Below are 57,230 nucleotides of genomic sequence, written 5' to 3' on the forward strand. Positions count from 1 at the left end.
TGAGCCTGGTGGACGTGGTCCGCGCCGAGTTCCTGCGCGGCCGCAATCTGGAATACGTGCGTGCGGCCCGGGCGCTGGGCATGCAGAATGGCGCGATCATGTTCCGCCATATCCTGCCCAACGCCATGGTCTCGACCATGACTTTCATGCCGTTCATCCTGACCGGCGCCATAGGCACCCTGACCGCCCTGGACTTCCTCGGCTTCGGCTTGCCGGCGGGCAGCCCGTCGCTGGGTGAACTGGTGGCCCAGGGCAAATCCAACCTGCAGGCACCGTGGCTGGGCATGAGCGCGTTTGCTGTGCTGGCGCTGATGTTGAGCCTGCTGGTGTTCATCGGCGAGTCCGCTCGCGATGCCTTCGACCCGAGGAAGTGAAATGAATCAGGAAAATCTGATCGAAGTGCGCGACCTCGCCGTCGAATTTGTTGTCGGCGAACACTGCCAGCGTGTCGTGGAGAATGTCAGCTTCGACATCAAGCGCGGTGAAACCCTGGCGTTGGTGGGCGAAAGCGGTTCCGGCAAATCGGTGACCGCTCACTCGATCCTGCGCCTGCTGCCCTACCCCCTCGCCCGACACCCTTCGGGCACCATCGAATATTCCGGGCAAAACCTGCTGAACCTGAAAGAAAAAACCATTCGCCATATCCGCGGCAACCGGATCGCGATGATCTTCCAGGAGCCGATGACCTCGCTCAACCCGCTGCATTCGATCGAGAAACAGATCAATGAAGTGCTGGGCATCCACAAGGGCCTGGTCGGCAAAGTGGCGACCAAACGCACCCTGGAACTGCTGGAAATGGTCGGCATTCCAGAGCCGGAGAAGCGCCTCAAGGCCTTGCCCCACGAATTGTCCGGCGGCCAGCGTCAGCGGGTGATGATTGCCATGGCGTTGGCCAACGAGCCGGAACTGTTGATCGCGGATGAGCCGACTACCGCGCTGGACGTGACCGTCCAGCTGAAAATCCTCGAATTGCTCAAGGAATTACAGGCTCGCCTGGGCATGGCGCTGCTACTGATCAGTCACGATTTGAACCTGGTGCGAAGAATTGCGCATCGCGTATGTGTCATGCAGCGCGGTTGCATCGTCGAACAGGCATCGTGCGAAGAGTTGTTCCGCGCGCCGCAGCATCCGTACACTCGGATCCTGCTGGCAGCGGAGCCCGGCGGCAAGCCTGCAACCAACGTGATCGGCCCGCCCTTGCTGGCAGTCGAGGACCTGAAAGTCTGGTTTCCGATCAAGAAAGGCCTGCTCAAGCGCACGGTGGATCACGTCAAGGCAGTGGACGGCATCAATTTCAGCCTGCCCCAGGGCCAGACCCTGGGCATTGTTGGCGAAAGCGGTTCCGGCAAGTCGACGCTGGGTCTGGCAATCTTGCGCCTGATCAGTAGCAAAGGTGCGATCCGTTTTGAAGGCAAACAGCTAGACTGCCTGACGCAGCAACAGGTCAGACCGCTGCGGCGGGAGATGCAGGTGGTGTTTCAGGACCCGTTTGGCAGCCTGAGCCCACGGATGTGCGTGAGCCAGATCGTTGGCGAAGGCCTGCGAATTCACAAGATCGGCACCGAAGCGGAACAGGAACAAGCGATTATTGCGGCACTCAAGGAGGTAGGCCTGGACCCGGACACCCGGCACCGCTACCCCCACGAATTTTCCGGTGGGCAACGGCAGAGAATCGCCATTGCCCGGGCATTAGTGCTAAAACCGGCGTTGATTCTGCTGGACGAGCCGACATCGGCCCTCGACCGGACCGTACAACGCCAAGTAGTGGAGCTGCTGCGTTCACTGCAAACCAAGTACAACCTGACGTATCTGTTTATCAGCCATGACCTGGCTGTCGTCAAAGCGCTGAGCCACCAGCTGATGGTGGTCAAGCATGGCCAAGTGGTCGAACAGGGAGACGCGCAAAGCATTTTTGCCGCCCCCCAACATCCGTATACACAGCAGTTGCTGGAAGCCGCTTTCCTGGCTCCGGACACTGCGCAATAACCTGAAAGAGAGGAGCAACACATGGGTTTTCTCGCCGGTAAGCGCGTACTGATCGTCGGTGTCGCCAGCAAGCTGTCCATCGCATCCGGCATCGCTGCCGCCATGCATCGCGAGGGCGCTGAGCTTGCCTTCACTTATCAGAACGACAAACTCAAGGGTCGTGTCGAAGAGTTCGCACAAGGCTGGGGTTCGAGCCCTGAGCTGTGCTTCCCGTGCGACGTGGCCAGCGATGCGGAAATCGCCAAGGTCTTCGAAGAATTGAGCAAGAAGTGGGACGGCCTGGACTGCATCGTGCACTCCGTCGGCTTCGCCCCGGGCGACCAACTGGACGGCGACTTCACCGAAGCCACCACCCGTGAAGGTTTCCGCATCGCTCACGACATCAGCGCCTACAGCTTCGTGGCCCTGGCCAAGGCCGGTCGCGAAATGATGAAAGGCCGCAACGGCAGCCTGCTGACCCTGTCGTACCTGGGCGCCGAGCGCACCATGCCGAACTACAACGTGATGGGCATGGCCAAGGCTTCCCTGGAAGCGGGCGTACGCTACCTGGCCGGCTCCCTGGGCCCGGACGGCACTCGCGTCAACTGCGTATCGGCCGGCCCGATCCGCACCCTCGCCGCTTCCGGCATCAAGAACTTCCGCAAGATGCTGGCGGCCAACGAAGCGCAAACCCCGCTGCGTCGCAACGTCACCATCGAAGAAGTCGGCAACGCCGGCGCCTTCCTGTGCTCGGACCTGGCGTCGGGTATCAGTGGTGAAATCATGTACGTGGACGGTGGCTTCAACACCACGGCCATGGGCAACCTCGAAGAGTGATCTTCGGTTAGCCACTAAAAAACCCGCCTTTTTGGCGGGTTTTTTGTGCCTGGGATTCCAGTGCGGGCGCAATCCATTGCAGGAGCCGGTATTTCAGGGTTAAAAAGTTCAGGGCGTGGAATGCCGTTTTCGCTGGCAAGCCAGCGCCTACACTCATTCTCCATGACCGAGGCTCACCTGATGCAACTCTCTCCTTTTCACTTGGCCATTCCGGTGTATGACCTGCCCGCCGCGCGGCACTTTTATGGCAGCGTGTTTGGTTTGGAAGAAGGCCGCTCCAGCGACCATTGGGTCGATTTCAACTTTTTCGGCCATCAACTGGTGATTCACCTGGCGCCGAAAAACGCCTCGCAAGAGGCTGCTCATACCAATGCGGTGGACGGCCATGACGTACCGGTACCGCATTTCGGCGTGGTGCTGGGGATGGCGGAATGGGAGGCGCTGGCCGAGCGGTTGAAGGCGCTGGAGACGCGGTTCGTGATCGAACCGGGGATTCGCTTTCAGGGACAGGTTGGCGAACAGGCGACGATGTTTCTGTTCGATCCGTGTGGGAATGCACTGGAGTTCAAAGCATTCAAGGATATCGGGCAGTTGTTTGCCAAATAGGTGGTGATTGTGAGGGCCCCATCGCGGGCAAGCCCGCTCCCACAGTGGCCTCGGTGATCACAAATTTTGTGTACACCCATTGACCCTGTGGGAGCGGGCTTGCCCGCGATGAGGCCCTTTCATACAACATCAATCTACCGGCCCAGCGCCTTTTCAGCCTCAACCAGCAGTTCTTCAACCGAGTCATGAACCGTAGGGTCATACTCGATCTGCCCAATGCTGAAACCAATGCCATACCCGCGATGGGCCATGGTATTGCGCTCATCCAGCATTTCCTCCAGCCGGGCCTTGATGGCCGTGACATCCACGCCGCAAGAGCCGGTGAGCAAGGCGACGAAGGTAGCGCCTTCCAGGCGGCCAATCACGTCACTTTCCCGAAATCCGATGCTCAGCACATCGGCGAAGGTCTTCAGCGCGTGATCACCCTCAGTGCGACCAAACAGATAGTTGATACGCTTGAAGTCATCCAGGTTGAAAAACAGCAGCGTCGCCGGCCGCCCCAGTTGCCCGCAGGCCTCCAGTCCCAGTTGGGCCAGCGCCAGGAAACCATGCCGATTGGGCAGCAGCGTCAGTTCATCCATACTCGCCATCTGCACCCCGATCAGCTCTTGCTCGGCCTTGCGTGCAAGATCACGCAGCAGTTCACGCTCCTGCTGTGGCGTCCCTGCACATACACCTGTTGTGTGCGGTTTGCCTGAGATCAGCATCACATACTCCCATGGAGGGTATGTTCTTTAGAGTCCTCGATATCGGTTTGACTCCGTGTTCATTGACCGATGGTCAAGTACCCAGCACCGGGCAAGGCCCTCCTGCCTCAGCCCAGAGCTTGAACTGGGTGACAAAAATATCGTGCGGAACCGGCACCGGTGTGCGATTACCGCCCGGATTCCAGCCCCAGAGCACGAGTTTGTCCTCGCTGACGTGTTTGATCAGCGCCGCGAAATCCCGGTCGCCATTGCTCGCGCGGTCCTTGATCATGCTGCACAGCTTGTCGGGCGGCAGGCCGATCCAGGCCATTTTGTGCGCCGCCGGCGGCAGGCTCCAATGGGGGGCACCGGGTGGCGCCTTGGGGCCGTAACTGGCCGGTGGATTGGCTTCGGCATGGCAAGTGGCGCAGGGCAATCCCGCCGCGCCTTTGCCGTCCAGGCCACGCACGACGTTCATCGCATGGGGCGTTCCCCCGTCAAACTGCAACGGTGAATCGCCGGGAATGTGGCAGTTCTGGCAACGGGGGCTCTGGAAGACTTTCTGTACCGTGTCGAAGGCCTTCAGTGCCTCCTTGTCATCAGCGAACAGCTCAGTTGCATAGATGAAAAGGCAAAGCAGGAGCAAGCCGCCAAGTACCCAATGATGTCGTTTCATCTCACACCCCCGACAGTTGCAGCGGCAGCTCCCGCAGGCGCTGCCCGGTCAGGGCGAACACCGCGTTGGCCACTGCCGGCGCCGTGGGTGGCACACCGGCCTCACCGATGCCGCCGGGTTTTTCGCTGCTGGGCAGGATGTGCACTTCAACCACCGGCATCTCGTTGAGCCGCAGCACCTGGTAATCGTGGTAGTTGGATTGCACCACGTGTCCGTCCTTGATCGTCAGTTTGCTGTGCAGGGTGAAGCTCAGGCCGAAGGCGATGCACGACTCCATCTGCGCCGCGATGCTCTGCGGGTTGACCGCAATCCCGCAGTCCACCGCGCACACCACCCGATGTACCCGGATCGCCAGGTTGTCCTGGGACACTTCGGCGACGTGGGCCACGTAGCTGCCGAACGACTCATGCACCGCCACGCCCAGGGCATGGCCGTCTGGCAGCGGCGCCTTCCAGTTGGCCTTCTCCACCGCCAGATTCAACACGCCAAGGTGCCGCGGATGGTCCTTGAGCAAGGTCCGCCGGTACTCCACCGGGTCCTTGCCCGCCGCCGTGGCCAGCTCATCGATCAGCGATTCCATGACAAAGGCGGTGTGGGTATGCCCCACCGAACGCAACCACAGCACCTTGATGCCGGTTTTCGGCGAATGCAGGTCAACCTGATGATTGGCCAGACCTTCGAGATACGGGCTATCGGCCACGCCCTCGACCGACGTCTTGTCGATGCCGTTCTTGACCATGGCCGCCTCGAGCGAAGTGCCCGCCATGATCGACTGCCCGACCAACACATGTTTCCACGCCATTGGCAGGCCATCAGCCCCCAGCCCCACCCGCGCCTGATGCAGGAATGCCGAGCGGTAGTAGCCGCCACGGATGTCATCCTCCCGCGCCCACACGGTTTTCACCGGTGCACCCGCCGCCTTGGCGACCTGCACCGCTTCGGCGACAAAATCCGAGGTCGGGTTGGCCCGCCGGCCGAAACCGCCGCCGAGGAACTCGGTGTGGATTTCGACCTGCTCGGGTTTGAGTCCGGTGATTTTCCCGGCGATCATCTGGTCCAGGGTCTGGAACTGCGTGCCGGTCCAGATCTCGCATTTATCCTGAGTGATTTTCACCGTGCAATTGAGTGGTTCCATCGGCGCGTGGGCCAGGTACGGCACGCTGTATTCGACGTCGAGGGTCTTGGCCGCCTTGGCCAACGCCGCCTTGGCATCGCCTGCCTGACTGGCCGGGAGGCCGGGTGTGGCGGCGAGTTTGCGAAAGTCCTCCAGCAGTTTCTGACTGTCCAGCCCAGTGTTCGGCCCCAGGTCCCATTCAACCTTCAGCGCATCGCGCCCCAGTTTTGCCGCCCAGTAGTGATCGGCGATCACTGCCACGCCGGTCGGCACCTGCACCACTTTGTGCACGCCTGGAATCGCCAGCGCCTCGGCGCCTTCAAAGGATTTGACGCTGCCGCCGAACACCGGCGAACGGGCGACCATCGCGGTCATCAGGCCATCGAACTGCACATCCATGCCGAATTTGGCGCGACCGGTGATTTTCTCCGGCGTGTCCAGGCGCTTGGTGGGTTTGCCGATGATCGTCCAGTCTTTCGCATCCTTGAGTTTGATCGATGCCGGATCCGGCACCGGCAGCTTGCCGGCGTCATCGGCCAGTTCGCCGTAGGTGGCGCGTTGGTCGCCGGCAATCACGACGCCCGATTCGGTGGTAATCGTAGAAGGCGCGACATTGAAACGCTTGGCCGCAGCCTCGATCAACATCAACCGGGCCGCCGCACCGGCCTGGCGATAGCGATCGAACTCCATCCAGGTCGAGGTCGATCCGCCAGTGATCTGCATGCCGCCGAACCCGGCCAGACCGTAGTCCTTGGCGGAGGCCGGGGAATGTTCGACGCGAATTTTCGACCAGTCGGCGTCCAGTTCTTCGGCGATCAACATGGTCAGGCCGGTCCAGATGCCCTGCCCCATTTCCGAATGGCCAAGCAACACGGTGACGCTGTTGTCATTGCCGATGCGCAGGAAGGCATTGGGGGCGAACACGTTGCCCTGGTTCTCGGCGCCCATGGCAAAGCGATGGGCACCGGGGATGACGAACGCCACCACCAGCCCGCCGCCCAGCACGGCACTGCCCTTGAGAAAACCACGACGCGAGAGCGGATGGAGGTTGTTCATGACCACCTCAACTCAGCTCGGCGGCGCGCTTGACCGCGGCGCGGATTCTTGAATAGGTGCCGCAACGGCAGATATTGCCCGACAGCGCCTGATCGATATCACTGTCGGTCGGTTGCGGGATCTTCGCCAGCAACGCCGCCGCCGACATAATCTGCCCGGACTGGCAATAACCGCACTGGACCACATCAAGTTCGGCCCAGGCTTGTTGCACCGGGTGCGAACCGTCAATCGACAAGCCTTCGATGGTGAGGATTTTCTGCCCATGGGCCACGGCTGTGGCGGGTGTGATACAGGAGCGTAATGGCGCGCCGTCGATGTGCACGGTGCAGGCACCGCATTGAGCCATGCCGCAACCGAACTTGGTCCCGGTCAGGTGCGCGACATCACGCAGGACCCAGAGCAAAGGCATGTCCGCGGGGACATCCAGTTCCTGGTCCTTGCCATTGATATTGAGGGTCAACATTTGCGAAGGTCCTCAGACTCAGGGTGTTCTGAAGGGGGCGTCGCTGTAGCCGTCAACGACCTGCGCGCGCCTCGGGTTATCCCTTCAGCTAAGTCCAATTTGCCCCGCAGGCCGAACTCTATCGACCGCCGGTCACCCTCGACTTGAGCAAAATATCGGTATAACGCCACAGAAACAGCCCGAACGCGCTACACCAGAGTACCGCAGACAGCGCCAGCCCCAGTCCGGAGAACGGCACTAGCAGCACCCGCGACAGGCCCGCCATCAACATCAGCGCAAACCCCGCCACGATCGCTTTCGACGGCTGCAGCGGCCGTCCGGTGTGGCCAAGGCTGACCCGAGCGATCATCGCCAGAATCAGACCACCCACACCGCCCACCGCCAACGAATGGGTGGCCAGGCTCTGTTGCGGAATCCAGCCTGCATGCCACAGCGCCATGGCGAAAACCGCCACCGCCAGCCAGGCGTAGGACAGATACAGCGACCACAGCAACGGCACGTTCCACAGGCCCCGATCGTGCCAGCGCCATAGGCGCAGCAGGTGCAAAGCGCCCATCAGTACGAACAACGCTGCCAACCAAGTCCTGGGAACGTCTTGTAAACCGAGGGCAAATGACAGCGCTGCAAACAAACCGCTCACCATCAGAATCCGGGTCGGCCATGGACTTCCCGCCGGCTGCGCCGGCCGACTCAGGCCTCGCTGGATGAAAAACGGAATCACGCGCCCGCCAATCACACTCATCATGGCGCCCACCAACCACAAGGCCGCCAGGACACCACGCCGTTGCAGCCCGGCGTCGTCGGTCGAAAGGCCCGACACCGTCATGGCCTGGCACCCGGCCAGCAGCATGACCATCAGCAGAATCGGATAGTTGTCGCGCTTGCCGGCGGCGATCAAGTCGCGGCCCAGCACCAAGGCCAGCAGTGGCAGAAAAGGCAGCTGCAAGAGAAGCAAAAAACCCGGGGAAATCGGCAGCAGCCAGGCCAGTCGCGCCAGCAACCAGACCAGCACCAGCCCGATCAATGGCCAACCCTTTAGCCCTGGACGTCCGGTCCAGTTCGGCACCGCCGTCAGCAGGAACCCGGCAATGATCGCCACGGCGAAGCCGAACGGCATTTCGTGTCGATGCCAGGCGAGCATGCCGCCCACCGCTTGCGCGCCAGGCAAACGGCCATACAACCAGAGGGCCCAGATCGCCACCGCCAGCGCAGCGAACGTGGCCCCGGCCAGAAAGAACGGACGAAAACCGAGACTGAAAACAGGCACCGCGACCCATTTGCGCATCAGGCCAGCGCCCCGGCCAGCGGTTTGCTCAACCGATGTTGGGCCAGCAAGCGCATGACGTAGCCGATTTTCAGCAAGGTCGGCCCGACAATGGTCATGGCATGCAGCGAAACCAGGGCAACGATCGACAGATGGCCGTCGTAAAGGTAAGCACCGTAGATCCCTGCCAGCAGCATCGCCAGGCCGACACCGAGCACACGGTTTGAGAGATGCAGAACGTTCTGAGGGTTGCTGAAGAAATGGAACATTTTTCCGTACTCCTGTAGCCGTTCAGTTGTACGTTTGATGCATCAAGGGTCGTGCCAGGTATTTACCTCATACGAATCAGGCAGTTGAGATAGATCAAGTCAAAATGACTCATTGCAAAAAGAGTCGTTTGGACTCATATCGCAGTCATATTGACGCGATCCTGTAGGAGCTGGCTTGCCAGCGAAAGCGGATTTTCAGTCAACATTGATGTTGACTGTGGCGCCGTCTTCGCTGGCAAGCCAGCTCCTACAGCGAGGCGTTTCGGGGCATTTGTCGATCTACGGCACGACCAGACGAGCAGAGGCTGACTACGCTGATAATCCAGCATGGAAAAACCTGCGAAGGAGACCCGTCATGCAACGCGTTCAAAAACTTACGCCCTGCCTGTGGTTCGACGATCAGGCCGAAGAAGCGGCAAAGTTCTACTGTTCGATCTTCGACCATTCGAAAATCACTGCCACCACCCACTATGGTCACGCCGGTTTCGAGTTCCACGGACGGCCCGAAGGTTCGGTGATGACGGTCAGCTTCGAACTCGACGGGCAGAGTTTCACCGGCCTGAACGGTGGTCCGATGTTCAAGTTCAGCGAGGCGATTTCCTTTCAGGTCAATTGCCAGACCCAGGACGAAGTCGACCATTTCTGGGGAGCCCTGTCGGCTGGCGGTGTCCCGCAGGCTCAGCAATGCGGCTGGCTCAAAGACAAGTTTGGAATGTCGTGGCAAGTTGTTCCGGTGCAACTGATGGACATGATGAAAGACCCCGACACGCACAAATCCCAACGAGCCATGGAAGCGATGCTGCAAATGAAAAAACTCGATATCGCCGCACTCAAGCGAGCCTTTGACGGCGAGAGCTAATACACTCCGGGGCTGATCTGCCGAGGACCGACCATGACGCTCGCCAAGCCCAAGGACACAGACAAGGCCCCGCGCTTCTGGCGCGACGACGCCCTGCCCTTCATCGAGGCGCGCTCCATCGCCGACGGACGCGAGGTCTGTTACACCCGGCATGCCCATGAGCATTTTTCCATCGGTGCGATCACCGCCGGGCGCAGCACCTATGTGCACGAGCAATCGCGGTTCGAGGTCAGTGCCGGCACCGTGGTGTTGATGAATCCGGGTGATGTCCACGCCTGCAATCCGATTGACGACCAGCCCTGGTCTTACCTGATGCTGTATGTCGATACCCTGTGGCTCACCGGCTTGCAGCATCAGCTCGGCTTCAGCGAAGACCCGGCATTTCGCCGCTTCGCCGTCACCCACACCTCGGACGCCGATCTGTTTTACGGTTTGCAGGGCTTGTATGACGTCTTGATCGATCCGCAGCAGGACGTCCTGCGCAAGCACAGCGCAGCGGTGGAGTTTTTCACTGAGGTGCAGCTACGGCTGAATCCGGTCGATCAACCGCTGCGCGAACCCAATTTCAAGCTGGAACGCGCCGCCGACTTTATCCGCGACCACTGCACGCACATGCTCAAACTCGAGGACATTTGCGACGCGGCGCAATTGTCGCCGTCCTACCTGATCCGCGCCTTCAAGCAGCATTACGGCATGACGCCCCACGCCTTCCTGGTCAACCGACGCATCCAGTTCGCGCGGGAGCAACTGCGCAACGGCAAGCTGATCGCCGACGTAGCGCTGGAAGCGGGATTTGCCGATCAGGCGCATTTTCAACGGGCGTTCAAACAGCATTTGGCGGCGACACCCGGGCAGTATCGGGGATGAACCTAACTTGCTTTGTGCGTTGAGCTTTTGTGGCGAGGGAGCTTGCTCCCGCTCGGCGGCGAAGCTTCGCTAGACCTGTATGCAAGGTTTGTCTGAAGAGCGTCGGGGGCCGCTTCGCAGCCCAGCGGGAGCAAGCTCCCTCGCCACAATGATGTTTACGGCAGCAGCAAGTAAACCGCACTTCCCGCCAGCAATAACGCCATGCCCCGATTGAACCAGCGCATCCCTGCCGGATTGTTCAGATACCCGCGCAAAAACGTCCCCGCATACGCCCAGCAACCGACCGACAGGTAGCAGATCACCAGGTAAACTGCCGCGAATTGCCACACCAGCCGCGCCTCGCCATCGGCGACGAACGCGCCCATGCCGGCCACGCAGGCCAGCCAGGCTTTCGGGTTGAGCCATTGCATGACGGCGCCATACAGCATCGACGGCGCGCGATCAGCGTCCTTCGCCTCAAGGTGCCCATTATCGCCCGCCAGCTTGAACGCCATGTACAACAGGAACGCCACCCCAGCCCACTGCACCACCTGGGTCATGGCCGGCCAACGCTGCAACAACTCATGCAGCCCCAACCCCATCAGCACCAGCAGCAACACAAACCCCAGAGTCGCCCCGGCCACATGCCGCTGACTGGCGCGAAAGCCGAAGCGCGCCCCCGAACTCAACGCCACGATATTCACCGGTCCCGGCGTTATCGAAGCGACCAGCGCAAACGCCGCCATGGACATCATCAGACTCATCGCACACCTTCTTCCTGTCAGTTGAACCAGGCCTCAAGGTAAAGAGCCCTCGGGTGCACGTATTGAAGAAAACTGCCCTGTACGAACGCTATGCGTAAAAGCCGACCACCCGCTTCACTTTCCCCAGCGCTTCGCGCAGCGAGTCCATGTCCACCGAGCCCAGCGCCAGGCGAATGGCGTGCGGCACATGGGGGGTAATCGAAAAGGGTTCGGCGGGCGACACCGACACCTGCTCGCGCATCAACGCCATGGCGATCTGGTCCGCCCGCGCCTCTTCCCCCAAAGGCAACCAGATGAAGTACGAAGAGGGGTGGCTGATCGTCCTGATCCCTGTCAGCACCTCCCGCGCCAAGGCTTGCCGCGCTTGTGCGTCCGCACGTTTGTGCGCCTCCAGCTTGCTCACGGTACCGTCGTCGAGCCAGGCCGTAGCAATGGCGGTCATCACACCAGGGGTGTTCCAGGTGGTTGCCATGATCGTGCGCTCGAAACCCGCGATCCATTGCGCGGGGGCGGCCACGAAACCGACGCGCAACCCGGTGGCGACATTCTTGGATAAACCGGACACGTACACCGTTCTTTCCGGCGCCATCTCGGCCAGCGGTGGCGGCGGGTTTTCGGCCAGAAACGCGTAGGCCGCGTCCTCGATGATCGTCAGGTCATGCTGGCGTGCAATCGCCACCAATTGCCCGCGCTGATCGGCGTCCATCACCCAACCCAAGGGATTGTGCAAAGTCGGCATCGAGTAGACGGCCCGTACAGAGCGACGCTGGCAGAGTTGTTCCAGGGCCGGCAAGTCCGGCCCTTGGTCGGTGACTGGAATGGGCAAGACTTCAAGGTGCAGCGTTTCGGCCAGCGTCTTGAAACCCGGATAGGTCAAGGCATCGGCGGCGATGACATCGCCGGGCTTGAGCAGCGTCATCATCACCACCGCCAGGCCATGCTGGGCGCCACTGACGATCAACACCTGCTCGGCCGGAACATTCAGCCCGCGCTCAACCAGGTGGCGTGCCATTGAGGCCCGCTCATGCAGACGCCCTGCGTGGGGCTGGTAGCGCAGGTGCGATTCCAGGTCGCCGGACAACGCAAGCTGGCGCAGGGCATGGCGCAACAGATCCGCCTGGCCGGGCAACGACGGGTAGTTGAAATTGAGGTCGATCATCCCCGCCGCCACCACGGACTGGGAAATACCCTGCCCGGGCGGTAGTGATGTTTCCCGGACAAAGGTCCCGCGCCCGGTTTCGCCGCTGATCAAGCCCATGCTTTCAAGCTCGGCGTAAACCCGACTGGCAGTGACCAGCGCCAGTCCGTGCTCAGTAGCCAGTTGCCGATGCGTCGGCAGCCGTGTGCCGGGCGGCAAACGTCCTGAGCGGATGTCAGCGGCGAAGGCATCCACCAGTGATTTATAGCGGGAACGAGGCATGTCGAGATGTATCCATGACAATTTTTTGATTGTATTGATAGTCGGTCATAGGATGGATTCACGCAACCCAACAATGAGCGTGAGCGAAATGGAACGGACATCAAATCTGCAAGACCGGGCACTGGACAGCAGTGCGAGTGGCTGGATCAATGGCTTGATCGGTGTGGTGATTTTCAGCGGCTCACTGCCGGCGACACGGCTGGCGGTGCTGGAATTCGATCCGGTTTTCCTCACGGTGGCCCGCGCGACCATCGCCGCGCTTCTGGCGCTGTGCCTGCTGCTGTTGTTCAAGGAAAAACGCCCTGCACGCAATCAACTGGTGCCCCTGGCCATCGTCGCCTTGGGTGTGGTGGTGGGTTTTCCGCTGCTGACCGCACTGGCGTTGCAGTACGTGACCTCCGCCCACTCCATCGTGTTCGTCGGCCTGCTGCCGCTCGCGACCGCGGTATTCGGTGTTTTGCGTGGCGGTGAACGCCCTCGGCCGGTGTTCTGGATCTTCTCGGTGCTGGGCAGCCTGCTGGTCGTCGGCTTCGCCGTTGCCCAAGGCCTGACTGCCTCACCTCAAGGCGACATCCTGATGCTGCTGGCGATCCTGGCCTGTGGCCTGGGTTATGCCGAAGGGGCAAAGCTGTCGCGCACGCTCGGCGGCTGGCAGGTGATTTCCTGGGCGCTGGTGCTGGCATTGCCGGTCATGGCTGCACTCACCTGGTGGCGGATGCCGACGTCGTTCAGCGGCATCAGCACGCCAGCCTGGTTCAGCCTGGCTTACGTGTCGCTGTTCAGCATGCTGATCGGTTTTGTGTTCTGGTATCGCGGGCTGGCCCAGGGCGGAATCGCCGCCGTCGGCCAACTGCAACTGCTGCAACCGTTTTTTGGCCTGGCGCTGGCGGCGACCCTGCTGCACGAACAGGTCAGCCTCGGCATGCTCGGGGTGACCGTGGCGGTGATTGTGTGCGTGGCCGGGGCGAAAAAATTCGCCCGCTAGCCACTGCTATGGCGCTTGCCGTCATGACTGTACGGGGCATGCCACCCGACCGGCGTGGTAAAAATACAGCTCTCGTTACAGGAGCCCAACCATGGACCTCGCCACCCTTACTCTTTTCCTTCCGGCCTGCTTCGCCCTGAACATGGCGCCAGGCCCGAACAACCTGTTGTCGGTCAGCAATTCGACCCGCTACGGCTACCGTACCGCCTGTGTGGCCGGGGTTGGCCGCTTGCTGGCGTTCGCCGGGATGATCGCCCTCGCCTCGGCGGGCCTGGCGGTGGTGCTGCAAACCTCGGAGTTGTTGTTCTATGGGATCAAGATCCTGGGGGCGGCTTACCTGTTCTATCTCGCCTGGCAACTGTGGCGCGCGGAACCTGGTGTGGAAAACACCGTGATGGGTGCTCCGGTGGGGATGCTGGCGTTGGCCCGGCAGGAATTTCTGGTGGCGGCGGGCAACCCGAAAGCGATCCTGATCTTCACCGCGTTCCTGCCGCAATTCGTCGACTCGACCCGGGCCATCACGCCGCAATTCGCCGTGCTGGGTGCGCTGTTCCTGGTGTTGGAATGGATCGCCATCGCGGCCTACGCCTACATGGGCCTGCACATGCGCCGCTGGTTCGCCAAGCCGTCGGGCAAGCGGATGTTCAACCGCTGCTGCGCCAGCCTCTTATCGGCAGCAGCGTCCGTATTGCTGATGGCCCGACGGGCCTGACCCACATTGAGCCAAGGTGTTCACCCGACAGGCCTATACTTCAAGAGTCGGCACACTCGATGTGGCATGCAATCGTGTTTGATGTAACGCGTCGAGCGATCGCTCACGCAGGTCACGACCTGCCTTCGTCGTAGGGAGGAGAACATCATGGCGCGTAAATACATCGACTGCCGCGAGTTCCCGAGCGATACCCAATGCTCGGTCGCGCTGTCCGCAGACTCTGAAAACGAACTGCTCGAGGCTGCCGCACAGCATGCAGTCAACGTTCACAAGCACACCGACTCACCGGAACTGCGTGCTCAACTGAAGACCATGTTTCACGACGGCACCCCACCTGTTGAAGCACCGCGTCGCGCTTAGTACTCCGGGGTTTCAGAGGCGCACTTACATCTACTGTGGGAGCGAGCCTGCTCGCGATGGCGCAGTGTCAGTCACTTCAATGTTGGATGTGCTGGCGCCTTCGCGAGCAGGCTCGCTCCCACATAGGGTCTTAAGGTGGATGACAGAAATTCCCTGTCGATTTTCCGGTGGAGGCCGTCACTGCCCCGTTCTATGCTGCGTCCATGAACCTACAACACACGCTGCTTCCGCCCCACGCCGAGATGGTTCGCGCCATGCTCGAACGCGACACCGCCTACGAAGGGGTGTTTTTTACGGCGGTGAAAACCACTGGAATCTTCTGTCGCCCCAGCTGCACGGCGCGCAAGCCGAAGCCGGAGAACGTCGAGTTTTTCGCCCATGCCGATCAATGCCTGTCCGCCGGCTACCGTGCCTGTCTGCGCTGCAAGCCGCTGGATGCCGCGGACAGTGCCCCGGACTGGGTGCAGCGATTGCTCAAGGCGGTGGACACCGATCCCGAACAACGCTGGACCGACGCTCAACTGCTGGCCGAAGGCATCGAGCCGCTGAAATTGCGGCGCTGGTTCAAACAACATTTCGGCATGACATTCCACGCGTGGTTGCGCACCCGGCGCCTGGGCATGGCGCTGCGCGGCATCAAACAAGGCGACTCCATTGACAGCGCCGCGTTCGATTCGGGTTACGAATCCCTGAGCGGTTTTCGCGATGCGTTTCAAAAGTCCTTCCACATCACGCCGGGCCGCGCCGCCAACAGCGAGCCCCTGCTGTTCACCCGACTGACCACGCCGCTGGGGCCAATGATCGCCATGGCCGAAAGGCGTGGTCTGGTGTTGCTGGAGTTTCTCGATCAGTCTTCGTTGAACCGGGAAGTCGAAGCACTGCAAAACCGCTTTGGTTATGCCGTGGCGCCGGGGCATAACGCGCATCTGCAACAGATCGAAGAACAACTGAGCGAGTATTTTGCAGGCCTTCGCACTGAATTCAGCATTGCCCTGCACATGCCCGGCAGCGAGTTCTCCCGCCAGGTGTGGGCCGAGCTGGCAAAAATCCCCTACGGTCAGACCACCACCTACGGCGCCATCGCCACCCTTCTGGGCAAGCCCGGCGCCAGCCGCGCAGTGGGCCTGGCCAACGGTCATAACCGCCTATCGATCGTGGTGCCCTGCCACCGCGTGATCGGTGCCGACGGCTCGCTGACCGGCTACGCTGGAGGCCAACCGCGCAAGGCGTTTCTGCTCAGGCTGGAAAACGCTGCGGTGCAACTCACCGAACAACTCGCATTCTGATTCCACCCAGGTTTTTCATAAGGAAGGAAATTCGATGGACAGGCTCGACACTCAATTTCACCAACTGCATCAGGACGGCCTGCTGATCCTTACCAACGTCGCCGACGCCGCCGGGGCGCGGCTGGTGGAGCAGCTTGGCAACAAAGCGGTGGCCACCAGCAGCGCGGCGGTGGCCTGGGTTCATGGTTATCCGGATGGCAACACCCTGCCCCTTGAACGCCTGGTATCGACGGTCGAATCCATCGCCCGGCTGATCTCGGTGCCGTTGACCGTGGACATCGAGGCCGGTTACTCCGATGACCTGGCTCGGGTTGCACAGGTGGTGGACGCTGTGATCGCCGCCGGCGCGGTGGGGATCAATATCGAGGACGGCGCCTCCCCGCCCGAACTGCTCGCCCGCAAGATCGAAACCGTGCGGGAGATTGCCGAGCGTCGCAACGTGAATCTGTTTATCAACGCACGCACCGATGTGTACCTCAAGAGCCTGGTGCCTGCCGAAGACCGGGTGGCCGAAACCGTCCGGCGCGCCGTGCTGTATCAAGCGGCCGGTGCCAACGGGTTGTTCGCGGCGGGCGTCACGTCGGAGTATGAGATCAAGGCGCTGAGCCAAGGCACGACACTGCCGTTGAATGTACTTGGGTTACCCGGCCTGCCGTCGCCAGAAGCGCTGCAAGGGCTTGGCGTGCGTCGCCTGAGCGCCGGCTCGGGCATCGCCGAGTTTCTATACGGTGCCATGGCCTCACTGGCCCAAAGTTTTCTGCGCACCGGCAAACTCGATGACCACGACATCAAGGCGCTGACCTATGGCGAAATCAACGCGCTGTTGAAACCGTCCGGAAAAGCTTGATCCCATGCACGACCATTACCAGGCAGCCACCGAGTTCTTGTCCTCGCAAGACGATGACTGGCGTCGGCATATCGCCGCCGTCGGCCCGTGCCTGCATGAGCCCCATGCCGCTCGTGATCCCTATGAATCGCTGGTGCGGGCGATTGCCTACCAGCAACTGCACGCCAAGGCGGGCGATGCAATCGTCGGGCGCCTGTTGGCGTTGTTCCCGTCGGTCTCGTTTCCGCGACCTGAACAGATTGTTGCCACCGACTTCGATCAATTGCGCGCTTGCGGGTTTTCCGCCAGCAAGATCGCGACCATCCAAGGCATCGCCCAGGCGACCCTGGACGGCGTGGTGCCGGATTACACCACCGCGCTGGCGATGGATGATGAAGCGCTGATCGAACGCCTGGTCACCCTGCGCGGTGTGGGGCGCTGGACCGTGGAGATGCTGTTGATCTACAGCCTGGAGCGACCGGACATTCTGCCCGCCGATGACTTTGGGGTGCGTGAAGGGTATCGGCGGCTCAAGGGGTTGGAGGTACAGCCGACGCGCAAGCAGATGATCGAGATCGGGTTGGCGTGGAGTCCTTACCGGACGGTGGCTTCGTGGTATCTGTGGCGGGTGCCCGGCCGTTAGACCGCGTTATCGTTCATCGCCGTCAAGCCAGCTCCCACAAGGCACTTTGTGTCGGCAACATTTGTGTTCGACGCAAGACCTGTGGGAGCTGGCTTGCCAGCGATGGCGTCGGCACTATCACCCCAGATCTTCTAGGCTAAACCAAATAACTTCAGCCACTGGAGGTCCCCATGCATCTCGAAGGCTCCTGCCATTGCGGCGCGGTGTCGTTCAGCCTGAACAGCGCCCACCCCTACCCCTATCAACGCTGCTATTGCTCGATCTGCCGCAAGACCCAGGGCGGTGGCGGTTATGCGATCAACATTGCCGGTGACGCCAACAGCCTGAAAGTACGCGGGCGCAAGAACATCGCGATTTACCATGCGCTGCTCAAGGGCGAAGGCGAGGCACGTGCCCACCGCAGCAGCGCCGAACGGCATTTCTGCTCGGTGTGCGGTTCGGGTTTGTGGCTGTTCAGCCCAGAATGGCCGGAGCTGATTCACCCGTTTGCCTCGGCCATCGACACACCGCTGCCGGTGCCGCCGGAACACACGCATTTGCTGCTCGGATCAAAAGCGTCTTGGGTCGAAGTCGAAGTAAAAACCGATGATAAGCAGTTCGACGACTATCCAGAAGAATCCATCGCCCAGTGGCATGAGCGGCTGGGGTTGATTCGCTAACCTCCAGGGTTGCGTTTATTCATGCCATCAAGAGTGATTTAAAATTCACATTGTATTTGGCCCGGCGAGAAAATTACTCGAGATACTTTGACACTTTTCAAATTACCGACAAGCCGCTGACAACTTGCCCATTCCAACCAAAGCTTTTACCGTCTTATTTCAAAGTACAAGCCCACTAACGCTCGACATCACCCAACCAAAACCAAGGAATGGTTATGCGCAAAAAATACATGGCAATATCCTGCTCACTGGCAGGCGCATTATTTTTATCGGCAAACACTCTTGCGGCGGATCTCGGAGAGGGATTAATCAATGAAACAGACTCGGTACTATTAAAGAACCGCAACAACAATTACACACGCTGGAATGGCGTCGGGAAAATATTCCGGGATGACGAACCCTCGTGCACCGCAAGCCTGCTGGATACACGCGACAAAAACGATAAGGCCGCAGGTCCCGCTTACTTATTGACTGCCGCACATTGCGTGCTTGGCGTAGCTGGGCCACGTCCTGATACAGCGATTAAAGAAAGTGTGAAATTCAACTACTTCAATGATACGACGGACGCCTATAAAAGCTACTCCATCAAACAAACTCTCTGGAAAGATTTCAAGCATACGGACCTGGCGATCATGGAACTGGATGCTGCACTTTCCACGCTGCTCGAAGATGGCATTACTCCGCTCCGACTGGCATCCGAGTGGGCAGGCAATGCGACCGATGTCCTGGTCGTCGGTGCTCCGGAAAACTTGCCGGAATCAGGCCTGCGCATGGCGGCGTGCACTCAGGAGCCAACAGCGGCCACCTTGGTCGAAGGCTTCGAGGCCTTTGACGGAACACTGAAAAACCGCTGCAAGGAAATCCGGCCCGGCTCCTCCGGCAGTCCCGTCATCGACCGAAAAAGCGGACATATACTCAGTGTTTTAGCGACAAGTACCTACGGCGCGACAACCGAGGAAAAATGCTTCTCCAACGCACCATGTGAAGTGATGAACGGACAAATTGCATGGTCTATCGACACTCACTATTCTCACTCCATCGATAAGCTCTCAGATTGCTTCAGCGAGGGCTTCTTCACCACTGTTTCAAATACCTGTACCGCCGAAAGCACCTTCAAGATAACCGATCGGAAATACTGGCCTACCCAGTACGTGGCCATGCCCAAAGATCCTGGCAGCCCCGATGCCGTCATCAATGCACAGTTCTCGATAAGCACCCCCTTCTACCGGTTCAAGACGGTACGCAATGCCCTCGAATGCCGATCTCCCCGCAACTACAGCGGCACTATCGTTGCAAAAGATGCAGTTGTTGACACGCCTCTCAGTAGAGATCCCGGCATGCATTATCTTTGTGTCGTAGGCGTGGAGTCTTCCGATCAACGACCCGATGTCGCGATGATGAAGAACGCATGGATCACACCCGTTCAATTGATAGATAGAACACCGGTTAAATCCCGGAGCCAACTATCATTTTGGGTGCGGACTGGAATTACAACGTTAAATGGCGCTATCAGATTCCCGTGTATTTCGGAACCCTCTATTACGCAGGCCCCGCCAATGACACCGATTGCAGCAAAGTCAACATTGCTGACTACATCAATACTTTCGAAGCCGTAGAATTCAAGGCCGAACAACTTCCGTTGACGCTGTGCAGCAGGAACACGGATTTGAGCAATCGCTACTCGAAAGTTCGAACAGACTTGCTCGCACTGCCTTGAAGGCAGGGTGAGGCTGTTGACCCCATCAGCCTGATAAATGGCTGATGGGGATTTCATTCGTGGACTCAGTTAACGGACGCCTGCATCGGCACGCCACTGTGGAACCGGAACTCCACATCAGGCGACTCAATCAATTCCTGCTCGGCAGCACGTACCTTGTCAATCACCTGGGCGATGTCCTTGGCCTCCCCGTACTGATAAGCCAGTTTCAGGTACCCCTGGAAATGCCGGGCCTCGCTTTTGAGCAAGCCGAAGTAGAACTTGCCCAACTCTTCGTCCAGATGCGGCACCAGCGCCTCGAATCGCTCGCAACTGCGGGCTTCGATGAACGCGCCGACCACCAGGGTATCCACCAGTTTTACCGGTTCGTGACTGCGTACCACCTTGCGCAGCCCCGAGGCATAGCGCCCGGCAGACAGCTGGCGCAGCGCGATCTTGCGCTTTTTCATCAGGCGCATGACTTGTTCGTGGTGCACCAGTTCCTCCCGGGCCAGCCGCGACATCATGTTGATCAGGTCGACGTGGGAGTGATATTTAGCAATCAGGCTCAACGCCGTGCTGGCGGCCTTGAATTCGCAATTCTTGTGGTCGATCAGCAGGGTTTCCTGGTCGGCCAGCGCGGCCTGGACCCAGCCGTCGGGGGTGCGACAGCCGAGGAACTCGTGAATTTCGGGAAGGATCATGGGGCCCACGGGATTAAAGGTTCTAAACGAAGGGCGCCGATTATACCGGCCTGTCGGCAGACCACCAGTCGACGACCGTTGATATGCATCAACCCCCCTTGCCACAAGCAGCAACTATAGTTGTGCAACGCCACGCTTTTTCATTTTCAGGAGATCCCGCTCATGCAAGCCATACGCAGCATTCTGGTGGTCATCGAACCCGAACACTCGGAAAGCCTGGCGCTCAAACGGGCCAAATTGATTGCCGGCGTCACCCAGGCGCATCTGCACCTGCTGGTGTGCGACCCCAAACATGATCACAGCGCCATGCTGAGCGTGCTCAAGGCCGCTTTGCTGGAAGACGGTTACAGCGTCACCACCGAACAGGCGTGGAACCAGAGCCTGCAGGAAACCATCGTCGATGTGCAGCAGGCCGAGGGCTGTGGCCTGGTGATCAAGCAGCATTTCCCCGACAGTGCGCTGAAAAAAGCCCTGTTGACCCCGGCAGACTGGAAATTGCTGCGTCATTGCCCGACGCCGGTGCTGCTGGTGAAAACCGCGGGTTCGTGGAAGGACAAGGTGATTCTGGCGGCCATTGATGTGGGCAACCAGGACCTTGAACACCGTCACTTGCATAACACCATCATCGATCACGGCTATGACATCGCCAGCCTGGCCAAGGCCCAGTTGCACGTGATCAGCGCCCATCCGTCGCCAATGTTGTCATCGCCCGACCCGACCTACCAGCTCAGCGAAACCATCGAGGCGCGTTATCGCGAACAGTGCAAGGCGTTCCAGGCCGAGTTCGACATCGATGACGAACACCTGCACATCGCGGAAGGCCCGGCGGATGTGTTGATTCCCTTCATGGTGCACAAGCTGCAGGCGGCAGTGACGGTGATCGGCACCGTAGCGCGCAGCGGTCTCTCGGGAACGTTGATCGGCAATACGGCGGAAGTGGTGCTCGATGCGGTGGAGAGCGATGTGCTGGTGCTCAAGCCGCAGGAGGTTGAGGATCATCTGGAGGAGATTGCGAACAAGCATTGAGAGTTGCCGTGCCTGGAAGATTGTCATCGCGGGCAAGCCTTGCTCCTACAGGATCTCCACCGTCTGTAGGAGCAAGGCTTGCCCGCGATGCTTTTAACGGTCAACCGCCAAACGCATCCTTGAGGAAACCCGGCGCAATGTAGCGCTGGTAATGCGCCTCGGAGAGCAGGAAAAACTCCCGATCGATGGCATCGCGCAGTTCCGGCAGGTTCCAGTCGCGGAACTCCGGCAGCAGCACCATCCCGTAGGCCTCCAGATTATTGATGACCCGCGCCCCACGAGCGATCAACTGGTACGCCCAGCAATAAGCCGACTGGTGCGGCACGAAACGAATCTTGCGCTGCTCCAGCTGGGTTCTGAGCAGCGACGCATCGAAAATTTCCACCTTGGCCGCCATTACCTGGGACAACAGCTGCTCCAGACGCAGCCACACCGCGCGCTTTTCTTCCTCGTTGTAACCGTTCCAGTGAATCACTTCATGGTGGAAACGCTTGCAGCCACGGCACACCAGGTCACCGTAAACAGTGGAGCAAAGGCCGACACAGGGGGTCTTGATGGTTTGATTGGGCATAGGCAGGCAGAACACGAAAAAGCAAAACAGGCCGGCATGTTAGCCCTTTGTCCGCCATTGATCACCCCTCAAAGTTCAGGGCCAAAGGGGCTGGCGGCCTTTGGCGACCGTCACCACCAAAGTCCAATAAACCCTGACTTACCTTTAATTTTTTTTTGCCGTAGAATCAGCCTGCCTTTTTAGGCGCCAATGTCCGTTAGAAGCTGTTTTCAAAGCGTCACGAGCACAGTCGTTCCTTCAGAGCGGTGTTGGCGAAAGGTTTTTCCAGCGGGGAAAAGCCCAACGCCAACCCTCATCAGCTCCCGTTCTGCAGGCGTAAAACTTTGAAAGCAGCTTCTGTAAGGAATTGCCGGTAATTCTGGCTAAGTGGCTCACAACGCCATGCAGCGCATGAGTACGGCAATTTCGGGATGAGCGTCCCGGACACCCATTTGGGACCACTGATGAGGGTAATAACTGTGCTTGAAGCCTACCGCAAACATATCGAAGAGCGCGCAGCACTGGGTATCGTTCCCCAGCCGCTAAACGCCGAACAAACTGCAGGCCTGGTCGAGCTGCTGAAAAATCCCCCGGCTGGCGAAGAAGCATTCCTCGTTGACCTGATCACCAATCGCGTTCCGCCTGGAGTGGACGAAGCGGCCTATGTCAAGGCCGGTTTCCTGTCCGCCATCGCCAAAGGCGAAGCCCAATCCCCCCTGATCGACAAGAAGCGCGCTGTTGAACTGCTCGGCACCATGCAGGGCGGCTACAACATCGTGACTCTGGTAAACCTGCTGGACGACGCCGAACTGGCACCAGTAGCTGCCAAAGAACTCAAGCACACCCTGCTGATGTTCGATGCCTTCCACGACGTTGCTGAACGCGCCAAGAAAGGCAACGCTCACGCCCAAGGCGTGCTGCAATCCTGGGCTGATGGCGAGTGGTTCAAGAACCGCCCGACCCTGGCCGACAAGATCAGCCTGCGCGTATTCAAGGTGACTGGCGAGACCAACACCGACGACCTGTCCCCTGCTCCCGATGCCTGGTCCCGCCCGGACATCCCGCTGCACGCCCTGGCCATGCTGAAAATGGCTCGCGACGGCATCGTGCCTGACGCACAAGGCGTCACCGGTCCGATGAAGCAGATCGAAGAAATGCGCAACGCCGGCTTCCCGATCGCCTACGTCGGCGATGTGGTCGGTACCGGTTCTTCGCGTAAATCGGCAACCAACTCGGTACTGTGGTTCTTCGGCGACGACGTTCCTTACGTGCCGAACAAGCGTGCAGGCGGCTTCTGCTTCGGCAGCAAGATCGCTCCGATCTTCTACAACACCATGGAAGATGCCGGCGCACTGCCAATCGAATTCGACGTGTCCAACATGCACATGGGCGACGTGATCGACCTGTACCCGCATGCTGGCAAAGTCTGCAAGCACGGCACCGACGAAGTCCTGACCACCTTCGAAATGAAGACCCCGGTCCTGTTGGACGAAGTACGTGCTGGCGGCCGTATCCCGCTGATCATTGGCCGTGGCCTGACCGAGAAGGCCCGCGCCGAGCTGGGTCTGCCTCCGTTCGACCTGTTCAAGAAGCCTGAAGCTCCTGCTGAAAGCACCAAGGGTTTCACCCTGGCGCAGAAAATGGTTGGTAAAGCTTGCGGCGTAGCCGGTGTGCGTCCTGGCACCTACTGCGAACCGAAGATGACCACCGTGGGTTCTCAGGACACCACCGGTCCAATGACCCGTGACGAACTGAAAGACCTGGCCTGCCTGGGCTTCTCCGCTGATCTGGTGATGCAGTCGTTCTGCCACACCGCGGCTTATCCAAAGCCGATCGACGTGACCACCCACCACACCCTGCCTGACTTCATCATGACCCGTGGCGGCGTTTCCCTGCGTCCGGGCGACGGCATCATCCACTCGTGGCTGAACCGCATGCTGCTGCCAGACACCGTCGGTACCGGTGGTGACTCCCACACCCGTTTCCCGATGGGCATTTCGTTCCCGGCCGGTTCCGGCCTGGTTGCGTTCGCCGCTGCCACCGGCGTCATGCCGCTGGACATGCCGGAATCGATCCTGGTGCGCTTCAAAGGCAAAATGCAACCTGGCGTCACCCTGCGTGACCTGGTTCATGCCATTCCTTACTTCGCAATCCAGAAAGGTCTGTTGACCGTCGAGAAGAAAGGCAAGAAAAACGCCTTCTCCGGCCGCATCCTGGAAATCGAAGGCCTGGACAACCTGAGCATCGAACAGGCTTTCGAACTGTCCGACGCCTCGGCCGAACGTTCGGCTGCCGGTTGCACCATCAAGCTGTCGAAAGACTCGATCACCGAGTACCTGCAGTCCAACATCACCCTGCTGCGCTGGATGATCGGCGAAGGCTACGGCGATGTACGTACCCTGGAACGTCGCGCCCAAGCGATGGAAGCCTGGATCGCCAACCCTGAGCTGATGGAAGCCGATGCCGACGCGGAATACGCCGAAGTCATCGAGATCGACCTGGCCGACGTCAAGGAGCCTGTGCTCTGCGCGCCAAACGACCCGGACGACGCTCGCCTGCTCTCCAGCGTTGCTGGCGAGAAGATCGACGAAGTGTTCATCGGTTCCTGCATGACCAACATCGGTCACTTCCGCGCTGCCGGCAAGTTGCTGGATCAGGTCAAGGGTCAGCTGCCAACCCGTCTGTGGCTGTCGCCACCGACCAAGATGGACGCTCACCAGTTGACCGAAGAAGGCTACTACGGCATCTACGGTAAAGCTGGCGCGCGCATGGAAATGCCGGGCTGCTCGCTGTGCATGGGTAACCAGGCACGCGTAGAGCCGAACTCGACCGTTGTGTCGACTTCGACCCGTAACTTCCCGAACCGTCTGGGTGACGGCGCGAACGTCTACCTGGCTTCGGCCGAGCTGGCGTCCGTGGCGTCCATCCTGGGTCGCCTGCCGACCGTCGAGGAGTACATGGAATACGCTGGCAAGATCGACAGCATGGCGGCCGATGTCTACCGCTACCTGTCCTTCGACCAGATCGCCGAGTTCCGTGAAGCTGCTGCGAACGCCAACATCCCGGTCGTTCAAGCCTAACGTTGCAACGCAATGAAAAACGCCGCCCATCGTGAGATGGGCGGCGTTTTTTTATGCCTGTAAAACTGTTGCTGCCTGTTCCGGCCTCATCGCGGGCAAGCCCGCTCCCACAGTAATTGATGTCGTTCACAAAACCTGTGGGAGCGGGCTTGCCCGCGATGAGGCCAGCACATTCAGCACAATCATTTGTTCAGCTCGCGGACCTGCTGCACCGCCCCATCCACGCTCAACCCACTCAGCACCACCCCGTTGGCCTCCACCTCCGGCAATGCCGCCAGCGCCGCTTGCGCACTGTCCTTGAGACGAGCCAGCGTCAGGCGCTTGCCTTCCTGATGCACCTGCACGAAAAACGCCTGCAGCGCCTCGATGCTGGTGCCATCCAGGTCAGGGGATTCCTCAAGACTGAGAATCACTGAATGAACAGGCTCCTGCGAGTGCCGGATCAGACGCAAGGCGCCGCCAAGAATCCGCTCGACATTGGCAAAGAACAACGCCTCACCCGGCCGGACAATCAACACCCCTGGCACGGTTTGCGCCGCTGGATGGCGTTGCAGGTCGACAAAGTCGTGACCGCCATCGATGCGCCCCAGAATCTGAATATCCGCCGCCGACATCTGCTTGAGCATCAGCAGCACACTGATCGCCACGGCCACCAGCAAGCCGTCCAGCACCCCCAGCACCAACACCGCACCCACGGCGCAGATCACCAGCAGACGGTCACGGCGCCAGATGAAATACCGCCCCAGCGGCTGCAGACTCAAGCCGCGTCCCAGGGCATGGACGACGATGGCGGCAAGGATCGGCTCCGGGGTCAGGGCGATGTACGGCAGTACTGTCAGGACAATGACCAGCACCACCAGCGCTGCCACGATACCCGCCAGACGCGAAGTGGCTCCCGCCGCCTCATTGGCCGACGTGGCCGAATACCCTGCGCCGGCCGGCATGCCGTGGAACAGTCCGGACAACAGGTTGCTGGCCCCCAACGCCAGCAGGTCGCGGTTCGAGGTGACGCGATCCCCGTGCTTGAGCGCATAGGCACTGATCGAGCCATAAGACTCCGCATACAGGATCATCACCATGGCGAACGCCAATTCACCCAGACGCAACCAGTCGGCAAACGGCAGTACCGGCAGCGCCGGCACCTCCAGGCTCAGGTCGATCACACCGATCAGCTTCACCCCATAAGCCGGCAAGTCCAGCCAATGCCCCGCCGCGATGCCAATGACCACCACCAACAAACCACCTGGCAGACGTCGAAACCGTGCGAACAACCATAACAAAACCAATGCCACGGCACCGACGCCAGCCGCCGCCCAGTTCCATTGCGGCAATTGTTCCAGCAGTTGCGGCAAAAAGCGCACCAGGTTGGCATCGGTCAAATGCACACCGACCACGCTGGCGACCTGCTTGAGAATGATGGTCAGTGCCAGGCCAAAGGCAAAACCGCGCAGCACCGGTTTGGCGATGAACGACGTCACGCTGCCGAGCTTGAACAACCCGGCCAGCAAGAAAAACGCCCCGGTCACCAGCACCAGACTGAAGGCCAGGGTCGAGCGCAATTGCTCGTCGCCATTGGCCAGGGTGGCGGTCGCGGCGGCCAGCACGGCGGCGGAGGATGAGGTGGCCGAGACAATGGCGAAGCGGCTGGTGCCGAACAGGCCATAACACAGCAATCCGGCGAACAGGGCGATCACCCCGGCCTGGGGTGCCAGTGCGGCGATGCCTGAATAAGCGACTGCCTCGGGCAGCAGCAGGCCGGCAATCGACACACCTGCCAGCAGGTCCTGCCAGCGATTGGGTGGTTCAACGGGGTTGGGCGGTAAGGCACTCGGCAATCCGGAGTCTCCAGGCGAAAAAAAACCGCTGCACGTATCACGTGCAGCGGCCACTGTAGCTGTCAATCAGGCACTGCGCGAGCAGGCCGGTCGATCACGCGGTCAAGGAGTAGATCAACGCGCTGATCGCCACCAGACCTACCGCCACCACAAACACGTTCGACGCCTGACCGCGATAACGCGCCATGGCGGGTACCTTGCGGATGGCATACATCGGCATCAGGAACAGGATCGCCGCGATCACCGGGCCACCGAGGGTTTCGATCATGCCGAGAATGCTCGGGTTCAATGTGGCGACGATCCAGCACACCACCAGCATGAAAGCGGCGGTCATGCGGTCCAGGGTCTTGGCGGACGGACGCTTGCCGCTTTTGACGATCAGGCCCTTGAGGCCTTCGCTGGCGCCGATGTAGTGCCCCAGGAACGACTTGGAAATGGCCACGAACGCAATCAACGGCGCCGCGAAGGCGATCGTCGGGTTGCTGAAGTGGTTGGCCAGGTACGACAGGATCGACAGGTTCTGCGCTTTCGCTTCCGCCAGTTGCGCCGGCGACAGGGTCAGCACGCAGCTGAAGACGAAGAACAGTACCATCACCACCATCAAGGCGTGGGCGCGGGACAGGATTTGCGAACTGCGCTGCTCGGCGTGGTCACCGTAACGACGCTTCTGGTCCACCGCGAACGCCGAGATGATCGGCGAATGGTTGAACGAGAACACCATCACCGGGATTGCCAGCCAGAGGGTGTGCAACAGCGCCGACGGCTCAGGCAACGTGCTGGCCGTGGTCAGGATGCCGCCGTTCCAGTGCGGAATCAGGAACACCGCCAGGAACAGCAGTGCGACGATGAATGGGTACACCATCAGGCTCATGGCCTTGACGATCATTTGCTCACCGCAGCGCACCACGGCCAACAGGCCGAGAATCAGCACCAGCGACAGCACCGCGCGCGGTGGCGGCATGATGTGCAGTTGATGTTCGAGGAAGCTGCCCACGGTGTTGGTCAGGGCCACGCTGTAGATCAACAGGATCGGGAAGATCGCGAAGAAATACAGCAACGTGATCAATGCGCCGGCCTTGAGGCCGAAATGCTCTTCCACCACTTCGGTGATGTCGGCACCTTCACGGCCCGACAGCACGAAGCGGGTCAGGCCGCGGTGTGCGTAGAAGGTCATCGGGAACGCCAGCAGCGCCAGGACCAACAGCGGCCAGAAGCCACCCAGGCCTGCGTTGATCGGCAAAAACAGGGTTCCCGCACCAATCGCCGTGCCAAACAGGCCCAGCATCCAGGTGGTGTCTTGACGATTCCAGCTCGAAAGGGTCGCTGGTGTCGCTGCTACATAGCGTTCGTTAACGCTATTGGCCTGATCATTCATCCAGTGGGATCTCCACATTCCGGTCACTTGCCACCCGGCCAGAACGCGTCGGAATACCCGACAGGCAGCGCCCGGCCGAAACAGGGGCGCGATTCTGGAGGATTAGTGAACAGAAGCAAAGACTTAGGTGAGGGACGGTGGTGCCAATTTAATAAATGTGAGCAGCAGAAAACCCTGTGGGAGCGAGCCTGCTCGCGAATACGGTGGCACATCCACCATTGAGGTGACTGACACACCGCTTTCGCGAGCAGGCTAGCGCCCACAGGGATTTCGCTATTTTCGGGCTTTGCGTTTCATCGCCAAACGACAATGGGCACTTGATAAAGGTTGTTCATCATGTATTTTTAAACACACCTGCCCTCGATCTGGAGTCATCCCATGCCACTGGTTCGCGTCGAAATCAAAAAGCAACAGGACCCCACCTACGCCAAACGCATCGGCCAACTGATCTATGCCGCCATGCGCACCACCATTGGCGTGCCGGAAAACGATAACTTCCAGATCCTCGCCGAACACGATGAGCATCATTTCATCTTCGATCCCCAGTATCTGGGCATCCCGCGCAGCGACGGCCTGGTCATCATTCAGATCACCCTGAGCGAAGGCCGTACCGTCGAGCAGAAAAAACTGCTCTACAAAACCATCGCCGAGAGTCTCAACACAGAACTGGCCGTGCGTCTGGAAGATGTTTTCATTAATCTGGTGGAAGTGAAGAAGGAGAACTGGTCGTTCGGCAATGGTATTGCCCAATACGCTCTCTGACTTTCCATCCAGCTACCTGTGAGCCGCCAATGCCCCGAGTTTCCCGCAAGCAAGCCGACCTCAACCGCGAAATCATCGTCGACGCTGCTACACGACTATTCCGCGAGCGAGGCCTGCATGGGATCAGTGTCGTCGATGTGATGGCCGCTGCCGGCCTGACCCACGGCGGCTTCTATGGTCACTTCGAGTCCAAGGAAGCGCTGGCCAGGGAGGCCAGCGAGCGGGCATTCAAAGAGGTGGGCACGCGTTGGCGCGAGCGGGTCGCCACGGCTGACGACAAGGCCGCCGCGCGCCGCGCCCTGATCGAGCCGTACCTGTCGGTCAATAGTCGCGACAATCCCGGCGAGAGCTGCCCGGTGGTGGCCTTCGCCGGCGACATGTGCCATGAAAGCGCCGGGAGTGGTTTGCGCGAACCGTTCATGGCGGGCCTGAACCGCCTGCTCGACTCGTTCGCCAAGTTGATGGACTCACAGGATAGCGCCGAAAACCGGCAACAGGCGCTGGTGCAGTACTCGCTGATGGTCGGCGCCCTGACGCTGGCCCGGGCTACCCGGGGTGAAGCCCTGTCGGATGAAATCCTCGAGGCCGCGCGCAGTTTTCTGACAACAGAAAAGCCAGGCTCCCCTCCCCAACCTGAAGATTCGGCGTAACAGTAAATGTATCGCAGGCGACGCCAGCTCCTACACTGAGAAGCGTGGCTTCGAAGACAACATTGCCAAAACGTTCCGGGGCCAGCAATCTCAAGCGACGTTCGAGTCCGATATCCGATGCCCACAGGAGCCAAGCATGCCCGCAACCGTTCTGGTACTGGTTGAAACCATCAATGATTACCTGCCCATTCTCGAACATCAGGGTTTCCACCTGATTCTGGCCCCGACCCCCGCCGAGCGCGCCGAAGCCATCAGCCGTCACGGCGGGCAGATCGACGCTGTCCTCACCCGCGGTCCACTGGGCCTGTATACCGATGAAATAGCCGCCCTGCCTAACCTGAAGATCATCTGCGTGATCGGCGCCGGTTATGAAATGGTCGACCTGCAAGCCGCCGCGAACCGGGGCATCACCGTCACCAACGGTGCCGGGGTCAACGCCTCGTCCGTTGCCGACCACGCCATGGCCCTGTTGCTGTCGCTGGTACGTGATGTGCCGCGTTGCGATGCCGCCGTGCGCCGGGGTGAGTGGCCGAAAGTCATGCGCCCCTCCCTCGCCGGCAAACGCCTGGGTATTCTCGGCCTCGGCGCCGTCGGGATGGCCATCGCCAAACGCGCTGCCGCGGGCTTCGACATGAGTGTGAGTTACCACAACCGCCAACATCGCAGCGACGTGCCCTATGACTTCTGCTCGACCCCTACCGAGCTGGCACGCGCCTCGGACTTTCTGATCGTCGCCGCCCCTGGCGGCCTCGGCACCCAACACCTGATCAACCGCCAGGTACTCGACGCCCTCGGCCCCAAGGGTTTCCTCGTCAACATCGCCCGGGCCAGCGTGGTGGTCACCGCCGACCTGATTTCCGCGCTTGAGCAACGGCGCATCGCCGGTGCCGCGCTGGATGTGTTCGATGCCGAGCCGCAGGTCCCGGACGCGTTCAAATCCCTGTCCAACGTCATCCTGACCCCGCATGTCGCCGGGTTATCGCCGGAGGCCACCCAAGGCACCGTCGAACTGGTGGGCCGCAACCTCGTGGCGTTTTTTTCCGGCCAACCCGTATTGACCCCGATAGAGCTGCCAGCCATCAGCAGCAACGCTGTTGTGTAGGACTATTCAAACAGGTGTATCAAAAACAATGATTGCCCGGCAACACGCTCACCTATAAGGGCCGTTCGTGGTTGTGGGTACCGGGTGCGCGCATTAGATTAGCCAATAGTTGCAGGCCTCCAGAATAAGCAGAAGGGATAAGCATGGCGCTTACTGACCAGTCCACCCGCATCCGCTCCGGCGAAGAACTCGATGCCAGCCTGATCGACCCCTACCTCAAGGCGCACATTCCAGGCCTTGGCGGGTTGCCGCAGATCAGCCAGTTTCCGGGCGGCGCATCGAACCTCACCTATTTGCTCGAATACCCTGAACAGGAGTTCGTCCTGCGTCGGCCGCCCTTCGGCCACAAGGCCAAGTCCGCCCATGACATGGGGCGCGAATTCCGCATCCTCAATCAACTGCGCGACGGCTTTCCGTATTGCCCGAAAGCCTATGTGCATTGCACCGACGAATCGGTGATCGGCGCCGAGTTCTACGTGATGGAACGGGTCAAGGGCATCATCCTGCGCTCCGAACTGCCACCGGAACTGGGGTTCGATCCGGCGAAAACCGAAGCCCTGTGCAAGAGTTTCATCGACAAGTTCGTCGAACTGCACCGGGTCGACTACAACGCCTATGGCCTGGGTGACCTCGGCAAACCCGAAGGTTACGTGGCGCGACAGATCAAAGGCTGGAGTGACCGCTACGAGAAAGCCCTGACCCCGGACGCGCCGCAGTGGGAAGCGGTGAAAGCCTGGCTCAACGACAAGATGCCGGCCGATCACCCGACCTCCAGCATCGTGCACAACGACTACCGCTTCGACAACGTGATCCTCGACCCGAACAACCCGATGCAGATCATCGGCGTGCTCGACTGGGAACTGACCACCCTCGGCGACCCGCTGATGGACCTGGGCAACACCCTCGCCTACTGGATCGAAGCCGGGGACCCGCCGCCGGTGCAACTGATGCGCCGCCAGCCGAGCCACGCACCGGGCATGCTGACCCGCCGCGAGTTCGTCGATTACTACGCCGAACGCTCGGGCATCCAGATCGACAACTTTGACTTCTACTACACCTACGGCCTGTTCCGCCTGGCCGGTATCGTGCAGCAGATCTACTACCGCTTCTACCATGGCCAGACCCAGGACAAACGCTTCGCGCAGTTCATTCACATGAACAAACTGCTGGAGCAGATGAGCCTGCAAGTGATCCAGAAATCCAGCCTCTGACCCCCCCTGCAGGAGCGAGCCTGCTCGCGATGCTCGTCAACGATAACGCGTGCCAGCTGGATGAACGCGTTGTCCGGACGTTTTTCGCGAGCAGGCTCGCTCCTACAGTGGACAGAATTAGCCTTTGATCCAGATCTCCAATAAGGAAAATCCCATGTCCAAGACTCAGTTGTTCGACCTCGACGGCAAGATCGCTTTCGTCTCCGGCGCCAGCCGTGGCATCGGTGAAGCCATCGCCAAACTGCTGGCGCAGCAAGGTGCCCATGTCATCGTTTCGAGCCGCAAACTCGAAGGCTGCCAGCACGTGGCCGACGCGATCATCGCCGCCGGTGGCAAGGCGACGGCCATCGCCTGCCATATCGGTGAAATGGAACAGATCAGCCAGGTCTTCGCCGGCATCAAGGAACAGTTCGGGCGCCTGGACATCCTGGTCAACAACGCGGCGACCAACCCACAGTTCTGCAACGTGCTGGATACCGACCTCAGTGCGTTCCAGAAGACCGTCGACGTCAACATCCGCGGCTACTTCTTCATGTCGGTGGAAGCCGGCAAGCTGATGCGCGAGAACGGTGGCGGCAGCATCATCAACGTGGCGTCGATCAACGGTGTTTCGCCGGGCGTGTTCCAGGGCATCTACTCGGTGACCAAGGCGGCCGTGATCAACATGACCAAAGTATTCGCCAAGGAATGCGCGCAATTCGGTATCCGTTGCAACGCCCTGTTGCCAGGCCTGACCGACACCAAGTTCGCTTCGGCACTGGTGAAGAACGAGGCCATCCTGAACACCGCGCTGCAGCAGATTCCACTCAAGCGCGTCGCGGATCCGAGCGAAATGGCCGGCGCGGTGCTCTACCTCGCCAGCGATGCATCGAGCTACACCACGGGCGTTTCGCTGAACGTGGACGGTGGTTTCCTGTCCTGATCCACTTTTGATGTTGATTTTTTGTAGGAGCGAGGCTTGCCCGCGAAGGCGATCTCACAGACGCCTTCGCGGGCAAGCCTCGCTCCTACAAAAACACGGCAATATCAGCTTTTACTGGGTGACACAGCGCGTCGTGGTAGTGAGCCGGGTCACTTCTCCCTCTTCAGCCCTCACATCGCCCATGACATCGGTTTTATCCATGGTCTGACAGGTACGCTCAGGCGGTGGCGGCGGTGCAGCCGGTGGAGGGGGTGGCGGGCTGGCACAACCACCGAGAATCACGGCACTGAGTGCAATCGGAGCGAAAATGCATTTCCCGAAACTGTTCATAAGATGACCCGCGATAAGTGATCGATAAGTTTGTGACAACGAAACGCTGCCAAAAAGTTCACGAATGGGTCACAGAAAAGCTGCTTTTGTGGGTCTAGAAGTCCGACCGGGAGTCAAAACCGACAAAAATCAGCGAACAGGATCGGGGCGATGCAGGGTGTTGCTTTCCAGTTCGTAACGCAGTTCCTCGATCAGCGACACGACCGCTTCGCTGGTGTTGAGTGTTGTCACGTTCAACCCGCTGACCACCAGGTCCACCTCCCCCGATACCGGATGGTAGAGCTTCACTGTCAACGAATGATCGCCGCTGACCGTGCAATCGCAGGCCAGGGGAGAAAAGCTGCGCTCCAGTAGCAGCCGCAGTTGCGCCACGTGAATCATTACAATTGACCCTCGTGGCAAGGGGCTGCGAATGGAATGGATTTTGGGTGCATGGCGGGTCCTTGAGCGGCTGGAGAAATCGCGGACGGAAGATCCAGGGATCCCCGTTCACACGCTCTCAGCCTAAGAGCCGTCGCACCTCGCCAAAACATCCATTTGCACTAGAGCGACTAGTGCATTTGCACCTTAACGCTGCCCCCTGGATCGCCCGGCACTGGAGAACAACCCACGCTCGCGCGCCCAGACAATCGCTTCGCCGCGACTGTGCAGATCGAGCTTGGAGTACACCGTCGCCACGTGATTGCGCACCGTGTTCGGCGCGAGCTTGAGACGTGCGGCAATCTCCTTGTCGGCCAGGCCTTCGCAGATCAGCTCAAGTACCTCTCGCTCCCGCGCCGTCAGGTCGGTGTAGGACACACTGGGCAACTGCGGTGAATTGACATTCTTTACGTTGGCCAGTTTTTCGATCAACGTGCGGCTGAACCACGAGGCGTCTTTCATCACCTCCTCGATGGCCGCCACCAGCTCCAGCTCCGTGCGTTTGCGTTCGGTGATGTCCATCAACACCAGCAAGTAGCAAGGGCTGTCCTGGATGTTCACGGTGTCCGCCGATACGGCACAGTCGATCAGTTCGGCGTCTTTCTTACGCACGCGAACATCAACGCGATCCAGGCTTGCGCTGTTCTCCAGCGCCATGAACAGTGCTGTCTTCGCCCCTCTGTCATGGATGAAGTCGATCTCGGCGATGGTCTTGCCCAGCACCTCTTCGCGGGGATACGCGAGGGTATCGAGAAACGCCTCATTCACATCCAGCACCACCTGATCAGCCGCGCTGCACACCAGGATCGGCACCGGCGTCAGGCGGAACGCCTTGGCAAAACGCTCCTCGCTCTGGCGCAGGGCGATTTCGGCCTTGTGCCGGGGCTCCATGTCGACGAAGGAAAACAGCATGCAGGGTTCGTCGTTGAATTCCAGGGGTTGCCCGGCGACGATCACTTGCTTGCTGCCGCCATCAGCCATACGCAGCTCGGCCTGCATTTGCGGAATGGTTGCGCCTTCGCGCAAGCGTTGCTTGGCCAGGTCCTTGTTTTCGGCCTGGTCCAGCACGTCCAGCTCATAGGTCGAGTGGCCGATCACTTGATCGCGGGCATAGCCGGTCATTTCGAGAAAACCGGGATTGACCTTGATGTAGCGCAAATCGCTCAGACGGCAGATCACCGCAGGCGCCGGGTTGGCGGCGAAGGTTTTTTCGAAGCGCTGCTCGGCGCTCGCCCAGTCAGTGACATCGTCCATGATCAGCACCAATGACGCCGGCTCGCCATGGTTGTCGGTCACTACCAGGCTGCGCACACGATGGACCCAGGTGCGAGCTTCGTCATGGGTCGGCGTCAACTCGACCAGCACGTCACTGAACGTCTCGCCGCGAGCCACACGACTGATCGGGTAGTTGGCGACCGGAACCGGGTGATTGTTGCGATAACGCAAGGCGAAGCGCCGCGCGTACTCCTTGGCGTCGGCCCCCAGCTCGCCGATCCGCTCGACGCCATGCATGGCCAGCGCGGCGTCGTTGGCCCAGACGATCGTCTCGTCCAGTTCCAGCAGGATCACGCCGTCGGACAGGCCGGTGATGATCTGCTGCAACTGGCGACGGCTGGTTTCGGTGCTCAGGACGTCTTGGCTCATGGGTTCTCCCCGGGGGCGATCTGTGAAGATGTCGACCGCGGGGCTACGGGATAGTGCGACAACAGCACAATCACCCTCTGTAGGAGCGAGCCTGCTCGCGATGGTGTGTCAGACAACGCTGAGTGTCTGATCCACCATCGCGAGCAAACTCGCTCCGACAAAGGGCAGGACAGGCCTTATGCAGCCAATTGCCCCCCGGCAATCGCCGCCGACGCCGCCAGCATCGCCCGCAACAGCACCGCACACCCCGCTGCCAGGTCATCCGGCGCGGCGTTCTCGATTTCGTTGTGACTGATGCCGCCTTCGCACGGCACGAAGATCATCCCGGCCGGACCGAGTTCGGCGAGGAAGATGGCGTCGTGTCCCGCGCCGCTGACGATGTCCATGTGGGACAGGCCCAGCCCTTGCGCGGCGCCGCGTACCGCTTCGACGCAACCCTTGTCGAAATACAGCGGCGGGAAGTCGGCGGTGGGTGTCAGCTCGTAGGTCAGGCCATGTTCCTCGCAGGTGGTTTCGATGACTTCGCGGACTTCGGCGATCATCGCGTCCAGGCGTGACGGCTCCAGATGCCGGAAGTCGAGGGTCATGCGCACTTCACCGGGGATGACGTTACGTGAGCCGGGATAGGCTTGCAGGCAACCGACGGTGCCGCAGGCGTGGGGTTGATGACCGAGCGCGGCGCGGTTGACGGCGCCGACGATCACCGCGGCGCCGACCAGTGCATCCTTGCGCAGGTGCATCGGGGTCGGGCCGGCATGGGCTTCGACACCGCGCAGTTTCAGGTCGAACCACTTCTGCCCGAGGGCGCCCATGACGACGCCGATGGTTTTGCGTTCATCTTCCAGAATCGGCCCTTGCTCGATGTGCGCTTCGAAGTAGGCTCCCACCGCGTGGCCGCTGACCGCGCGCGGCCCGGCATAACCGATGGCGTTCAGCGCCTCGCCGACGGTCACGCCCTCGGCATCGACCTTGGCCAGGGTTTCTTCCAGGGTGAATTTTTCCGCGAACACGCCGGAGCCCATCATGCACGGGGCGAAGCGCGAGCCTTCTTCGTTGGTCCACACCACCACTTCCAGCGGCGCTTCGGTTTCGATGCCCAGGTCGTTGAGGGTGCGCAGCACTTCGACCCCGGCCAGCACGCCGAAGCAGCCGTCGAACTTGCCACCGGTGGGCTGGGTGTCGATGTGGCTGCCGGTCATCACCGGCGGCAGATCGGGGTTGCGCCCGGGACGACGGGCGAAGATATTGCCCACGGCGTCGATGCTGACGGTGCAGCCGGCATCGATGCACCACTTCACAAACGTATCGCGGGCCTGGCGGTCGAGGTCGGTCAGGGCCAGGCGGCAGACGCCGCCCTTGACCGTGGCGCCGAGCCTGGCCAGTTCCATGAGCGACTGCCACAGGCGATCGCGGTTGATGTGCTGATGGGTGGACTGCAGAACGTCTACGGCTGCGTTCATGATGATCTCCTCAGGCTGTTCTTATAGGTTTCTTCAGGCAGTTCTTTGGGGCCCTTCAGGTCCTCATCGCTGGCAAGCCAGCTCCCACAGGTTCCCAGGTGTTCACATAACCTGTGGGAGCTGGCTTGCCAGCGATTAGGGCCTCCTTCACACCGCAGATTTAGCGATGGATGGACTGGGCCGCATCGCGCACAACCCGTAATAAATCAACCCGCCAAGGGCCGAGCCGGTGAACCAGCCATAGCTGTAGAACCAGCTGAATGCGTCGCTGCCCAGGGACAACAGCGTCAGCACCACCGGCACACCGAACGCGAGAAAACCGTTCCAGTTCCATGCCGGGTACACGTCATCGCGGTACAGCCCGGCAAGGTCCAGTTGCTGTTTCTTGATCAGGAAATAGTCCACCACCATGATCCCGGCAATCGGACCCAACAGGCTGGAATAGCCCAGCAACCAGTTGGAGTAGACGGTTTCCAGGCTGACGTCCGAGACAATCAGCCCAAGCTTCTTGAGCAGTTCATGGCCCATCAGCGCCAGGCCGACGAAGCCGGTGAGCATCACCGCCTTGGTGCGGTTGATCACCTTGGGCGCAATGTTCTGGAAGTCGTTGGTCGGCGACACGATATTGGCCGCGGTGTTGGTGGACAGCGTGGCGATGATGATCAGTGCCATGGCCAACGCGACCCAGACCGGGCTCTGGATATGGCCGATCAGCGTCACCGGGTCGGAGACGGTCACGCCCACCAGCTTCACCGAGGCGGCGGTCATGACCACGCCCAGCGAAGCGAACAGGAACATGGTCAGTGGCAAGCCCATGATCTGCCCGACGATCTGCGCCTTCTGGCTTTCGGCATAGCGGCTGAAGTCAGGAATGTTCAGCGACAACGTGGCCCAGAACCCGACCATGGCGGTGAGCCCGGCGGCGAAGTAACTGACCACGCTGGCCCCTTCAGGACGCTTGGCCGGAATCGCCAGCAATTCGGTCATCGAGACATTGGGCATCGCCCACACCAGCAGCCCCACGCCCACGGCCACCAGCAACGGCGCGGACAGGGTTTCCAGCCATTTGATCGACTCGGCGCCGCGAATCACCACCCACAGGTTCAGCGTCCAGAACATCATGAACCCCAGGACTTCTCCGGTGCCGCCCAGGGATTTCCAGCCATCGAAAATCGACCCCAGGAACAGGTGAATGGCCAGGCCACCGAACATCGTCTGGATACCGAACCAGCCGCACGCCACCAGGGCGCGGATCAGGCACGGGATGTTGGAACCAAGGATGCCGAACGACGAGCGCAGCAACACCGGGAACGGAATGCCGTACTTGGTGCCGGGAAAGGCGTTCAGGGTCAGGGGAATCAACACGATGATATTGGCGAACAGAATCGCCATCAGCGCTTCACCGACGCTCAGGCCGAAGTACGCGGTGAGTACACCGCCGAGGGTATAGGTCGGCACGCAGATCGACATGCCGACCCATAGGGCGGTGATGTGCCATTTATTCCAGGTTCGTTCGCGCACCTTGGTCGGTGCCATGTCGTGGTTGTAACGGGGACTGTCGAGGACATCGCTGCCGGCTTCCAGCTCAAACAAGCCGTCGCGCTCGGTCACTTGCGATCTGATCTGTTGCATGGCCGCTCCACTGTTCTTTGAATTATTTTTTTGCTCATCAGGGGCTGGCGACATCAATAAACGTGCCGGGCACCCCGTCTGCGCATCGGGCAGTTCCATAAACACTTTGCAAGTATCTGATTTTATTCATACATCTATTGATTCCCGGCGGTTACTTGCAATGCCACTCAGGCCGAATGTCAGGCAAGTTGTCCGAACAGACAGGACTCAATCTGGTGCGTGGATCTTTTTTTCAATGCCGCGCATCAACCATAGACCACGCTCAATCAGCTGATTTCACATAGGAAATCTTGACCATATTTCGATCCTGTCAAGTGCGTCAAAATGGTGAGCGGCCTCACCATTTTGGTGATTTTTAATTTTAATCTTTAATTATCAATGCGTTAAAACAGATATAAGCTTATAAAAAATATTCTTGCTGATTCCTCTAACAGCAGCTAGCGTTTATTCCTGACAGCGCTGACAGGAACCTACCTGTTTCCGCTGTCTTCATATAAGAACGTCAAGAACCGGCATCAGTCGGTCATGCCTGCGAGGAATCCGGAATGTCTCTGTTGATTCGTGGCGCCACCGTTATTACCCATGATGAAAGTTATCGCGCCGACGTGTATTGCGCAGACGGCGTGATCAAGGCCATCGGCGAAAACCTCGAAGCGCCCGCGGGTGCCGAGATACTCGACGGCAGCGGTCAATACCTGATGCCCGGCGGCATCGACCCGCACACCCATATGCAACTGCCCTTCATGGGCACCGTGGCCAGCGAGGACTTTTTCAGCGGCACGGCGGCGGGTCTGGCCGGTGGCACCACCTCGATCATCGACTTCGTGATTCCCAATCCGCAGCAGTCCTTGATGGAAGCCTTTCATCAATGGCGCGGCTGGGCCGAAAAATCGGCTTCCGACTACGGCTTCCACGTCGCCATCACCTGGTGGAGCGAGCAGGTCCGCGAGGAAATGGCCGAGCTGGTGAACCATCATGGAGTCAACAGTTTCAAGCACTTCATGGCTTACAAAAACGCGATCATGGCAGCCGACGACACCCTGGTGGCGAGTTTCGAGCGTTGCCTGGAATTGGGCGCGGTGCCCACCGTGCACGCAGAAAACGGTGAGCTGGTCTATCACCTGCAACGCAAGCTGATGGCCCAGGGCATGACCGGGCCGGAAGCCCATCCGCTGTCGCGTCCTTCCCAGGTCGAAGGTGAAGCCGCGAGCCGGGCGATCCGCATTGCCGAAACCCTGGGCACGCCGCTGTACCTGGTGCATGTCTCGACCCGGGAAGCCCTCGACGAAATCACCTACGCACGGGCCAAGGGCCAACCGGTCTACGGCGAAGTGCTGGCCGGGCATTTGCTGCTGGACGACAGCGTCTATCAACACCCGGACTGGCAGACCGCCGCCGGTTACGTGATGAGCCCGCCCTTCCGCCCTCGCGGTCATCAGGAAGCGCTCTGGCATGGCCTGCAAGCCGGCAACCTGCACACCACCGCCACCGATCACTGCTGCTTCTGCGCCGAACAAAAAGCCGCCGGCAAGGACGATTTCAGCAAGATCCCCAATGGCACTGCCGGCATCGAAGACCGCATGGCCGTCCTCTGGGATGAAGGGGTGAACACCGGGCGTCTGTCGATGCAGCACTTTGTCGCCCTGACCTCGACCAACACCGCGAAGATCTTCAACCTTTACCCGCGCAAAGGCGCGATCCGCGTCGGTGCCGACGCCGACCTGGTGCTGTGGGACCCGCAAGGCACACGAACGATTTCGGCCAAGACCCACCACCAGCAGGTCGATTTCAACATCTTCGAAGGCAAGGTCGTGCGCGGCGTGCCCAGCCACACCATCAGCCAGGGCCGGGTGGTCTGGGCCGACGGCGACTTGCGCGCCGAGCGCGGGGCCGGGCGCTACATCGAACGGCCGGCTTATCCGGCGGTGTTTGACTTGTTGAGCAAGCGGGCAGAGCAGCATAAGCCGACGGCTGTGAAACGCTGAGATCGAGGCCTTCGGCCTTCGCGAGCAGGCTCGCTCCCACACTTGAAATGCGTCCCCCTGTGGGAGCGAGTCTGCTCGCGAAGAGGCCGGATCAGACAACAACAAAAGCAATGCCCATGCAGAGGCATAACCTCCATCACCGTGAGGCCAAAAATCGTGATCAAGACCCTGAGCCACCTCCCGCACCCTTACGAGAATGCGGCCGCCCTCGCCGGCCATTTCACCGATCTGGCACCGCCGCTCAATGACCGACAGGCCCATCTGGAAGCCTCGCGCTGCCTGTATTGCTACGACGCGCCCTGCGTCAATGCCTGCCCGAGCGAAATCGATATCCCTTCCTTCATCCGCAACATCCATCAGGACAACGTCCAGGGCGCGGCACAGAAAATCCTCTCGGCCAACATACTTGGCGGCAGTTGTGCCCGGGTCTGCCCGACGGAGATCCTCTGCCAGCAAGCCTGTGTGCGCAACAACGCCCAAGAATGCGCACCGGTGTTGATCGGCCTGTTGCAGCGCTATGCGGTGGACAATGCGCATTTCAGCCAGCACCCCTTCCCTCGCGCCGCCACCACCGGAAAACGGATTGCCGTGGTCGGCGCCGGTCCGGCCGGGTTGTCCTGCGCCCATCGCAGCGCCATGCACGGCCATGACGTGGTGATTTTCGAGGCACGGGAAAAGGCCGGCGGCCTCAATGAATACGGAATCGCCAAGTACAAACTTGTGGACGATTACGCGCAGAAGGAGCTGGATTTTCTGCTGGAGGTTGGTGGCATCGAAATCCGCCACGGACAGAAGCTCGGCGACAACGTGAGCCTCAGCGACCTGCATCAACAGTTCGACGCGGTATTCCTCGGCCTTGGCCTCAATGCCAGCAAACAGCTGGGTCTACTGCATGAAGAGGCACCCGGACTACTGGCCGCCACCGACTACATCCGCGAGCTGCGCCAGGCCGATGATCTGACCCAATTGCCGCTGGCTGACCATTGCATCGTGCTCGGCGCCGGCAATACCGCCATCGACATGGCCGTGCAAATGGCCCGCCTCGGTGCCCATGACGTCAACCTGGTGTACCGCCGTGGCGTCGAAGACATGGGCGCCACCCACCATGAACAGGACATCGCCAAGGCCAATCAGGTACGCCTGTTGACCTGGGCGCAACCGGACGAAGTGCTGCTCGATGATCTGGGTCAGGTGCGCGGTATGCGCTTCGCCCGCACCCACCTGGTCGAGGGCCGCCTGCAGACCACCGGCGAAACCTTCGAACTGCCCGCCAATGCAATCTTCAAAGCCATCGGCCAGACCTTCGATGAAACCGCCCTCGCCGACCCATTGGCCCGGGAACTCAAGCGCCAGGGCGATCGCATTCTGGTGGACGAACAGCTGCGTACCAGCATCCCCGGCGTGTATGCCGGCGGCGACTGCACCAGTCTGGACCAGGACCTCACCGTGCAAGCGGTGCAGCACGGCAAACAGGCCGCCGAGGCCATCAATGCTCAACTGATGCTCAACGTGGAGGCTGCGTAAATGGCCGATCTGTCGATTGTCTTCGCCGGCATCAAAAGCCCCAATCCGTTCTGGCTGGCCTCCGCGCCACCGACCGACAAGGCCTACAACGTGGTCCGCGCCTTCGAGGCCGGCTGGGGCGGCGTGGTCTGGAAAACCCTGGGTGAAGACCCGGCGGCGGTCAACGTGTCGTCGCGCTACTCGGCGCATTTCGGGGCTAATAGAGAGGTTCTCGGCTTTAACAACATCGAACTGATCACCGATCGTTCGCTGGAGATCAACCTGCGGGAAATCACCCAGGTCAAAAAGGACTGGCCGGACCGCGCGCTGATCGTGTCGTTGATGGTGCCCTGTGTCGAAGAGTCCTGGAAAAACATCCTGCCGCTGGTGGAGGCCACCGGTGCCGACGGCATCGAATTGAACTTCGGCTGCCCCCACGGCATGCCGGAGCGCGGCATGGGCGCGGCAGTCGGCCAGGTGCCGGAGTATGTCGAGCAGGTCACCCGTTGGTGCAAGACGTATTGCTCGCTGCCGGTGATCGTCAAGCTCACCCCTAACATCACCGACATCCGTGTCGCCGCTCGCGCAGCGCACCGGGGCGGTGCCGACGCGGTGTCGCTGATCAACACCATCAACTCGATCACCAGCGTCAACCTGGAGCGTATGGTGGCCAATCCCATGGTCGGCAGCCAGAGCACCCATGGCGGCTATTGCGGTTCGGCGGTCAAGCCGATTGCCCTGAACATGGTTGCCGAAATCGCCCGCGACCCGCAGACCCAGGGCCTGCCCATCAGTGGCATTGGCGGCATCGGCAACTGGCGCGACGCGGCGGAATTCATCGCCCTGGGCAGTGGTTCGGTGCAGGTGTGCACAGCGGCGATGCTGCACGGTTTCAGGATCGTCGAGGAAATGAAGGACGGTCTGTCGCGCTGGATGGACAGTCAGGGTTACGCGAGCATTTCGCAGTTCTCAGGGCGAGCCGTGGCCAATACCACGGATTGGAAGTACCTGGATATCAACTATCAGGTGATCGCGAAGATCGACCAGGAGGCGTGCATCGGGTGCGGCCGTTGCCACATCGCCTGCGAAGACACCTCGCACCAGGCGGTGGCCAGCGTGAAAAAGGCCGATGGGACCCACGCCTATGAAGTGATCGATGAGGAATGCGTGGGCTGCAATTTATGCCAGATCACCTGCCCGGTGCAGGACTGCATCGAAATGGTGCCGGTGGACACCGGGAAGCCGTTTCTGGATTGGAACCATGATCCGAGGAATCCGTATCACGTCGCCGTTTGAATAATGTGTTGTCCGGGCTGGCCTCATCGCGGGCAAGCCCGCTCCCACAGTGATTTATGTCGTACGCAAATGCTGTGTACACCCGAGATCCCTGTGGGAGCGGGCTTGCCCGCGATGAGGCCAGCAGCAACACCGCACCTCTTCAAGGCTCCAACCCAATCCCCCGCAAAATCACACTCGTCACCGTCTGCACCGCCCGCTCGAACTGCATGTCCGACAGCGGCTGATGGTCATTGAGAATATTCACCTGGTGATCGAAGTCGGCGTAGTGCTGGGTCGAGGCCCAGATCATGTACAGCAGGCTCGAGGGTTCCACCGGCAGGATGCGTTTGTCGTCCACCCACTGGCGGATTTTCGCTTCTTTCATCTTGGCCCAGTCGTACAGGCTGGCGTCCAGTGTCTCGCTCAGGGTCGGTGCGCCGTGGATGATTTCGTTGGCCCAGACTTTCGAACCGTAGGGCCGGCTGCGGGAGTGGTTCATCTTGGCGCGGATGTAGCTGCTGAGCACCACCCGCGGGTCATCGAACATCTCGAAGCACAGCGCATCCTGTTTCCACACTTCCAGCAGGCCCAACAGTACGGCGCTGTATAGCTCGGTCTTGGTGCTGAAGTAGTAATGCAGATTGGAACGCGGCAGTTGCACCTCGGCGGCGATGTCGGCCATGGCGGTGCTGCCGAAGCCTTTTTCGGCGAAAACCTTCTCGGCCCCCAGCAGAATTTTCTCGACGTTACTGCGACGAATCTCGATCTTGTGATTGCCCATGAGGGCTCCCTGACAACAGCGTTAAACAAGACTAGCATCCGCTCTACCTCGCGGCGACAGGGTAAAAGCAAACTTCGTATAACTCGCGTTGCGCGACTAAACTTGCGCCCACATCGAACCTGTCGCCGAGGGACTCAACATGCGCTTCAAGAAAACCCTGACCACTACCGTCCTGCTCGGCTCGCTGCTCGCCGCTTCGTCGGTATGGGCACACGCCCACTTGAAAAGCCAGACGCCTGCCGCCGACAGCACCGTCAGCGCGCCGGCAGAGTTGAGCCTGGTCTTTTCCGAAGGGGTCGAAGCCGACTTCTGCAAAGTCACGATCACCAAGGACGGTGCCGATGTACTGGTGAAAAGCCTGATCACCCAAGGCGGCGATAAAAAGACCCTGATCGTCACCCCGGCCGTCCCATTGACCAAAGGCGACTACAAAGTCGAGTGGCACGTCGTGTCGGTCGATACCCACAAAAGCGAAGGTGCTTACGCGTTCACGGTCGGCCAGTAATACATGACGAGCGCGATGGTGCTGTGCCGTTTCCTGCATTTCACCGTGGTGCTGATGCTATTCGGGGCGTGGGTGTTCAGGCCACTGCTGTTGGCGCGCGGCACAACGCTGGATCAGCTACTGGCCCGTGTCAGCCGTTGGCTGGCGGCCGTGGCGCTGATCAGCGGTGTTGGCTGGTTGCTGCTGGTCACCGCCAGCATGGCTGGCGCCTGGGACGCAGCGTTCGAGCCATCGACCTTGCGCCTGGTACTGGACCGTACTTTTTTTGGTCAGGTCTGGCGCTGGCACCTGGTGCTCAACGCGGTGCTGGTCGTGTTGCTGCTGACACCGCTGCGCGCCAACCGGCCCTTGCAAATTATTCTCGGCAGCTTGCTGATGGCGACCCTGGCCCCGGTCGGTCATGGCGCCATGCTCGACGGTATCGAAGGCCAACTGCTGATCCTCAATCAACTGGTGCACCTGACCTGCGTCGGTGCCTGGCTCGGTGGCTTGATGTTGCTGGTGATGATCCTGTGGCGACCTGACGGGCATTCCATCAGCGCGCTGTTGCAGCGCTTCAGTGGTGTCGGTTACGCGTTGGTGGCCGGGTTGGTGGTCACTGGCCTGATCAACGTGCGGGTGCTTACAGGGGCCTTCTGGCCGACGCCCCTGCTGTCCGGGTTTGCCTTGATTCTGTCGTTCAAGGTCACGTTGGTTGCGGCAATGCTTGGGTTGGCCTTGTTTAACCGGCTGCGGGCCAACGATTGCCAACCGCGTCTGGCGACCTTGCGCAAGAGCGTGATGCTGGAATGGCTGCTGGGGATGGGCGCGGTGGCAGCGGTCTCACTACTCGGCACCATGCCGCCGATGATTTCCAGCTGACACCCCCCAATCACCTGTGGGAGCGAGCCTGCTCGCGAATAGCAATCTCACATTCACCCTCAATGTTGACTGACAGTCCGTCTTCGCGAGCAGGCTCGCTCCCACAGGGTCAACGAAGCCCCATGTCATCGTACAACTTCTGATTGACAACACGTAAAGCCCTCGCAAATAATCGCCCTCATGTTGTACGACGACGTATGACAAACATAACAACAAAAAACAAGAGAGCGTCACAGTGAGCAAACTCGCCCGCAATTCATCCCTCCGCAGTCTCCGTCCCATCTTTGCCCGTCGTCATACCCTGAGCCTGATCGGTTGCAGTAGCCTCGCCCTCGCCCTGCCCATGGTCAGCCAGGCCGAAGGTTTCACCGATGACGCCAAAGCCACGCTGAACCTGCGCAACGCCTACTTCAACCGCAATTTCACCAACCCGGCCTACCCCCAGGGCAAGGCTGAAGAGTGGACGCAGAACTTCATCCTCGATGCCAAATCCGGTTACACCCAGGGCCCGGTCGGCTTCGGTGTGGATGTGCTGGGGCTGTACTCGCAAAAGCTCGATGGCGGCAAAGGCACTGGCGGTACTCAGTTGCTGCCGATCCACGATGACGGCCGCCCTGCCGACAACTTCGGTCGCCTGGGCGTGGCGCTCAAGGGCAAGGTGTCGAAAACCGAATTGAAGGTCGGCGAATGGATGCCGGTGCTGCCGATCCTGCGCTCCGACGACGGCCGCTCGCTGCCGCAAACCTTCCAGGGCGCTCAGCTGACCTCCACTGAAATCAGTGGCCTGACGCTCTACGGCGGCCAGTTCCGCCAGAACAGCCCGCGCAACGATGCGAGCATGGAAGACATGTTCATGAACGGCAAAGCGGCGTTCACCTCGGACCGGTTCAACTTCGGGGGTGGCGAATACGCCTTCAACGACAAACGTACCCAGATCGGTGTGTGGTACGCCGAACTCAGCGATATTTATCAGCAGCAGTATTTCAACCTGACTCATAGCCAGCCTTTGGGCGACTGGACCCTGGGCGCCAACCTTGGCTATTTCATCGGCAAGGAAGACGGCAGCGCCCTGGCCGGCGACCTCGACAACAAAACCGCCTTCGCCCTGCTCTCGGCCAAGTACGGTGGCAACACGTTCTACGTCGGCCTGCAAAAACTCAGCGGTGATGATGTCTGGATGCGGGTCAACGGCACCAGCGGCGGCACCTTGGCCAACGACAGTTACAACTCCAGCTACGACAACGCCAAGGAAAAATCGTGGCAGGTGCGCCACGACTACAACTTCGTTGCCCTCGGCATTCCCGGCCTGACCCTGATGAACCGCTACATCAGCGGCGACAACGTGCACACCGGCACTATCACCGACGGCAAGGAGTGGGGACGCGAATCGGAACTGGCCTATACCGTGCAGAGCGGACCGCTGAAAAACCTCAACGTCAAATGGCGCAACGCGAGTATCCGCAAGAACTTCAGCACCAACGAGTTCGATGAAAACCGGATATTCATCAGCTATCCAATCAGCCTGCTGTAACCACTGTGGGAGCGAGCCTGCTCGCGAAAGCGGTTTAACATTCAACATTAATGTTGCCTGACTTGGCGCCTTCGCGAGCAGGCTCGCTCCCACAGGGTGAGTGTCTTGCCCCCCGTTAATTTCCGCCAAAGTTGCGTTGACAAAAACCGGGAAGCCTTACGATACTTCGACAATGTCGTACGACAACCTACAACAATTTCATGACAACCTGTCCGGGGACTCCCATGACGACCACTTCAACAGCCCGCGCCCCTTTCAATCGCCTGCTTCTGACCGGTGCTGCCGGTGGCCTGGGCAAAGTCTTGCGCGAAAGCCTGCGCCCCTATGCCAATGTCATTCGCCTGTCGGACATCGCCGACATCGCCCCGGCCATCGATGATCGCGAAGAAGTCGTACCCTGCGACCTCGCCGACAAGCACGCCGTGCATCAATTGGTCGAAGGCGTGGACGCCATCCTGCACTTCGGCGGCGTGTCCACCGAGCATTCCTTCGAAGAGATCCTCGGCGCCAACATCTGCGGCGTGTTCCACATCTATGAAGCCGCGCGCCGTCACGGTGTGAAACGCGTGATCTTCGCCAGCTCCAACCATGTCATCGGCTTCTACAAGCAGGATGAAGTCATCGATGCCCGCTCCCCTCACCGCCCGGACAGCTACTACGGTTTGTCCAAGTCCTATGGCGAAGACATGGCGACCTTTTACTTCGATCGCTATGGCATCGAAACCGTCAGCGTGCGGATCGGCTCTTCGTTCCCGGAACCACAAAACCGCCGGATGATGAGTACCTGGCTGAGCTTCGGCGACCTCACCCAATTGCTCGAACGCGCGTTGTACACCCCGGGCGTCGGCCACACCGTGGTCTACGGCGTGTCCGACAACAAGGACATCTGGTGGGACAATCGCTACGCTGCCGCGCTGGGTTATGCCCCGAACGACACCTCCGAAGTGTTTCGCGAAAAAGTCGAGACCCAACCCATGCCCGCCGCCAATGATCCGGCACGGGTCTATCAGGGCGGTGCCTTCTGCGCGGCGGGTCCGTTCGGCGACTGAAACCCTTCCTGCTGATCACTTGATCCCCACAACAAAATCCCAAGGGAATGAGTTGCCATGCAAGCCGAATTGATTGTCGATGCCCGCAACGCAGTCGGTGAAAGTCCGGTCTGGGTCCCCGGGGAAAACGCCCTTTACTGGGTCGATATCCCTGCCGGGGGCCTGCAACGCTGGAACGCTGATACCGGTCATGTCGACGCTTGGAAAACCCCGGAAATGCTCGCGTGCATCGCCCGCCATCCCGACGGTGGCTGGGTCGCAGGCATGGAGAGCGGCTTTTTCCACCTGACGCCGCACACTGACGGCAGTCTCGACAGCGAACCTCTGGCCCATGTCGATCATGCCCGCCCGGACATGCGCCTCAACGATGGTCGCTGTGACCGTCAGGGGCGTTTCTGGGCCGGCAGCATGGTGCTGAACATGGGCGCCAATGCAGCCGACGGCATGCTTTATCGCTACAGCGCCGGGCAACCCGGGCCGTTGGCGGCACAGCTGGGCGGCTTCATCGTGCCCAACGGCCTGGGCTTCAGCCCGGACGGACGCACGATGTACCTGTCCGATTCCCATCCATCGGTCCAGCAGATCTGGGCCTTCGACTACGACATCGACAGCGGCACACCGTCCAATCGCCGGGTCTATGTCGACATGAACCGGTTTGCCGGTCGCCCCGACGGCGCGGCCGTGGATGCCGAAGGCTGCTACTGGATCTGCGCCAATGACGCCGGGTTGATTCACCGCTTCACCCCCGACGGTCGTCTCGACCGCTCCCTGGCCGTTCCCGTGAAAAAACCGACCATGTGCGCCTTCGGTGGCAGTCGACTGGACACGCTGTACGTGACCTCGATTCGCCCCGGTGACGACCATGATCCACAGTCACTCGCCGGTGGCGTATTCGCCCTCGATCCCGGCGTCAAGGGCTTGCCCGAGCCGCTATTTCAGGATCGTTGATATCTTCTCCATGACCATGAAACTGCTCGAAATCAAAGACGAACTCACCCACCTCACCCTCGCCCCCGAACTCGGCGCGAGCATCGTCAACTGGACCGTGCGCGGCAGCGGCCAACCCCTGTTGCGCCACGCCGATGCACAGGCACTGAACACCGGCTTGCCGGGCAAACTCGGCTGCTTCCCGCTGGTGCCCTGGTCCAACCGCATCGCCGAGGGCGGTTTCGACTGCCCCGACGGCTGGCTGGCCCTGGCACCCAACAGCCTCACCGATCCGTTGCCGATTCATGGCAGTGCCTGGCAACAGCCATGGCAAGTGGTTTCCCAATCAGCGGACGAAGTGGTCCTGCAACTCGACAGCACGACTCCGTTTGCTTATCGCGCCCGGCAACGTTTTCATCTGAGCGAAGGCCGGCTGAGTATCCAGCTGCGAGTGACGCACCTGGCTGAAAGCGCGGCATGGCATGGCCTTGGATTGCACCCCTACTTTCCGCGCACGGCAAACACCCGCCTGCAGGCCCGGGCGGAGCAGGTCTGGTTGAGCGACGCATCGAAACTGCCGACCCGGCTCGTTGCACTGCCCGCGCAATGGGACTTCCAGCAATCCAATGCGCTGCCCGAAACCCTGGTCGACAACGGCTTTTGCCAGTGGAACGGCCACTGCCTGATCCAGCAGCCCGACCTGGGTTATGAACTGGAGTGCCAGGCCATCGGCAGCGATTACTACCTGCTCTACTGCCCGGCAGGACTGAACTTTTTCTGTATCGAACCGGTCAGCCACCCGGTCAACGCGCATCACCTACCCGGTCGGCCAGGCCTGCGGTTACTGGAACAAGGTCAGAGCACGCAACTGAGCTTCACCCTGCACTACCGGGCGCTCTCGGCCGGCACACCCAACAACTGACTTAACACCGCTCGCAATTTGCCAGGCTTGACCGGTTTGTTCAGCAATGGTGCGTCGAGCCGTTGCAGCGAACGCCGGCACTGGTCGGTACGGTCAGCGGTGATGATCACGGCGGGAATGCACTGGTGGAAATGCTCGCGCAAATGCCGCACCACATCACAACCCACCATGCCGTGGTCGAGGTGATAGTCCGCCAGAACCAGTTCCGGTGCCCTGCCTGCCAAGGCCGCCAGCGCCGAGGCTTCATCGGTAGCCGTCACCACTTCGCACCCCCACTGCCCAAGCAACGCACTCATGCTCTCGAGGATGCTCACTTCATTGTCCAGCACCAACAGACGCCGACCCGGTAACGGGTTGCCGGTACTCGGCTGGGGCACGACCTGACTGATGGGCAACGGCACTTCGTGGGAAAGCGGCACGTCGATACTGAACATCGATCCTCGCCCCGGCAGCGAATGCACGCCAATCCGGTAGCCGAGGATTTTGGCGATGCGCTCAACGATGGCCAGCCCCAGCCCCACGCCTTTGCGGTCGGCGGCGCGACCGACATCCAACTGGTTGAATTCGAGGAAGATCGAGTCGAGCCTGTCCGCCGCGATTCCGCGCCCGGTGTCCCAGACTTCCAGGCGCAAATACTCGCCCCGGCGTCGGGCGCCGAGCAGGATGCTGCCTTCGTCGGTGTAGCGGCAGGCATTGCTGAGGAAATTGCGCAGGATCCGCGTCATCAAGCGCAAATCGGTGCTGATGGCGTAATCACCCATGTGCACTCGCAGCCTCAACCCTGCAGCCTGGGCCACCGACTGGAACTCTGACACCAGCGGACCGAGCAATTCATCGAGGCGGTACGGTGCGATGTCCGGCTTGACCGCCGACTGATCCAGTCGGGAAATGTCCAGCAGATCAGTGAGCAGGTCTTCGGCCCCTTCCAGCGCCTGATGCGTGCGTTCGACCAGCACCTGTTCGACCTCCGGCAATTTGCGCTCGCGCAAGGTCGAAATCAGCAACCGGGCAGCGTTCAACGGTTGCAGCAGGTCATGACTGGCGGCAGCAAGGTATTTGTCCTTGCTGCGGTTGGCGGCTTCAGCGGCGTCACGGGCATCGCGCAAGGCCTGGGCGATCTGTTTACGCTGGGTGATCTGCTGCTGCAGGTTGCGGTTGGCTTCAAGCAGTTCATCGGTGCGTGCGGTGACGCGCTGTTCCAGCTCATCGTTGAGTTGTTGCAGGCGCTCCTGTGCCTGTTTGCGTTCGGTGATATCGGCGACAAAACCTTCCACCAGACCTTCCTGGCCAGGCTTGAGCAACAGGTTCATCAACACATCGATATGGCTGCCGTCCTTGCGCCTCAGGCGGGTTTCGTAACCGTGCAGGCTGCGTTGCTGCTGGAGGATTTCGCCAATGCTTTGCAGCTCCTGCAAGCCACCGGCAAACAGATTGCTGGCCAGATCGTTCAGGGAAAACAGCACCTCCTGCGGATCCTGATAGCCGAGCATGCGTGCCATCGCCGGGTTGGCGGCGCGCAACCCGTCTTGCAGGCTGGCCTGGAAAATCCCGTGGACCGCATTTTCAAACAGCCACTTGTAGCGGTTGCGCTCGGCCTCCAGTTCATCGAGGCGCGCGGCCAGCTCCGGGTAATGGCTCTTGCGCGCCGAATGGCTGCCCAACCCCAGCAGCCCGGCCAACGCCCGCTGTTGCTCGTCAGAGGGCTTCGCCATAAACAACCTCGACATCGCGCTGACTGGACTCGCGCGGATTGGTCAGGATGCACGGATCGTCCATGGCGTGTTGCGACAGGAACGGAATGTCCGCGGTACTGACCCCGTGCAAACCGAGGGTTTCGTGGAAGCCGATGGCATGCTTCAGGGCAATCAGGTGTTCGACCAGGCGCCCGCAGATCTGCCGCTGATTCAATCCTCGGCAATCGATACCGAAGGTCTCGGCGATCACCTTGAAACGCTCCGGTGACGAGCTGTAATTGAACGCCACCACGTGCTCCACCAGCACGGCGTTGCACAGGCCGTGGGGCAGATCGAGAAAGCCGCCCAGGCTGTGGGACATGGCATGCACCGCCCCCAGGATCGCGTTGGAAAACGCCAGCCCGGCCTGCATGCTGCCGAGCATGATTTTTTCGCGCAAAGCGATGTCCGTCGGGTTGGCGATCATCTGCACCAGATTGCCATTGATCAGGCGCATGGCCTCCAGTGCATGGGGATCGGTCAGCGGCCCGTGGCCGGTGGACACAAAGGCCTCGATGGCATGCACCAGCGCGTCGATGCCGGTACAGGCCGACAGGAACGGGTCCATGCTCAGGGTGGTTTCCGGGTCGATCAGCGACACGTCCGGCACCACTGCCTTGCTGACGATGGAGAACTTCATGCGCTCCTGCTGGTTGGAAATGATCACGAACTGCGAGACATCCGCCGAGGTGCCGGCCGTGGTCGGGATCAGGATCAGCGGCGGGCTCGGCACGCGGATGGTATCTACCCCTTCGAACTCGAGAATGCTGCGGCCGTGGGCAACCACAATGCCGATGCCCTTGCCGCAATCCATCGGGCTGCCGCCGCCGACGGCCACGATCACGTCACAGTGGTTTTCCCGATACAGCTCGGCACCGAGCATGACTTCTTCGACCCGTGGGTTGGGCGACACGGCGCTGTAAAGGCAGTATTCGATGTCCAGGGCTTGCAGGCTGGCCTCGACGTCGGCGACCCAACCGGCGGCAATCACCCCTGGATCACTGACCACCAGCACCTTGCGTGCGCCAAAGGTCTTGGCGTAATTGCCAACGTTATGCCGGCAGCCGGCACCGAAGATGATTTCAGGCGAGACGAATTTACGCAGTTGACTGAGACTCTGGCTCATTGGAAAGCCTGTTTTTATTGTTTTGGAAGGTAAGGCCACACTAACGCATCCGGCAGTGAATGCAATCAGACCAAGGTCACCTGCCCGGCTCCCTAATTCACCACAGCCCCCCTGTGGGAGCGAGCAGGCTCGCTCCCACAGGGGATTTTCGCTGCCTGGTCTATCCGCGATAGATCAGGCGCGAAGCCTTCTCATTGCGCAACGTCAGGTGTTCCATCCCCAACCCCGGCGCTTCGGCCTCCTCACGGGCCTTGAGGATGACGCCATGGTGCGGCGACTTGCTGCACACCGGGTCGGCCTGCTCGGCATCGCCGGTCAGCATGAACGCCTGACAGCGGCAACCACCCAGGTCCTTGTGCTTTTCATCGCAGGAACGACACGGCTCCTTCATCCAGGCATCGCCGCGAAAACGGTTGAAGCCGAACGACTCGTTCCAGATGTGGCTGATGCTGTGCTCGCGCACGTTGGGAAACGGCACCGGCAATTGCCGCGCGCTATGACACGGCAGCGCCGTACCGTCGGGGGTGATGTCGAGAAACAGGTTGGCCCAGCCGTTCATGCAGGTCTTGGGGCGCTCTTCGTAGTAGTCCGGGGTGACGAAAATCAACTTGCAGGGATGGCCCTGGGTCTCAAGGCGCTGGCGATATTCGTTGGTAATGCGTTCGGCGCGCTGCAATTGCTCGCGGGTCGGCAACAGGCCGACGCGGTTGAGCTCGGCCCAGCCATAGAACTGGCAGGTGGCCAATTCGACGAAATCGGCTTCCAGCTCCAGGCACAGGTCGATGATCCGGTCGATCCTGTCGATGTTATGCCGATGAGTGACAAAATTGAGCACCATCGGATAACCCTGGGCTTTCACCGCCCGGGCCATGGCCAGCTTCTGCGCGAAGGCCTTGCGCGAGCCGGCGAGCATGTTGTTCACCGCTTCGTCGGCCGCCTGGAAACTGATCTGGATATGATCGAGCCCGGCGACCTTGAAGTCGCGCACTTTCTGTTCGGTCAGACCGATGCCCGAGGTGATCAGGTTGGTGTAGTACCCCATGTCCCGCGCCGCCTTGATCAGCTGCGCCAGGTCCTGGCGCACCAGTGGCTCGCCACCGGAAAAGCCCAATTGAGCGGCGCCCATGTCCCGCGCTTCGCGAAACACACGAATCCATTCTTCGGTGCTCAATTCCTCGCCGTGTCGGGCGAAATCCAGCGGGTTGGAACAGTAGGGGCATTGCAGTGGACAGCGATAGGTCAGCTCCGCCAACAACCACAATGGCGGCCCGGGTAGTGAGTCATTCGATCCAGAATTGCGCACGGGCCACCTCCAGGAATGCCAGCACATCCTCGTCGATCCCCGGCACGCCGGGGAAACTCGCCGTCAGCCGGTCAATGATCGCCGCCACGCTACGCTGTCCGTCCAGCAGATCGAGGATCTGCCCGGCACTGGCATTGAGTTTGATCATGCCCTCGGGGTACAGCAGCACATGACAATCCTGGCGCGGTTCCCATTGCAGTCGAAAACTCCGACGCAATGACGGCGATTGCTCGCGACCGATGCCACTCACAGGGCAATCCCCCGATGCCAGACGTTTTCACCGGTGACCGTGTGATATGGCGGACGCTCCAACTCATAAGCCATGCTCATGGCGTCGAGCATGCTCCACAGCACATCGAGTTTGAATTGCAGGATTTCCAGCATGCGCTGTTGCGCGTCAAAGGTGACGTAATGCGCCAGGGTGATGCGCAAACCGTGCTCGACATCCCGTCGGGCCTGACTCAGGCGCGTGCGGAAATACTCATAGCCGGTCGGATCGATCCACGGGTAGTGCTGAGGCCAGCTGTCCAGTCGCGACTGGTGGATCTGTGGTGCGAACAACTCGGTCAGCGAGCTGCTGGCGGCTTCCTGCCAGCAGGCACGACGGGCGAAATTGACGTAGGCATCCACCGCAAACCGCACCCCAGGCAACACCAGCTCCTGGGACAGAATCTGCTGTCGATCCAGCCCCACCGCTTCGCCCAGGCGCAGCCAGGCTTCGATGCCGCCTTCGCTGCCGGGGGCGCCGTCGTGGTCCAGCAGGCGCTGAATCCACTCACGGCGGATTTCGCGGTCGGGGCAGTTGGCCAGAATCGCGGCGTCTTTCAGCGGGATGTTCACCTGATAGTAGAAACGGTTGGCGACCCAGCCCTGGATCTGCTCGCGGGTGGCGCGGCCGGCGTACATGGCTTGGTGGAAGGGGTGATGGATGTGGTAGTAGGCGCCCTTGGCGCGCAGGGCGGCTTCGAATTCGGTCGGGGTCAACGCTGTATCGGTCATTGCGGGTCTCCGGGAAATCTTCGGTGTCTGGTCCGGCCTCATCGCTGGCAAGCCAGCTCCCACAGGGATCTGCGGTGTACACAATACCTGTGGGAGCTGGCTTGCCAGCGATGGGGACCTCAGCTACAGCACAATATCCATGCCGTCATAAGCCACCTCGATCCCACGCCGCTCCAGCAGCGCCCGCTCGGCCGAGTCTTCGTCGAGGATCGGGTTGGTGTTGTTGATGTGAATCAGCACCTTGCGCTGGCGACCAAAACCTTCCAGCACCTCCAGCATGCCGCCCGGCCCGCTCTGCGCCAGATGGCCCATGTCGCTGCCCAGGCTCTGGCCGACATCGCAAATCCGCATCTCGTCATCGCGCCATAACGTGCCGTCCAGCAACAGGCAATCGGCGCGCTGCATCCAGCCCAGCAGTTCGTCGTCGACTTGCCCCAGCCCCGGTGCATAGAACAGCGAGGCACCGCTGCGCAGATCCTCGATGAACAAGCCGATGGTGTCCCCCGGTTGCGGATTGCCGCGATTGGGCGAGTACGGCGGTGCGTTGCTGACCAGGGGAATCGCGCGAAATTGCAGGTGGGCGCAGGCCGGAATCTGAAACGGCTCGCGGTCCAGACCTATGGGTTGCCAGCGCAACCCGCCGTTCCAATGCGCAAGCATGGTGAACAACGGGAAACCGCTGCTCAGGTCCTGATGCACCCGCTCGCTGCACCAGACGTCATGCGGGCAACCTTCGCGCAGGCTCAGCAGACCGGTGCAGTGATCGATCTGGCTGTCCAGCAACACCACGCCAGCGATGGCGCTATCGCGCAACCGGCGCGCCGGTTGCAGCGGCGTAAAACTGTCGAGTTGCGCGCGGATGTCCGGCGAAGCGTTGCACAGCACCCAGTCCACACCGTCGTCGCTCAGGGCAATCGACGACTGCGTGCGCCGTTGTGCGCGCAGGCTGCCATTGCGTACGCCCGCGCATTGGCGGCAATTGCAGTTCCACTGCGGAAAACCACCGCCGGCGGCGGATCCGAGTACACGGATGTACATGAGCAATGCTCCAGAAGGCAGACCCGGCCAACGCAGCGCTGGCCGGGTGAACAATCAACGGTTGGCGAAATACATCGTCACTTCGAAGCCAATGCGCAGATCGGTAAACGCGGGTTTAGTCCACATGGGTCATTCCTCTTCTTGTGCCGGGCGATTCCGGTAGCACCATTAATGCACGGGGCGCCGGGCGCCCGAATGCTACTTTCGAAGGAGGTCTAGGGGTGCGTTGGTAGGGGGGTGACGGACAAACGAAAACCATTGTGGGAACGAGCCTGCTCGCGAAGAGGCCGGCACATTCACCCTTGATGTTGAATGTCAGTCCGTCTTCGCGAGCAGGCTCGCTCCCACAGGGGAATGTGGTGGATTTAAAGGATCAGAAGAAGCCCAGCGGATTGATGTCGTAGCTCACCAGCAAGTTCTTGGTCTGCTGATAATGATCGAGCATCATCTTGTGGTTTTCACGGCCGACGCCGGATTTCTTGTAGCCACCGAACGCGGCGTGCGCCGGGTACAGGTGGTAGCAGTTGGTCCATACCCGCCCGGCCTTGATCGCCCGGCCCATGCGGTAGGCACGATTGATGTCGCGGGTCCACAGGCCGGCGCCGAGGCCGAACTCAGTGTCATTGGCAATCGCCAGGGCTTCGGCTTCATCCTTGAACGTGGTGACACCCACCACCGGGCCAAAGATTTCTTCCTGGAATACCCGCATCTTGTTAGTGCCCTTGAGCAGGGTCGGCTGGATGTAATAGCCGCTGGACAGGTCACCCTCCAGACGCTCGGCCGCGCCGCCGGTGAGCAACTGGGCGCCCTCCTCCCGGGCGATGTTCAGGTACGAGAGGATCTTGTCGTATTGCTGCTCCGATGCCTGGGCGCCAACCATGGTGTCGGTGTCCAGCGGGTTGCCGCGCTTGATCTTGACGATCTTCTTCATGACTTCGGCCATGAACGGCTCATAGATCGACTCTTGCACCAGTGCCCGGGAGGGACAGGTGCA

Annotated in this window: 55 protein-coding genes (2 of these 55 cut by a window edge); 30 read left to right on the forward strand and 25 right to left on the reverse strand. The window is 60.5% G+C overall.

All coding sequences use genetic code 11. The annotated features are described in order from the left end of the window. From BJ917_RS03245 to BJ917_RS03260, 4 genes are all read left to right on the forward strand, one after another. Window positions 1-374, forward strand: the 3' end of a protein-coding gene (locus BJ917_RS03245; RefSeq protein WP_096511009.1) for an ABC transporter permease. 646 nt of this gene lie to the left of the window's left edge; only the last 374 of its 1,020 coding nucleotides appear in the window; its start codon lies beyond the left edge, outside the window; its stop codon occupies window positions 372-374. A gap of 1 nt (window position 375) precedes the next feature. Continuing rightward, on the forward strand, window positions 376-1,986 hold the full coding sequence (locus tag BJ917_RS03250; protein WP_121101833.1) for an ABC transporter ATP-binding protein: 1,611 nt from the start codon (window positions 376-378) through the stop codon (window positions 1,984-1,986). A gap of 21 nt (window positions 1,987-2,007) precedes the next feature. Then, entirely contained in the window at window positions 2,008-2,802 is a 795-nt protein-coding gene (gene fabI / locus BJ917_RS03255; protein ID WP_020799278.1) for an enoyl-ACP reductase FabI, read from the forward strand. A gap of 180 nt (window positions 2,803-2,982) precedes the next feature. Further along, window positions 2,983-3,408 (forward strand): VOC family protein, encoded by a 426-nt coding sequence (locus BJ917_RS03260; RefSeq protein ID WP_121103088.1) that lies wholly within the window; start codon window positions 2,983-2,985, stop codon window positions 3,406-3,408. A 134-nt stretch (window positions 3,409-3,542) separates the two neighbouring features. Here the strand turns inward: BJ917_RS03260 and BJ917_RS03265 are convergent, their stop codons facing one another. The 6 genes from BJ917_RS03265 to BJ917_RS03290 all read right to left on the reverse strand — a co-directional run bounded on the left by BJ917_RS03265 (window position 3,543) and on the right by BJ917_RS03290 (window position 8,936). Then, the gene (locus tag BJ917_RS03265; protein ID WP_121101836.1) at window positions 3,543-4,115 is read right to left on the reverse strand and encodes a GGDEF domain-containing protein; all 573 of its coding nucleotides are present in this window, start codon (window positions 4,113-4,115) and stop codon (window positions 3,543-3,545) included. A 73-nt stretch (window positions 4,116-4,188) separates the two neighbouring features. Then, window positions 4,189-4,770, reverse strand: a complete 582-nt coding sequence (locus BJ917_RS03270) for a hypothetical protein (protein WP_121101838.1) — start codon at window positions 4,768-4,770, stop codon at window positions 4,189-4,191. Window position 4,771: 1 nt separating this feature from the next. Then, entirely contained in the window at window positions 4,772-6,940 is a 2,169-nt protein-coding gene (locus BJ917_RS03275; protein ID WP_121101841.1) for a xanthine dehydrogenase family protein molybdopterin-binding subunit, read from the reverse strand. 7 nt (window positions 6,941-6,947) lie between these two features. Beyond that, complete coding sequence (locus BJ917_RS03280) at window positions 6,948-7,403, reverse strand: (2Fe-2S)-binding protein (protein ID WP_096510999.1); 456 nt, start codon at window positions 7,401-7,403, stop codon at window positions 6,948-6,950. Between the two features lie 118 nt (window positions 7,404-7,521). Further along, on the reverse strand, window positions 7,522-8,688 hold the full coding sequence (locus tag BJ917_RS03285) for an NnrS family protein (protein ID WP_121101844.1): 1,167 nt from the start codon (window positions 8,686-8,688) through the stop codon (window positions 7,522-7,524). After that, entirely contained in the window at window positions 8,688-8,936 is a 249-nt protein-coding gene (locus BJ917_RS03290) for a transmembrane sensor/regulator PpyR (protein ID WP_121101846.1), read from the reverse strand. Before BJ917_RS03290 ends, BJ917_RS03285 begins: the two co-directional genes overlap by 1 nt. A gap of 355 nt (window positions 8,937-9,291) precedes the next feature. Between BJ917_RS03290 and BJ917_RS03295 the strand changes: the two genes are divergently transcribed. Next, window positions 9,292-9,795, forward strand: a complete 504-nt coding sequence (locus BJ917_RS03295) for a VOC family protein (RefSeq protein ID WP_096510993.1) — start codon at window positions 9,292-9,294, stop codon at window positions 9,793-9,795. 33 nt (window positions 9,796-9,828) lie between these two features. Continuing rightward, window positions 9,829-10,662 (forward strand): AraC family transcriptional regulator, encoded by an 834-nt coding sequence (locus BJ917_RS03300; RefSeq protein WP_121101849.1) that lies wholly within the window; start codon window positions 9,829-9,831, stop codon window positions 10,660-10,662. Window positions 10,663-10,817: 155 nt separating this feature from the next. On the opposite strand, the gene BJ917_RS03305 is transcribed toward BJ917_RS03300, so the two are convergent. Continuing rightward, on the reverse strand, window positions 10,818-11,405 hold the full coding sequence (locus BJ917_RS03305; RefSeq protein WP_096510989.1) for a LysE family translocator: 588 nt from the start codon (window positions 11,403-11,405) through the stop codon (window positions 10,818-10,820). Window positions 11,406-11,493: 88 nt separating this feature from the next. Next, the gene (locus BJ917_RS03310; RefSeq protein ID WP_121101851.1) at window positions 11,494-12,825 is read right to left on the reverse strand and encodes a PLP-dependent aminotransferase family protein; all 1,332 of its coding nucleotides are present in this window, start codon (window positions 12,823-12,825) and stop codon (window positions 11,494-11,496) included. An 88-nt stretch (window positions 12,826-12,913) separates the two neighbouring features. On the opposite strand from BJ917_RS03310, the gene BJ917_RS03315 reads away from it, so the two are divergent. From BJ917_RS03315 to BJ917_RS03350, 8 genes are all read left to right on the forward strand, one after another. Then, window positions 12,914-13,810 (forward strand): DMT family transporter, encoded by an 897-nt coding sequence (locus BJ917_RS03315; protein WP_121101854.1) that lies wholly within the window; start codon window positions 12,914-12,916, stop codon window positions 13,808-13,810. Window positions 13,811-13,901: 91 nt separating this feature from the next. Next, the gene (locus BJ917_RS03320; RefSeq protein WP_121101857.1) at window positions 13,902-14,522 is read left to right on the forward strand and encodes a LysE family translocator; all 621 of its coding nucleotides are present in this window, start codon (window positions 13,902-13,904) and stop codon (window positions 14,520-14,522) included. A 147-nt stretch (window positions 14,523-14,669) separates the two neighbouring features. Then, on the forward strand, window positions 14,670-14,882 hold the full coding sequence (locus BJ917_RS03325) for a DUF1059 domain-containing protein (protein WP_096510981.1): 213 nt from the start codon (window positions 14,670-14,672) through the stop codon (window positions 14,880-14,882). 203 nt (window positions 14,883-15,085) lie between these two features. Beyond that, a complete protein-coding gene (locus tag BJ917_RS03330; RefSeq protein WP_096510979.1) occupies window positions 15,086-16,168 on the forward strand; it encodes a bifunctional transcriptional activator/DNA repair enzyme AdaA in 1,083 nt (360 codons plus the stop codon). A gap of 34 nt (window positions 16,169-16,202) precedes the next feature. Further along, window positions 16,203-17,015 carry an isocitrate lyase/phosphoenolpyruvate mutase family protein gene (locus tag BJ917_RS03335; RefSeq protein WP_121101860.1) on the forward strand — a complete coding sequence of 271 codons (813 nt, stop codon included), beginning with the start codon at window positions 16,203-16,205 and terminating at the stop codon, window positions 17,013-17,015. 4 nt (window positions 17,016-17,019) lie between these two features. Further along, complete coding sequence (locus BJ917_RS03340) at window positions 17,020-17,637, forward strand: DNA-3-methyladenine glycosylase (protein ID WP_121101863.1); 618 nt, start codon at window positions 17,020-17,022, stop codon at window positions 17,635-17,637. 170 nt (window positions 17,638-17,807) lie between these two features. After that, window positions 17,808-18,296, forward strand: coding sequence for a GFA family protein (locus tag BJ917_RS03345; protein WP_096510973.1), 489 nt, complete (start codon window positions 17,808-17,810; stop codon window positions 18,294-18,296). Between the two features lie 215 nt (window positions 18,297-18,511). Beyond that, window positions 18,512-19,912 carry a serine protease gene (locus BJ917_RS03350; protein ID WP_158602464.1) on the forward strand — a complete coding sequence of 467 codons (1,401 nt, stop codon included), beginning with the start codon at window positions 18,512-18,514 and terminating at the stop codon, window positions 19,910-19,912. Between the two features lie 166 nt (window positions 19,913-20,078). Here BJ917_RS03350 and BJ917_RS03355 read toward each other — a convergent pair whose 3' ends face one another. Next, a complete protein-coding gene (locus tag BJ917_RS03355) occupies window positions 20,079-20,696 on the reverse strand; it encodes a tRNA-(ms[2]io[6]A)-hydroxylase (protein WP_121101869.1) in 618 nt (205 codons plus the stop codon). Between the two features lie 162 nt (window positions 20,697-20,858). Here BJ917_RS03355 and BJ917_RS03360 point away from each other — a divergent pair, with 162 nt between their 5' ends. Beyond that, the gene (locus tag BJ917_RS03360) at window positions 20,859-21,722 is read left to right on the forward strand and encodes a universal stress protein (RefSeq protein WP_096510967.1); all 864 of its coding nucleotides are present in this window, start codon (window positions 20,859-20,861) and stop codon (window positions 21,720-21,722) included. A 100-nt stretch (window positions 21,723-21,822) separates the two neighbouring features. Here BJ917_RS03360 and BJ917_RS03365 read toward each other — a convergent pair whose 3' ends face one another. Continuing rightward, on the reverse strand, window positions 21,823-22,293 hold the full coding sequence (locus tag BJ917_RS03365) for a DUF1289 domain-containing protein (RefSeq protein ID WP_096510965.1): 471 nt from the start codon (window positions 22,291-22,293) through the stop codon (window positions 21,823-21,825). A 458-nt stretch (window positions 22,294-22,751) separates the two neighbouring features. Here BJ917_RS03365 and acnB point away from each other — a divergent pair, with 458 nt between their 5' ends. Beyond that, window positions 22,752-25,352, forward strand: coding sequence for a bifunctional aconitate hydratase 2/2-methylisocitrate dehydratase (gene acnB / locus BJ917_RS03370; RefSeq protein WP_096510963.1), 2,601 nt, complete (start codon window positions 22,752-22,754; stop codon window positions 25,350-25,352). 182 nt (window positions 25,353-25,534) lie between these two features. Here acnB and BJ917_RS03375 read toward each other — a convergent pair whose 3' ends face one another. Both BJ917_RS03375 and BJ917_RS03380 read right to left on the reverse strand, forming a co-directional pair. Next, complete coding sequence (locus BJ917_RS03375) at window positions 25,535-27,187, reverse strand: SulP family inorganic anion transporter (protein ID WP_121101872.1); 1,653 nt, start codon at window positions 27,185-27,187, stop codon at window positions 25,535-25,537. Between the two features lie 94 nt (window positions 27,188-27,281). After that, on the reverse strand, window positions 27,282-28,562 hold the full coding sequence (locus BJ917_RS03380; RefSeq protein ID WP_096510959.1) for a serine/threonine transporter: 1,281 nt from the start codon (window positions 28,560-28,562) through the stop codon (window positions 27,282-27,284). A gap of 378 nt (window positions 28,563-28,940) precedes the next feature. On the opposite strand from BJ917_RS03380, the gene BJ917_RS03385 reads away from it, so the two are divergent. From BJ917_RS03385 to BJ917_RS03405, 5 genes are all read left to right on the forward strand, one after another. After that, the gene (locus BJ917_RS03385; protein WP_096510957.1) at window positions 28,941-29,324 is read left to right on the forward strand and encodes a tautomerase family protein; all 384 of its coding nucleotides are present in this window, start codon (window positions 28,941-28,943) and stop codon (window positions 29,322-29,324) included. Window positions 29,325-29,353: 29 nt separating this feature from the next. After that, window positions 29,354-29,974 (forward strand): TetR/AcrR family transcriptional regulator, encoded by a 621-nt coding sequence (locus BJ917_RS03390; protein ID WP_121101875.1) that lies wholly within the window; start codon window positions 29,354-29,356, stop codon window positions 29,972-29,974. Window positions 29,975-30,110: 136 nt separating this feature from the next. Then, window positions 30,111-31,076: a 2-hydroxyacid dehydrogenase gene (locus BJ917_RS03395; RefSeq protein WP_096510953.1), complete on the forward strand. Its 966-nt coding sequence runs from the start codon at window positions 30,111-30,113 to the stop codon at window positions 31,074-31,076. A 143-nt stretch (window positions 31,077-31,219) separates the two neighbouring features. Further along, the gene (locus BJ917_RS03400) at window positions 31,220-32,287 is read left to right on the forward strand and encodes a phosphotransferase family protein (protein ID WP_096510951.1); all 1,068 of its coding nucleotides are present in this window, start codon (window positions 31,220-31,222) and stop codon (window positions 32,285-32,287) included. 154 nt (window positions 32,288-32,441) lie between these two features. Then, window positions 32,442-33,209: an SDR family oxidoreductase gene (locus tag BJ917_RS03405; protein ID WP_096510949.1), complete on the forward strand. Its 768-nt coding sequence runs from the start codon at window positions 32,442-32,444 to the stop codon at window positions 33,207-33,209. Window positions 33,210-33,668: 459 nt separating this feature from the next. Here BJ917_RS03405 and BJ917_RS03410 read toward each other — a convergent pair whose 3' ends face one another. The 4 genes from BJ917_RS03410 to BJ917_RS03425 form a co-directional block, all read right to left on the reverse strand. Continuing rightward, the gene (locus BJ917_RS03410) at window positions 33,669-33,920 is read right to left on the reverse strand and encodes a DUF1652 domain-containing protein (protein WP_121101878.1); all 252 of its coding nucleotides are present in this window, start codon (window positions 33,918-33,920) and stop codon (window positions 33,669-33,671) included. A 186-nt stretch (window positions 33,921-34,106) separates the two neighbouring features. Next, complete coding sequence (locus tag BJ917_RS03415; protein WP_096510946.1) at window positions 34,107-35,603, reverse strand: helix-turn-helix transcriptional regulator; 1,497 nt, start codon at window positions 35,601-35,603, stop codon at window positions 34,107-34,109. A gap of 176 nt (window positions 35,604-35,779) precedes the next feature. Next, a complete protein-coding gene (locus tag BJ917_RS03420) occupies window positions 35,780-37,063 on the reverse strand; it encodes a Zn-dependent hydrolase (RefSeq protein ID WP_121101881.1) in 1,284 nt (427 codons plus the stop codon). A gap of 147 nt (window positions 37,064-37,210) precedes the next feature. After that, window positions 37,211-38,695, reverse strand: a complete 1,485-nt coding sequence (locus tag BJ917_RS03425) for an NCS1 family nucleobase:cation symporter-1 (protein ID WP_121101884.1) — start codon at window positions 38,693-38,695, stop codon at window positions 37,211-37,213. A gap of 545 nt (window positions 38,696-39,240) precedes the next feature. Here BJ917_RS03425 and hydA point away from each other — a divergent pair. From hydA to preA, 3 genes are all read left to right on the forward strand, one after another. Continuing rightward, window positions 39,241-40,680, forward strand: coding sequence for a dihydropyrimidinase (gene hydA / locus BJ917_RS03430; protein ID WP_121101887.1), 1,440 nt, complete (start codon window positions 39,241-39,243; stop codon window positions 40,678-40,680). A gap of 156 nt (window positions 40,681-40,836) precedes the next feature. Continuing rightward, on the forward strand, window positions 40,837-42,204 hold the full coding sequence (locus BJ917_RS03440) for an NAD(P)-dependent oxidoreductase (RefSeq protein WP_121101892.1): 1,368 nt from the start codon (window positions 40,837-40,839) through the stop codon (window positions 42,202-42,204). Then, entirely contained in the window at window positions 42,205-43,479 is a 1,275-nt protein-coding gene (preA, locus tag BJ917_RS03445; RefSeq protein WP_096510937.1) for an NAD-dependent dihydropyrimidine dehydrogenase subunit PreA, read from the forward strand. It abuts the gene before it with no gap. Window positions 43,480-43,621: 142 nt separating this feature from the next. Here preA and BJ917_RS03450 read toward each other — a convergent pair whose 3' ends face one another. After that, window positions 43,622-44,242 carry a TetR/AcrR family transcriptional regulator gene (locus BJ917_RS03450; RefSeq protein WP_121101895.1) on the reverse strand — a complete coding sequence of 207 codons (621 nt, stop codon included), beginning with the start codon at window positions 44,240-44,242 and terminating at the stop codon, window positions 43,622-43,624. A 139-nt stretch (window positions 44,243-44,381) separates the two neighbouring features. On the opposite strand from BJ917_RS03450, the gene copC reads away from it, so the two are divergent. From copC to BJ917_RS03480, 6 genes are all read left to right on the forward strand, one after another. Further along, entirely contained in the window at window positions 44,382-44,747 is a 366-nt protein-coding gene (copC, locus tag BJ917_RS03455; protein ID WP_096510933.1) for a copper homeostasis periplasmic binding protein CopC, read from the forward strand. A 3-nt stretch (window positions 44,748-44,750) separates the two neighbouring features. Next, on the forward strand, window positions 44,751-45,608 hold the full coding sequence (gene copD, locus BJ917_RS03460) for a copper homeostasis membrane protein CopD (RefSeq protein WP_121101898.1): 858 nt from the start codon (window positions 44,751-44,753) through the stop codon (window positions 45,606-45,608). Window positions 45,609-45,843: 235 nt separating this feature from the next. Then, window positions 45,844-47,139: an OprD family porin gene (locus BJ917_RS03465; RefSeq protein WP_256658492.1), complete on the forward strand. Its 1,296-nt coding sequence runs from the start codon at window positions 45,844-45,846 to the stop codon at window positions 47,137-47,139. 224 nt (window positions 47,140-47,363) lie between these two features. Then, entirely contained in the window at window positions 47,364-48,188 is an 825-nt protein-coding gene (locus tag BJ917_RS03470; protein ID WP_096510927.1) for an NAD(P)-dependent oxidoreductase, read from the forward strand. Between the two features lie 57 nt (window positions 48,189-48,245). Further along, a complete protein-coding gene (locus tag BJ917_RS03475; RefSeq protein WP_121101901.1) occupies window positions 48,246-49,136 on the forward strand; it encodes an SMP-30/gluconolactonase/LRE family protein in 891 nt (296 codons plus the stop codon). Between the two features lie 10 nt (window positions 49,137-49,146). Then, window positions 49,147-50,037, forward strand: a complete 891-nt coding sequence (locus BJ917_RS03480) for an aldose 1-epimerase (protein ID WP_096510923.1) — start codon at window positions 49,147-49,149, stop codon at window positions 50,035-50,037. On the opposite strand, the gene BJ917_RS03485 is transcribed toward BJ917_RS03480, so the two are convergent. From BJ917_RS03485 to BJ917_RS03520, 8 genes are all read right to left on the reverse strand, one after another. Further along, a complete protein-coding gene (locus BJ917_RS03485) occupies window positions 50,001-51,749 on the reverse strand; it encodes a NahK/ErcS family hybrid sensor histidine kinase/response regulator (RefSeq protein ID WP_096510921.1) in 1,749 nt (582 codons plus the stop codon). The two genes, BJ917_RS03480 and BJ917_RS03485, sit on opposite strands and share 37 nt — an antisense overlap. After that, window positions 51,733-52,896 (reverse strand): alcohol dehydrogenase-like regulatory protein ErcA, encoded by a 1,164-nt coding sequence (gene ercA, locus BJ917_RS03490; RefSeq protein WP_121101904.1) that lies wholly within the window; start codon window positions 52,894-52,896, stop codon window positions 51,733-51,735. The genes BJ917_RS03485 and ercA overlap by 17 nt, the downstream gene beginning before the upstream one ends. Window positions 52,897-53,056: 160 nt before the next feature. After that, the gene (gene pqqE, locus BJ917_RS03495) at window positions 53,057-54,199 is read right to left on the reverse strand and encodes a pyrroloquinoline quinone biosynthesis protein PqqE (protein ID WP_096510917.1); all 1,143 of its coding nucleotides are present in this window, start codon (window positions 54,197-54,199) and stop codon (window positions 53,057-53,059) included. Further along, a complete protein-coding gene (pqqD, locus tag BJ917_RS03500) occupies window positions 54,177-54,449 on the reverse strand; it encodes a pyrroloquinoline quinone biosynthesis peptide chaperone PqqD (protein ID WP_121101907.1) in 273 nt (90 codons plus the stop codon). The genes pqqE and pqqD overlap by 23 nt, the downstream gene beginning before the upstream one ends. Continuing rightward, window positions 54,446-55,198 (reverse strand): pyrroloquinoline-quinone synthase PqqC, encoded by a 753-nt coding sequence (gene pqqC, locus BJ917_RS03505; protein ID WP_121101910.1) that lies wholly within the window; start codon window positions 55,196-55,198, stop codon window positions 54,446-54,448. The genes pqqD and pqqC overlap by 4 nt, the downstream gene beginning before the upstream one ends. 123 nt (window positions 55,199-55,321) lie before the next feature. Then, the gene (gene pqqB, locus BJ917_RS03510; RefSeq protein WP_121101913.1) at window positions 55,322-56,236 is read right to left on the reverse strand and encodes a pyrroloquinoline quinone biosynthesis protein PqqB; all 915 of its coding nucleotides are present in this window, start codon (window positions 56,234-56,236) and stop codon (window positions 55,322-55,324) included. A gap of 54 nt (window positions 56,237-56,290) precedes the next feature. Beyond that, a complete protein-coding gene (pqqA, locus tag BJ917_RS03515; RefSeq protein ID WP_003253598.1) occupies window positions 56,291-56,362 on the reverse strand; it encodes a pyrroloquinoline quinone precursor peptide PqqA in 72 nt (23 codons plus the stop codon). Between the two features lie 247 nt (window positions 56,363-56,609). Further along, a protein-coding gene (locus tag BJ917_RS03520; protein WP_121101916.1) for an aldehyde dehydrogenase family protein crosses the window boundary here: on the reverse strand, window positions 56,610-57,230 show its final stretch. 900 nt of this gene lie beyond the right edge of the window; 621 of the gene's 1,521 nt are visible here — the last part of the coding sequence; the start codon falls outside the window, past its right edge — the gene reads right to left on this strand; the stop codon is at window positions 56,610-56,612.

The organism is Pseudomonas sp. WPR_5_2, assembly GCF_003634475.1.
GTDB lineage: Bacteria > Pseudomonadota > Gammaproteobacteria > Pseudomonadales > Pseudomonadaceae > Aquipseudomonas > Aquipseudomonas izuensis.

Bases quoted from the DNA above. Each gene is read 5' to 3' on its own strand.
- BJ917_RS03250 (WP_121101833.1), top strand. From the start codon at position 376: ATGAATCAGGAAAATCTGATCGAAGTGCGCGACCTCGCCGTCGAATTT.
- fabI (WP_020799278.1), top strand. From the start codon at position 2,008: ATGGGTTTTCTCGCCGGTAAGCGCGTACTGATCGTCGGTGTCGCCAGC.
- BJ917_RS03260 (WP_121103088.1), top strand. From the start codon at position 2,983: ATGCAACTCTCTCCTTTTCACTTGGCCATTCCGGTGTATGACCTGCCC.
- BJ917_RS03265 (WP_121101836.1), bottom strand. From the start codon at position 4,115: ATGCTGATCTCAGGCAAACCGCACACAACAGGTGTATGTGCAGGGACG.
- BJ917_RS03270 (WP_121101838.1), bottom strand. From the start codon at position 4,770: ATGAAACGACATCATTGGGTACTTGGCGGCTTGCTCCTGCTTTGCCTT.
- BJ917_RS03275 (WP_121101841.1), bottom strand. From the start codon at position 6,940: ATGAACAACCTCCATCCGCTCTCGCGTCGTGGTTTTCTCAAGGGCAGT.
- BJ917_RS03280 (WP_096510999.1), bottom strand. From the start codon at position 7,403: ATGTTGACCCTCAATATCAATGGCAAGGACCAGGAACTGGATGTCCCC.
- BJ917_RS03285 (WP_121101844.1), bottom strand. From the start codon at position 8,688: ATGCGCAAATGGGTCGCGGTGCCTGTTTTCAGTCTCGGTTTTCGTCCG.
- BJ917_RS03290 (WP_121101846.1), bottom strand. From the start codon at position 8,936: ATGTTCCATTTCTTCAGCAACCCTCAGAACGTTCTGCATCTCTCAAAC.
- BJ917_RS03295 (WP_096510993.1), top strand. From the start codon at position 9,292: ATGCAACGCGTTCAAAAACTTACGCCCTGCCTGTGGTTCGACGATCAG.
- BJ917_RS03300 (WP_121101849.1), top strand. From the start codon at position 9,829: ATGACGCTCGCCAAGCCCAAGGACACAGACAAGGCCCCGCGCTTCTGG.
- BJ917_RS03305 (WP_096510989.1), bottom strand. From the start codon at position 11,405: ATGAGTCTGATGATGTCCATGGCGGCGTTTGCGCTGGTCGCTTCGATA.
- BJ917_RS03310 (WP_121101851.1), bottom strand. From the start codon at position 12,825: ATGCCTCGTTCCCGCTATAAATCACTGGTGGATGCCTTCGCCGCTGAC.
- BJ917_RS03315 (WP_121101854.1), top strand. From the start codon at position 12,914: ATGGAACGGACATCAAATCTGCAAGACCGGGCACTGGACAGCAGTGCG.
- BJ917_RS03320 (WP_121101857.1), top strand. From the start codon at position 13,902: ATGGACCTCGCCACCCTTACTCTTTTCCTTCCGGCCTGCTTCGCCCTG.
- BJ917_RS03325 (WP_096510981.1), top strand. From the start codon at position 14,670: ATGGCGCGTAAATACATCGACTGCCGCGAGTTCCCGAGCGATACCCAA.
- BJ917_RS03330 (WP_096510979.1), top strand. From the start codon at position 15,086: ATGAACCTACAACACACGCTGCTTCCGCCCCACGCCGAGATGGTTCGC.
- BJ917_RS03335 (WP_121101860.1), top strand. From the start codon at position 16,203: ATGGACAGGCTCGACACTCAATTTCACCAACTGCATCAGGACGGCCTG.
- BJ917_RS03340 (WP_121101863.1), top strand. From the start codon at position 17,020: ATGCACGACCATTACCAGGCAGCCACCGAGTTCTTGTCCTCGCAAGAC.
- BJ917_RS03345 (WP_096510973.1), top strand. From the start codon at position 17,808: ATGCATCTCGAAGGCTCCTGCCATTGCGGCGCGGTGTCGTTCAGCCTG.
- BJ917_RS03350 (WP_158602464.1), top strand. From the start codon at position 18,512: ATGCGCAAAAAATACATGGCAATATCCTGCTCACTGGCAGGCGCATTA.
- BJ917_RS03355 (WP_121101869.1), bottom strand. From the start codon at position 20,696: ATGATCCTTCCCGAAATTCACGAGTTCCTCGGCTGTCGCACCCCCGAC.
- BJ917_RS03360 (WP_096510967.1), top strand. From the start codon at position 20,859: ATGCAAGCCATACGCAGCATTCTGGTGGTCATCGAACCCGAACACTCG.
- BJ917_RS03365 (WP_096510965.1), bottom strand. From the start codon at position 22,293: ATGCCCAATCAAACCATCAAGACCCCCTGTGTCGGCCTTTGCTCCACT.
- BJ917_RS03380 (WP_096510959.1), bottom strand. From the start codon at position 28,562: ATGAATGATCAGGCCAATAGCGTTAACGAACGCTATGTAGCAGCGACA.
- BJ917_RS03385 (WP_096510957.1), top strand. From the start codon at position 28,941: ATGCCACTGGTTCGCGTCGAAATCAAAAAGCAACAGGACCCCACCTAC.
- BJ917_RS03390 (WP_121101875.1), top strand. From the start codon at position 29,354: ATGCCCCGAGTTTCCCGCAAGCAAGCCGACCTCAACCGCGAAATCATC.
- BJ917_RS03395 (WP_096510953.1), top strand. From the start codon at position 30,111: ATGCCCGCAACCGTTCTGGTACTGGTTGAAACCATCAATGATTACCTG.
- BJ917_RS03400 (WP_096510951.1), top strand. From the start codon at position 31,220: ATGGCGCTTACTGACCAGTCCACCCGCATCCGCTCCGGCGAAGAACTC.
- BJ917_RS03405 (WP_096510949.1), top strand. From the start codon at position 32,442: ATGTCCAAGACTCAGTTGTTCGACCTCGACGGCAAGATCGCTTTCGTC.
- BJ917_RS03410 (WP_121101878.1), bottom strand. From the start codon at position 33,920: ATGATTCACGTGGCGCAACTGCGGCTGCTACTGGAGCGCAGCTTTTCT.
- BJ917_RS03415 (WP_096510946.1), bottom strand. From the start codon at position 35,603: ATGAGCCAAGACGTCCTGAGCACCGAAACCAGCCGTCGCCAGTTGCAG.
- BJ917_RS03420 (WP_121101881.1), bottom strand. From the start codon at position 37,063: ATGAACGCAGCCGTAGACGTTCTGCAGTCCACCCATCAGCACATCAAC.
- BJ917_RS03425 (WP_121101884.1), bottom strand. From the start codon at position 38,695: ATGCAACAGATCAGATCGCAAGTGACCGAGCGCGACGGCTTGTTTGAG.
- hydA (WP_121101887.1), top strand. From the start codon at position 39,241: ATGTCTCTGTTGATTCGTGGCGCCACCGTTATTACCCATGATGAAAGT.
- preA (WP_096510937.1), top strand. From the start codon at position 42,205: ATGGCCGATCTGTCGATTGTCTTCGCCGGCATCAAAAGCCCCAATCCG.
- BJ917_RS03450 (WP_121101895.1), bottom strand. From the start codon at position 44,242: ATGGGCAATCACAAGATCGAGATTCGTCGCAGTAACGTCGAGAAAATT.
- copC (WP_096510933.1), top strand. From the start codon at position 44,382: ATGCGCTTCAAGAAAACCCTGACCACTACCGTCCTGCTCGGCTCGCTG.
- copD (WP_121101898.1), top strand. From the start codon at position 44,751: ATGACGAGCGCGATGGTGCTGTGCCGTTTCCTGCATTTCACCGTGGTG.
- BJ917_RS03470 (WP_096510927.1), top strand. From the start codon at position 47,364: ATGACGACCACTTCAACAGCCCGCGCCCCTTTCAATCGCCTGCTTCTG.
- BJ917_RS03475 (WP_121101901.1), top strand. From the start codon at position 48,246: ATGCAAGCCGAATTGATTGTCGATGCCCGCAACGCAGTCGGTGAAAGT.
- BJ917_RS03480 (WP_096510923.1), top strand. From the start codon at position 49,147: ATGACCATGAAACTGCTCGAAATCAAAGACGAACTCACCCACCTCACC.
- BJ917_RS03485 (WP_096510921.1), bottom strand. From the start codon at position 51,749: ATGGCGAAGCCCTCTGACGAGCAACAGCGGGCGTTGGCCGGGCTGCTG.
- ercA (WP_121101904.1), bottom strand. From the start codon at position 52,896: ATGAGCCAGAGTCTCAGTCAACTGCGTAAATTCGTCTCGCCTGAAATC.
- pqqC (WP_121101910.1), bottom strand. From the start codon at position 55,198: ATGACCGATACAGCGTTGACCCCGACCGAATTCGAAGCCGCCCTGCGC.
- pqqB (WP_121101913.1), bottom strand. From the start codon at position 56,236: ATGTACATCCGTGTACTCGGATCCGCCGCCGGCGGTGGTTTTCCGCAG.